The organism is Roseovarius sp. (assembly GCF_048262375.1).
In the GTDB taxonomy this organism is placed as follows: domain Bacteria; phylum Pseudomonadota; class Alphaproteobacteria; order Rhodobacterales; family Rhodobacteraceae; genus Roseovarius.
Genome location: NZ_JBLXFE010000010.1, coordinates 53,748 through 111,418 on the forward strand (window position 1 = coordinate 53,748; position 57,671 = coordinate 111,418).

General features: G+C 59.4%; 51 protein-coding genes (2 of these 51 cut by a window edge). 28 read left to right on the forward strand and 23 right to left on the reverse strand.

Annotation, left to right across the window (positions count from 1 at the left end; translation table 11 throughout):
* The 4 genes from ACN0SW_RS12440 to ACN0SW_RS12455 all read right to left on the reverse strand — a co-directional run.
* On the reverse strand, positions 1-329 hold the 5' portion of the coding sequence (locus ACN0SW_RS12440) for a cytochrome D1 domain-containing protein (protein WP_417728249.1). Its footprint begins 829 nt before the window's first position; only the first 329 of its 1,158 coding nucleotides appear in the window; its start codon is at positions 327-329; its stop codon lies beyond the left edge, outside the window.
* Entirely contained in the window at positions 326-670 is a 345-nt protein-coding gene (locus tag ACN0SW_RS12445; protein WP_417728250.1) for a c-type cytochrome, read from the reverse strand. The genes ACN0SW_RS12440 and ACN0SW_RS12445 overlap by 4 nt, the downstream gene beginning before the upstream one ends.
* Entirely contained in the window at positions 663-1,433 is a 771-nt protein-coding gene (gene cobA / locus ACN0SW_RS12450; RefSeq protein ID WP_417728251.1) for a uroporphyrinogen-III C-methyltransferase, read from the reverse strand. The genes ACN0SW_RS12445 and cobA overlap by 8 nt, the downstream gene beginning before the upstream one ends.
* Positions 1,434-1,502: 69 nt before the next feature.
* Positions 1,503-3,269 (reverse strand): cytochrome D1 domain-containing protein, encoded by a 1,767-nt coding sequence (locus tag ACN0SW_RS12455; RefSeq protein ID WP_417728252.1) that lies wholly within the window; start codon positions 3,267-3,269, stop codon positions 1,503-1,505.
* Positions 3,270-3,412: 143 nt separating this feature from the next.
* Here ACN0SW_RS12455 and ACN0SW_RS12460 point away from each other — a divergent pair, with 143 nt between their 5' ends.
* The 9 genes from ACN0SW_RS12460 (at position 3,413) to ACN0SW_RS12500 (ending at position 12,068) form a co-directional block, all read left to right on the forward strand.
* Positions 3,413-5,443 (forward strand): 4Fe-4S binding protein, encoded by a 2,031-nt coding sequence (locus tag ACN0SW_RS12460; RefSeq protein ID WP_417728253.1) that lies wholly within the window; start codon positions 3,413-3,415, stop codon positions 5,441-5,443.
* Positions 5,440-5,628, forward strand: coding sequence for a hypothetical protein (locus ACN0SW_RS12465; RefSeq protein WP_417728254.1), 189 nt, complete (start codon positions 5,440-5,442; stop codon positions 5,626-5,628). The genes ACN0SW_RS12460 and ACN0SW_RS12465 overlap by 4 nt, the downstream gene beginning before the upstream one ends.
* The gene (locus ACN0SW_RS12470) at positions 5,625-6,512 is read left to right on the forward strand and encodes an FAD:protein FMN transferase (RefSeq protein WP_417728255.1); all 888 of its coding nucleotides are present in this window, start codon (positions 5,625-5,627) and stop codon (positions 6,510-6,512) included. The genes ACN0SW_RS12465 and ACN0SW_RS12470 overlap by 4 nt, the downstream gene beginning before the upstream one ends.
* A 102-nt stretch (positions 6,513-6,614) precedes the next feature.
* Complete coding sequence (locus ACN0SW_RS12475; RefSeq protein ID WP_417728256.1) at positions 6,615-7,070, forward strand: c-type cytochrome; 456 nt, start codon at positions 6,615-6,617, stop codon at positions 7,068-7,070.
* A 13-nt stretch (positions 7,071-7,083) separates the two neighbouring features.
* Positions 7,084-8,469 (forward strand): cbb3-type cytochrome c oxidase subunit I, encoded by a 1,386-nt coding sequence (locus ACN0SW_RS12480; RefSeq protein WP_417728257.1) that lies wholly within the window; start codon positions 7,084-7,086, stop codon positions 8,467-8,469.
* Positions 8,470-8,474: 5 nt separating this feature from the next.
* Positions 8,475-9,281 (forward strand): CbbQ/NirQ/NorQ/GpvN family protein, encoded by an 807-nt coding sequence (locus tag ACN0SW_RS12485; protein WP_417728258.1) that lies wholly within the window; start codon positions 8,475-8,477, stop codon positions 9,279-9,281.
* Positions 9,282-9,290: 9 nt separating this feature from the next.
* Positions 9,291-11,255 carry a nitric oxide reductase activation protein NorD gene (locus ACN0SW_RS12490; RefSeq protein WP_417728259.1) on the forward strand — a complete coding sequence of 655 codons (1,965 nt, stop codon included), beginning with the start codon at positions 9,291-9,293 and terminating at the stop codon, positions 11,253-11,255.
* Positions 11,252-11,812: a cytochrome c oxidase subunit 3 gene (locus ACN0SW_RS12495; protein WP_417728260.1), complete on the forward strand. Its 561-nt coding sequence runs from the start codon at positions 11,252-11,254 to the stop codon at positions 11,810-11,812. Before ACN0SW_RS12490 ends, ACN0SW_RS12495 begins: the two co-directional genes overlap by 4 nt.
* A gap of 4 nt (positions 11,813-11,816) precedes the next feature.
* Positions 11,817-12,068 (forward strand): cytochrome C oxidase subunit IV family protein, encoded by a 252-nt coding sequence (locus tag ACN0SW_RS12500; RefSeq protein ID WP_417728261.1) that lies wholly within the window; start codon positions 11,817-11,819, stop codon positions 12,066-12,068.
* Positions 12,069-12,193: 125 nt separating this feature from the next.
* Here ACN0SW_RS12500 and ACN0SW_RS12505 read toward each other — a convergent pair whose 3' ends face one another.
* A complete protein-coding gene (locus ACN0SW_RS12505; protein ID WP_417728262.1) occupies positions 12,194-12,766 on the reverse strand; it encodes a DUF4202 domain-containing protein in 573 nt (190 codons plus the stop codon).
* Entirely contained in the window at positions 12,763-13,464 is a 702-nt protein-coding gene (locus ACN0SW_RS12510; protein ID WP_417728325.1) for a Crp/Fnr family transcriptional regulator, read from the reverse strand. The genes ACN0SW_RS12505 and ACN0SW_RS12510 overlap by 4 nt, the downstream gene beginning before the upstream one ends.
* A gap of 292 nt (positions 13,465-13,756) precedes the next feature.
* Between ACN0SW_RS12510 and ACN0SW_RS12515 the strand changes: the two genes are divergently transcribed.
* Positions 13,757-15,115, forward strand: coding sequence for a cytochrome P450 (locus ACN0SW_RS12515; protein ID WP_417728263.1), 1,359 nt, complete (start codon positions 13,757-13,759; stop codon positions 15,113-15,115).
* A gap of 66 nt (positions 15,116-15,181) precedes the next feature.
* On the opposite strand, the gene ACN0SW_RS12520 is transcribed toward ACN0SW_RS12515, so the two are convergent.
* Both ACN0SW_RS12520 and ACN0SW_RS12525 read right to left on the reverse strand, forming a co-directional pair.
* Complete coding sequence (locus ACN0SW_RS12520) at positions 15,182-16,309, reverse strand: response regulator (protein WP_417728264.1); 1,128 nt, start codon at positions 16,307-16,309, stop codon at positions 15,182-15,184.
* 269 nt (positions 16,310-16,578) lie between these two features.
* Positions 16,579-17,370: an acyl-homoserine-lactone synthase gene (locus ACN0SW_RS12525; protein WP_417728265.1), complete on the reverse strand. Its 792-nt coding sequence runs from the start codon at positions 17,368-17,370 to the stop codon at positions 16,579-16,581.
* A gap of 354 nt (positions 17,371-17,724) precedes the next feature.
* Here ACN0SW_RS12525 and ACN0SW_RS12530 point away from each other — a divergent pair, with 354 nt between their 5' ends.
* A complete protein-coding gene (locus ACN0SW_RS12530) occupies positions 17,725-19,116 on the forward strand; it encodes a sensor histidine kinase (RefSeq protein WP_417728266.1) in 1,392 nt (463 codons plus the stop codon).
* 173 nt (positions 19,117-19,289) lie between these two features.
* Positions 19,290-20,378, forward strand: coding sequence for a response regulator (locus tag ACN0SW_RS12535; RefSeq protein WP_417728267.1), 1,089 nt, complete (start codon positions 19,290-19,292; stop codon positions 20,376-20,378).
* A 140-nt stretch (positions 20,379-20,518) separates the two neighbouring features.
* Here the strand turns inward: ACN0SW_RS12535 and ACN0SW_RS12540 are convergent, their stop codons facing one another.
* Positions 20,519-21,484: a LysR family transcriptional regulator gene (locus tag ACN0SW_RS12540; protein ID WP_417728268.1), complete on the reverse strand. Its 966-nt coding sequence runs from the start codon at positions 21,482-21,484 to the stop codon at positions 20,519-20,521.
* Positions 21,485-21,610: 126 nt separating this feature from the next.
* On the opposite strand from ACN0SW_RS12540, the gene ACN0SW_RS12545 reads away from it, so the two are divergent.
* The 3 genes from ACN0SW_RS12545 to ACN0SW_RS12555 all read left to right on the forward strand — a co-directional run bounded on the left by ACN0SW_RS12545 (position 21,611) and on the right by ACN0SW_RS12555 (position 26,174).
* Positions 21,611-22,621, forward strand: coding sequence for a TAXI family TRAP transporter solute-binding subunit (locus ACN0SW_RS12545; RefSeq protein WP_417728269.1), 1,011 nt, complete (start codon positions 21,611-21,613; stop codon positions 22,619-22,621).
* 85 nt (positions 22,622-22,706) lie between these two features.
* Entirely contained in the window at positions 22,707-24,932 is a 2,226-nt protein-coding gene (locus ACN0SW_RS12550) for a TRAP transporter permease (RefSeq protein WP_417728270.1), read from the forward strand.
* Between the two features lie 3 nt (positions 24,933-24,935).
* The gene (locus ACN0SW_RS12555; RefSeq protein WP_417728271.1) at positions 24,936-26,174 is read left to right on the forward strand and encodes an NAD(P)/FAD-dependent oxidoreductase; all 1,239 of its coding nucleotides are present in this window, start codon (positions 24,936-24,938) and stop codon (positions 26,172-26,174) included.
* A 130-nt stretch (positions 26,175-26,304) separates the two neighbouring features.
* Here ACN0SW_RS12555 and ACN0SW_RS12560 read toward each other — a convergent pair whose 3' ends face one another.
* Positions 26,305-27,429 carry a zinc-dependent alcohol dehydrogenase family protein gene (locus tag ACN0SW_RS12560; protein WP_417728272.1) on the reverse strand — a complete coding sequence of 375 codons (1,125 nt, stop codon included), beginning with the start codon at positions 27,427-27,429 and terminating at the stop codon, positions 26,305-26,307.
* Positions 27,430-28,009: 580 nt separating this feature from the next.
* Between ACN0SW_RS12560 and ACN0SW_RS12565 the strand changes: the two genes are divergently transcribed.
* The 7 genes from ACN0SW_RS12565 (at position 28,010) to ACN0SW_RS12595 (ending at position 35,003) form a co-directional block, all read left to right on the forward strand.
* Complete coding sequence (locus tag ACN0SW_RS12565) at positions 28,010-29,311, forward strand: ABC transporter substrate-binding protein (RefSeq protein WP_417728273.1); 1,302 nt, start codon at positions 28,010-28,012, stop codon at positions 29,309-29,311.
* 74 nt (positions 29,312-29,385) lie between these two features.
* Complete coding sequence (locus ACN0SW_RS12570; RefSeq protein WP_417728274.1) at positions 29,386-30,291, forward strand: branched-chain amino acid ABC transporter permease; 906 nt, start codon at positions 29,386-29,388, stop codon at positions 30,289-30,291.
* A gap of 59 nt (positions 30,292-30,350) precedes the next feature.
* Positions 30,351-31,322, forward strand: a complete 972-nt coding sequence (locus ACN0SW_RS12575; protein ID WP_417728275.1) for a branched-chain amino acid ABC transporter permease — start codon at positions 30,351-30,353, stop codon at positions 31,320-31,322.
* Complete coding sequence (locus ACN0SW_RS12580; protein ID WP_417728276.1) at positions 31,319-32,068, forward strand: ABC transporter ATP-binding protein; 750 nt, start codon at positions 31,319-31,321, stop codon at positions 32,066-32,068. Before ACN0SW_RS12575 ends, ACN0SW_RS12580 begins: the two co-directional genes overlap by 4 nt.
* The gene (locus ACN0SW_RS12585; protein WP_417728277.1) at positions 32,068-32,748 is read left to right on the forward strand and encodes an ABC transporter ATP-binding protein; all 681 of its coding nucleotides are present in this window, start codon (positions 32,068-32,070) and stop codon (positions 32,746-32,748) included. Before ACN0SW_RS12580 ends, ACN0SW_RS12585 begins: the two co-directional genes overlap by 1 nt.
* On the forward strand, positions 32,745-34,211 hold the full coding sequence (locus ACN0SW_RS12590) for an aldehyde dehydrogenase family protein (protein WP_417728278.1): 1,467 nt from the start codon (positions 32,745-32,747) through the stop codon (positions 34,209-34,211). The genes ACN0SW_RS12585 and ACN0SW_RS12590 overlap by 4 nt, the downstream gene beginning before the upstream one ends.
* Positions 34,212-34,253: 42 nt before the next feature.
* On the forward strand, positions 34,254-35,003 hold the full coding sequence (locus tag ACN0SW_RS12595; RefSeq protein WP_417728279.1) for an SDR family oxidoreductase: 750 nt from the start codon (positions 34,254-34,256) through the stop codon (positions 35,001-35,003).
* Positions 35,004-35,047: 44 nt separating this feature from the next.
* On the opposite strand, the gene ACN0SW_RS12600 is transcribed toward ACN0SW_RS12595, so the two are convergent.
* The 9 genes from ACN0SW_RS12600 to ACN0SW_RS12640 form a co-directional block, all read right to left on the reverse strand.
* Positions 35,048-36,553 carry a fumarate hydratase gene (locus tag ACN0SW_RS12600; protein WP_417728280.1) on the reverse strand — a complete coding sequence of 502 codons (1,506 nt, stop codon included), beginning with the start codon at positions 36,551-36,553 and terminating at the stop codon, positions 35,048-35,050.
* Positions 36,550-37,359: an HpcH/HpaI aldolase/citrate lyase family protein gene (locus ACN0SW_RS12605; protein ID WP_417728281.1), complete on the reverse strand. Its 810-nt coding sequence runs from the start codon at positions 37,357-37,359 to the stop codon at positions 36,550-36,552. The genes ACN0SW_RS12600 and ACN0SW_RS12605 overlap by 4 nt, the downstream gene beginning before the upstream one ends.
* A 36-nt stretch (positions 37,360-37,395) precedes the next feature.
* Entirely contained in the window at positions 37,396-37,848 is a 453-nt protein-coding gene (locus tag ACN0SW_RS12610; RefSeq protein WP_417728282.1) for an acyl-CoA thioesterase, read from the reverse strand.
* 157 nt (positions 37,849-38,005) lie between these two features.
* On the reverse strand, positions 38,006-39,667 hold the full coding sequence (locus tag ACN0SW_RS12615) for an acyl-CoA synthetase (protein ID WP_417728283.1): 1,662 nt from the start codon (positions 39,665-39,667) through the stop codon (positions 38,006-38,008).
* Between the two features lie 4 nt (positions 39,668-39,671).
* Positions 39,672-40,472 (reverse strand): enoyl-CoA hydratase, encoded by an 801-nt coding sequence (locus ACN0SW_RS12620; protein WP_417728284.1) that lies wholly within the window; start codon positions 40,470-40,472, stop codon positions 39,672-39,674.
* A 21-nt stretch (positions 40,473-40,493) separates the two neighbouring features.
* Entirely contained in the window at positions 40,494-40,943 is a 450-nt protein-coding gene (locus ACN0SW_RS12625; RefSeq protein ID WP_417728285.1) for an OsmC family protein, read from the reverse strand.
* Positions 40,944-40,972: 29 nt separating this feature from the next.
* A complete protein-coding gene (locus ACN0SW_RS12630; RefSeq protein ID WP_417728286.1) occupies positions 40,973-42,133 on the reverse strand; it encodes a glycine cleavage T C-terminal barrel domain-containing protein in 1,161 nt (386 codons plus the stop codon).
* Positions 42,134-42,294: 161 nt separating this feature from the next.
* A complete protein-coding gene (locus ACN0SW_RS12635; protein ID WP_417728326.1) occupies positions 42,295-42,786 on the reverse strand; it encodes an Lrp/AsnC family transcriptional regulator in 492 nt (163 codons plus the stop codon).
* A gap of 356 nt (positions 42,787-43,142) precedes the next feature.
* Complete coding sequence (locus tag ACN0SW_RS12640; RefSeq protein ID WP_417728287.1) at positions 43,143-45,431, reverse strand: adenosylcobalamin-dependent ribonucleoside-diphosphate reductase; 2,289 nt, start codon at positions 45,429-45,431, stop codon at positions 43,143-43,145.
* Between the two features lie 91 nt (positions 45,432-45,522).
* Here ACN0SW_RS12640 and ACN0SW_RS12645 point away from each other — a divergent pair, with 91 nt between their 5' ends.
* The 3 genes from ACN0SW_RS12645 to ACN0SW_RS12655 all read left to right on the forward strand — a co-directional run bounded on the left by ACN0SW_RS12645 (position 45,523) and on the right by ACN0SW_RS12655 (position 47,805).
* Complete coding sequence (locus ACN0SW_RS12645) at positions 45,523-45,948, forward strand: DUF1489 family protein (protein WP_417728288.1); 426 nt, start codon at positions 45,523-45,525, stop codon at positions 45,946-45,948.
* A gap of 284 nt (positions 45,949-46,232) precedes the next feature.
* Entirely contained in the window at positions 46,233-46,901 is a 669-nt protein-coding gene (locus ACN0SW_RS12650) for an outer membrane protein (protein WP_417728289.1), read from the forward strand.
* A 310-nt stretch (positions 46,902-47,211) separates the two neighbouring features.
* Complete coding sequence (locus tag ACN0SW_RS12655) at positions 47,212-47,805, forward strand: outer membrane protein (protein ID WP_417728290.1); 594 nt, start codon at positions 47,212-47,214, stop codon at positions 47,803-47,805.
* A 116-nt stretch (positions 47,806-47,921) separates the two neighbouring features.
* Here the strand turns inward: ACN0SW_RS12655 and hisG are convergent, their stop codons facing one another.
* Genes hisG through hisS form a run of 3 tightly spaced genes read right to left on the reverse strand, consistent with a single transcriptional unit; the run spans position 47,922 to position 51,171 of the window.
* Positions 47,922-48,617: an ATP phosphoribosyltransferase gene (gene hisG, locus ACN0SW_RS12660; RefSeq protein ID WP_417728291.1), complete on the reverse strand. Its 696-nt coding sequence runs from the start codon at positions 48,615-48,617 to the stop codon at positions 47,922-47,924.
* Positions 48,614-49,699 carry an ATP phosphoribosyltransferase regulatory subunit gene (locus ACN0SW_RS12665; RefSeq protein ID WP_417728292.1) on the reverse strand — a complete coding sequence of 362 codons (1,086 nt, stop codon included), beginning with the start codon at positions 49,697-49,699 and terminating at the stop codon, positions 48,614-48,616. The genes hisG and ACN0SW_RS12665 overlap by 4 nt, the downstream gene beginning before the upstream one ends.
* Entirely contained in the window at positions 49,699-51,171 is a 1,473-nt protein-coding gene (hisS, locus tag ACN0SW_RS12670) for a histidine--tRNA ligase (protein ID WP_417728293.1), read from the reverse strand. The genes ACN0SW_RS12665 and hisS overlap by 1 nt, the downstream gene beginning before the upstream one ends.
* Before the next feature lie 109 nt (positions 51,172-51,280).
* On the opposite strand from hisS, the gene ACN0SW_RS12675 reads away from it, so the two are divergent.
* On the forward strand, positions 51,281-51,475 hold the full coding sequence (locus tag ACN0SW_RS12675; protein ID WP_417728294.1) for a SlyX family protein: 195 nt from the start codon (positions 51,281-51,283) through the stop codon (positions 51,473-51,475).
* On the opposite strand, the gene dnaE is transcribed toward ACN0SW_RS12675, so the two are convergent.
* Positions 51,472-54,972 (reverse strand): DNA polymerase III subunit alpha, encoded by a 3,501-nt coding sequence (gene dnaE, locus ACN0SW_RS12680; protein WP_417728295.1) that lies wholly within the window; start codon positions 54,970-54,972, stop codon positions 51,472-51,474. The genes ACN0SW_RS12675 and dnaE overlap by 4 nt on opposite strands.
* Before the next feature lie 160 nt (positions 54,973-55,132).
* Here dnaE and xdhA point away from each other — a divergent pair, with 160 nt between their 5' ends.
* Both xdhA and xdhB read left to right on the forward strand, forming a co-directional pair.
* Complete coding sequence (xdhA, locus tag ACN0SW_RS12685) at positions 55,133-56,539, forward strand: xanthine dehydrogenase small subunit (RefSeq protein WP_417728296.1); 1,407 nt, start codon at positions 55,133-55,135, stop codon at positions 56,537-56,539.
* On the forward strand, positions 56,536-57,671 hold the start of the coding sequence (gene xdhB, locus ACN0SW_RS12690; protein ID WP_417728297.1) for a xanthine dehydrogenase molybdopterin binding subunit. 1,216 nt of this gene lie beyond the right edge of the window; the window shows 1,136 of its 2,352 coding nt (coding positions 1-1,136); its start codon is at positions 56,536-56,538; its stop codon lies beyond the right edge, outside the window. Before xdhA ends, xdhB begins: the two co-directional genes overlap by 4 nt.

Consider the following 57,671-nt stretch of genomic DNA (forward strand, 5'->3'; position numbering starts at 1 on the left):
ATCGCACCACCGATAGAATTGCCCGCCTGAATGGTGCGCGCGATGATTTTTTGCGTCAGCATATCCACCTTGCTGAGACCGCCGTCGCGACCGAATACATAGGCGAAGCGTTCGTCGGGCGAATAGGTCAGCGACGCGTGGCTGAGATCACCCAACCCTTCGACACGGCCAATCGCGGCATAGTCCGAGCGGTCTACCACCAATGCAGATCCCGTGGCGCGCTCAATAACCAGACCCATGTCGCCGGTAGCACGGAAATGATTGGTATCACCCCCAAGCGCGTCAATTGGCAGAAGGGCGAGGGCGGTCACGGCCAGAAGGCGTCTCATTTCTCGGTCTCTCCTTTCAAAAGGTATTCCGCGATCCAGAACGCCTCGTTTTCGGTAAGAAGCGGGCGCCATGGCGGCATTGCGGTGCCCGGCACTCCATCAAGGATGATTGAGGCCAGCGCCCCCGGGTCGGCCCCTTCAACGGCCTCTTTCGTGAGGGGCGAGCCAAGGCCACCCTTCATCGTTAACCCATGGCATGAACCGCAATCCTGGATCACCATATGTTCCAACTCGGCCGCACGCGGGCCGGGAATGCCATTGGTAATCTCGGCCCCGCCGGGGGTGGCGGCGCAGAGCGCAAAGATCAGCAGGAGGGCATGAATCCGGCCGCGATCAGGCATAGGCGACGACCTCGGCGGGCAGGGCGGCGGTCTCACAGAGCGAGACGACATGGCCCACAAAAAACAGCACGGGCGCGGCCAGGGGTGTTTTGGCAAAGTCTTCCTCAACGCGTTCCAACGTAGAGATCAGCCGCTTTTCGCGTGGTGTTGTAACCGAGGCAACGGCCATCACGGGCAGCGTCGTCGGCATGCCGTTGCGCATCAGTTCGGTTGCGATATCGCCGATGTTCATGGCACCCATGTAGATCACCAGCGTGGTATCCTCGGACGCCAGACTGGCCCAGTCGAGATCTAGGCTGGCGTCCTTGGCCCGGTGCCCGGTCACATAACGCACGCCGGTGGCCAGCCCGCGATGGGTGAGCGGCACGCCGGTCGAAGCAGCAGCGCCTTGGGCTGATGTAATGCCGGGCACATATTCGTAGGCGACACCAGCACGGCGCAGCTCTTCAGCCTCTTCGCTACCGCGCCCAAAGATCAGAGGGTCACCCCCCTTGAGACGTACGACGCGCTGGCCCTGAAACGCCAGTTTAACAAGGATGTCGTTGATCCGGTCCTGCGGAACCTTGTGGCGCTTGGGCATCTTGCCGACGTCGATCCGCTTGGTGTGCACGGGCACCAGCGCCATGATCTCAGGTGAGACAAGGCGGTCATAGACCACCACATCGGCGGCTTGCAGAGCCCTGAGCGCCTTGACCGTCAAAAGGTCGGGGTCGCCGGGACCGGCGCCGATGAGGAAGACTTTGCCGCGTGTCAGGTCTTTCATGGCTCTATCTTTCGATTTGGCTTCGAGGGAAGGTGCGGAAGGGGGAAACCCCCTTCCGCGAGAAGACGATCAGTAGACGTCTTTCTGGGTGTTCAGAACATTGAACTTGCCGGTCGGTGTGATCAGGCGCTCGTCCTTGATCACCTCTTTCAGCTCCAGCGTCTTGTCATCCACTACGACGATGGCCGATTCCTTGTCCTTCGCGTTCCAGACGCTGAACCAGACCTCGGTGCCTTGCTTGTTGAACTCCGGCTGCACCACGCGAGGTTGACCGTCGGTGATCCCGGCCCACTCGCCGATCGGCAAGGTGACGAATTCCGGTTCCACCCCGTCCTTCATATCGCTGATCTTGAACACCGCGACCGAAGATGACACCTCGGCATCCGGGTTCAGAGGTGCGTCGACATAGAGATTGTCCGAATTCGGATGCGTCTTTATGAAGAGCGACCCACCGCCAAGCGCGTAAAAGCTGGCAGCAATCTTCCAGGCTTGGTCGGGATGACCTTCCGGATCGGTACCGATCAGAGCGACCGATTCATCGCCAAGGTGCGACGTTGCCCAGACAGGACCGTAGTCGGGGTGCGTGAAGTTCGCGCCGCGACCCGGATGCGGCGTTGCACCGCCGGTCTCGGTGATGGCAACCAGCTTGCCTTCCTTGGTGTCGATCACCACCAGCTTGCCACGCGCATTGGCTGCGGTGATGAAATAGCGATGGGTGCTGTCGAGACCGCCATCGTGAAGGAAGCGTTCCGCCTCGATCTCGGTGGTTTTGAGGTTCTTCAGGTCGGTATAGTCGACCAAAAGGATCTTGCCGGTTTCCTTGATGTTGATGATGAATTCGGGCCGATAGTGGCTGGACAGGATGGCAGCCACGCGCGGTTCGGGATGGTAGGTCTGCTCGTCATAGATGTTGCCACGGGTCGAGACGATCTTCTTCGGCTCGAGCGTGTCGCCATCCATGATCACATATTGCGGAGGCCAATAGGCCCCGGCGATGGCATATTTGTCTTCCCAGCCTTCCATCTTCGATGTTTCGACCGAACGGGCCTCCATGCCGATCTTGATTTCGGCAACCGAGGCAGGATGTTCCATCCACAAGTCAATCATGTTGACCTTGGCATCGCGGCCGATCACGAACAGATAGCGACCCGAGGCCGAGATGCGGCTGATATGCACAGCATAGCCGGTCTTGATCACTTCGCGGATCTCATAGCTGTCGCCGTCGATCAACGCGATCTCGCCTGCGTCGCGCAACGTGACGGACATCAGGTTGGAGATGTCGATATCGTTCATCTTCTGGGTCGGGCGGTCTTCGGGCGCGATCAGAACCTTCCAGGACTCGCGCATTTCCGGCATGCCGAATTCGGGCGGTGCGGGCGGCTCAAGCAGGACATAGCGCGCCATCAGGTCGACATCCGCCTCGCTCAGCTCGCCCGAGGTCCCCCAGTTGGGCATCCCGGCCGGAGAGCCATATGTGATGAAGCTGTGCAGGTGGTCATATCCCAGTTCACGCGTAATATCAGGCGTCAGCGGCTTACCCGTAGCCCCCTTGCGCAGCACGCCGTGGCAACCGGCGCAGCGCTCGAAATAAATCTTGGTGCCGCGCTGAAATTCATCCTGCGTCATCACGGGATCGCCGTCCTTGCGACCGGGGATTTCGACCTGGATTTCCGCCAAAGTTGTCATTGACGGCTCATAGCTGTCAGCGGGGCTGTCACCGTGGGCGACATTCGGATCTACGGCGCTTGGCTTCTTCTCTTCTGCCCATGCCGTGCCACCGGCGAGCATCAGGGCCATGGCGGCGCTGCCGAGCAACGCGCGTCTGGCTGTGGTCATTGTGATTCTCATGGCTAACTCTCCGTTCCATGGGTGAGGCAACCGGAGTGTGCCCCGGAGACGCCGCGCGGGCCTTGACTTATGTTAAGGACATCTCGTGCCGGATCGGAAATTCTGGGATCATAGAAATTGCGATAGCGACCATGCTCAGACTCAGGCTCTCCCTCTTATTCATGCTTGCGTTTCTGGGCGTAGCTGCGACCGCACAGGTCGGCCCAAGCGCGTCTGATCCGGTGACGACGCCGGACCACGCGATGGCGCAAGAACTGTTCGACATTACCCAGCCGATCATAGTGGATCGTGTCGATGATGGCGTTCCGGGCTGGACTGTGCAGGATGCCAACGGCCTTGCCGGATATATCGGCTCGACTTGGGAAATTGCGGCTTCGGTCGGCTATTCTGGCCGCCCGCTAGAGGTGCTGGTTGCGATCAGCGCCAAAGCGGTGATCACTGGCGCAAAACTGGTGCGGCACAACGAGCCGGTGCTGACCTTGGGGATTTCGGACGAAGATATCGCGCATTACGTTTCCGGCTTTGCGGGGCATGACCTGCGCAAACCCTTCGAGCAGGTCGAAGCGGGCCTGCCAGACGTGATCAGCCGCGCCACCGTATCCACCGGCGTGATCCGTGACGGTATCCTGCGCACGGCCCGTGCGCTGGCTGTCGGACGTGGTTTGATCGACGTCGGCGGTGGGGTTGATCGGCTAACCTGGCACCCAGCGGTCTGGGGTGACCTGATCGAACAGGGCGGGTTGGCCGAGGCCGCCCTCTCCATGACCGAGGCCGCCGGTATCTTTGCCTCTGCCAAGGTGCCTGTGACGGCAGGAAAAGGCGATTTCCTGCGCCTTTGGGTCGGGTTGGCCGGGCCGCCGACAGTGGGACAGAACCTGTTGGGACAACAGGAATACACAACCGCAGTGGGTGGGATGAATCCGGGTGAATCCGCGCTGTTGGTGCTGTCATCGGGGCTTTATTCGCACCGCGGCACGTCGTGGCAGCGCGCTGGTGTTTTCGACCGGCTGAGCGTGGTACAGGGCCAGACCCGCTGGCAGCCGCTGGCCGCAGATTACCATATGGTCAAGCAGTTGCGGATCGACGGTGCCCCCGAGATGAAGGAAATAAGCCTTTTCAGGATGCCCGACACGATCGACCCATTGCTGCCCTTCACGGTCGAGGTGCGCGCCACCCGCCCGGGAAAGGACGGTCAAGAGATCGCCACTGTGATCGCCGCCGGTTACACCCTGCCCGTGGCTTTTCGCACCGCACCGGTCGCCGAACCAGAGCCGCTCTGGCGGCGAGCGTGGGCCGAGGATCGTGTTTCCATCGGCATAACCGCCGCAATGCTGGCCGCGCTGGCCTTGCTGTTTCTCGCGCAAGAATGGGTAACTCATCGCCCAAGGCTCTGGCGCGGGCTGCGGTTAGGCTTTCTTTCGGTCACGCTTTTCGTGCTGGGCTGGGGGCTGGGCGGGCAGCTTTCCATCGTTCAAGTGGTGGCCTTCCTGCATTCGCTGCTGAACGGGTTTTATTGGGAGACATTCCTGATCGAGCCGGTGATTTTCATGCTCTGGGCATTTGTCGCGCTGGGGCTCCTGTTCTGGGGCAGAGGCGTCTATTGCGGCTGGCTGTGCCCGTTCGGCGCGTTGCAGGAATTGCTGAACGCCGCCGCCACCCGCCTTGGCGTCCGCCAGATCGAGGTGCCGCAGGCTTTACACGAACGTCTCTGGATCCTGAAATACACTGCCTTCGTCGCGATCGTTGCGTTGTCGTTCTATTCAATGCACGACGCGCTGGTAGTGGCCGAAGTCGAGCCGTTCAAGACCGCGATCTCGATGCGGATGCTCCGAGCTTGGCCGTTTGTCTTGTTTGTGGTGGCCCTGCTGGCGGCGGGGTTGTTCATCGAGCGGTTCTATTGCCGCTACCTTTGCCCGCTGGGGGCGGGACTGGCGATTCCATCCAAGCTCAAGATCTTTGATTGGCTGCACCGTCGCCCGCAGTGCGGTCGTGAATGCCGGTTGTGCGAAACCAAATGCACCGTCGGGGCAATCGACAGGCTGGGGCGGATCAATTCCAACGAATGCGTGCTTTGCCTGCGCTGTCAGGTGATCATGAACGACGGCGCGCAATGTCCCGTCCTGAAACGGCGCGCACGGTCCCCCGCGGGAGAGACAAAATGACCTTTGCATTCTTCGTCGGGCTGATGTTGGCAGGCTATCGCGGGGTCTTTCTGCAGGCGGGACCGAGCGCCAGCGTCGGATCGGGTTTCCCCGCGGCCCACTATCCTGGCGGGCTTTTCACCGGGGTGCTCTGGGATGCGTTCCGGAGCGAGGGCGCGCAATCGCAAGAGGAAGCCGTCGCATGACCCTTTCACGCCGCCGATTCCTGATGATTTCCGCTTCGGCGCTGGCTCTGCCGAATCCGGGTAGGGCCAGCGCGGAGGCGGCAACATGGCAAGGCCGTGCACTGGGTGCCGATGTGCGTCTGCAGGTCGTGGGCCTGACCCGCGCGGCCAGCGCGCGCCTGTGGCATCGCGTAGAACAGACCCTTGCCGGGGTCGAGGCGCGGTTCTCGCTGTATCGCCTGTCCGAGTTGACGCGGTTGAACGCCACAGGTGTCTTGGTGAATCCGAGCGCGGATATGCTAGACCTGATCACGCTGTCCGGCACGCTGAACCAGACGACGAACGGGGCGTTCGATCCGACGGTGCAAGCGATCTGGCAGGCTTTGGCCCAAGGCCGCGATCCCGAACCGGCGCGCCGCGCAGCAGGCTGGCACCGGGTCGGGATCGCACCCGACCGTATCCGCCTGACCTCGGGAATGGCGCTGACCTTCAATGGCATTGCACAAGGTCATGCCGCTGATCGGATCGCAGGGCTGATGCGGCGCGAGGGGCTGCGCAATGTGTTGATTGATGCGGGTGAAATCGTGGCGCTGGGCCAGACCGACCGGCAGACGCCTTGGCGGGTGGGCATCGCCGCCGCCGATGGCGCGCCGCTGGCCACGCGCGCCCTGACCGACCGCGCGCTGGCAACGTCTTCGCCGCAGGCGACCCGCATCGGGCCCGCGCATTCTGCCCATATCCTGCATCCTGATGGGCGGTCGCCGTTGTGGCGAACCGTGTCCGTTTCGGCCCCCGATGCGGCGCTGGCGGATGGCCTTTCCACCGCCTTCTGCCTGATGAGCCGAGAGGAAATCGACGCGGCGCTGGCGCGCCACCCGGAGGCACGGCTGGAATACCTCGGTTAAGGCAGAGATTTCCCGACCAGTTGACTTTGGTTAAGGAGGCGAATCGCGCTTTCGGGTGACCCTTGATGCACAGACAACAATCTCGAGGGAAGGAAGAGCGCTATGCGCGAAGTCATGACCAAGAGCATGGCCCGCAATATCTTCTATGGCGGGTCCGTGTTTTTTATCCTCATATTCGTGGGCCTGTCGGTTCAATCCCACCGATATATCGTAACTACATCAACCGACAAGGCGACGCTGACCGACAGCGTGGCCCGTGGAAAGCACATCTGGGAAAAGCACTCTTGCGTCAACTGTCACACGATTCTGGGCGAGGGTGCCTATTTTGCCCCCGAACTGGGCAATGTGATGAAACGCTGGGGCGTGGAGCCGGGCGACAACGAAGCCGCCTTTGAATCTCTCAAGGCCTGGATGGATGCCATGCCCACCGGCATCGAAGGCCGCCGCCAGATGCCCAATTTCAACCTGACAGATGATGAATACCGCGCGATTGCGGATTTCCTGCTGTGGACCAACACGATCCGCACTCAGGACTGGCCGCCGAACGACGCGGGTTGAGGGGACGCAAACCATGAAATATCCGACACAGAAGATCGCGCTCGTCTACTTCGCGGTCGCCTTGGCTCTTTTCGCGGTACAGGTGACAATGGGCCTTGTCATTGGCTGGATCTATGTCAGCCCGAACTTCCTATCCGAGATCCTTCCGTTCAACATTGGCCGGATGCTGCATACCAATTCGCTGATCGTCTGGCTGTTGCTGGGCTTTTTCGGTTCAGCCTATTACCTCGTGCCCGAGGAGGCCGAGCGCGACATTCACTCACCCTTCCTCGCCTACCTGCAACTGGGTATTCTGGTGCTGGGAACGGCGGGCGTGGTAGTGACCTACCTCTTTAACATGTTCGACGGGAATTACTTCTTCGGCAACGAGGGGCGTGAGTTCATCGAACAGCCGGTGTGGGTCAAGGCGGGGATCGTCGTTGCGGCGCTGATCTTCCTCTACAATATCTCGCTGACAGTGCTCAAAGGGCGTAAGACTGCGATTTCCAACATCTTACTGCTGGGCCTGTGGCTTTTGGCGCTGCTGTTCCTGTTCGCCTTCTACAACCCGGCCAACCTGGCCCTCGACAAGCAATACTGGTGGTTCATCGTGCATCTCTGGGTCGAGGCGACCTGGGAACTGGTAATGGCCTCGATTCTTGCCTTCCTGATGCTCAAACTGACGGGCGTGGACCGTGAAGTGGTCGAAAAGTGGCTCTATGTCATTGCCGCGCTGGCGCTGTTCTCGGGGATTCTCGGGACCGGGCACCACTATTACTGGATCGGTATGCCGGGGTACTGGCAGTGGATCGGTTCGATTTTCTCGACGCTAGAGGTTGCCCCGTTCTTCGCGATGATGGCCTTCGCCTTTGTGATGGTCTGGAAGGGCCGCCGCGACCACCCGAACCGGGCTGCTCTGCTGTGGAGCCTCGGGTGCTCGGTGATGGCTTTCTTCGGCGCTGGTGTCTGGGGTTTCCTGCACACGTTGCATGGGGTGAATTACTATACCCACGGCACGCAGATCACGGCTGCGCACGGGCATCTGGCCTTCTACGGTGCCTATGTCGCGCTGAACTTGGCGATGTTCTCCTATGCGATGCCGATGTTGCGCGGGCGCGATCCGTATAACCAAGTGCTCAACATGGGCGCGTTCTGGCTGATGTCGGCGGGGATGGCCTTTATGACCTTCACGCTCACCTTCGCCGGAACGGTGCAGACCCATATGCAGCGGGTCGAAGGCATCGACTTCATGACCGTTCAGGATCAACTCTGGGTGTTCTATGTGATGCGCTTCGGCTCGGGATTCGCGGTCGTGCTGGGGGCCTTGCTGCTGATCTACGCGCTCGCCTTCCCGCGCCGAGAAGTCGTCACGCCAGGTCCGATCCAGTCCGGCAAACCTGCTGAAACCCCTGCGGAGTGAGCGAAATGAACGCGACCATCAAGATGGAGGGGGCGGCCTGCGCCCCCTTCTACCTCCCCCAAGGGGACGAGTGCGAGATTTTTGCGACCGCGGCCCATAATGACCTTCCGTTGCTGCTCAAGGGGCCGACGGGCTGTGGCAAGACGCGGTTCGTGACCCATATGGCGGCCACGCTGGGCCGATCGCTTTATACAGTCGCCTGCCACGATGACCTTTCGGCGGCCGATCTGATCGGGCGCTACCTGCTGAAGGGCGGCGAGACAGTCTGGGTCGATGGCCCGCTGACCCGTGCGGTGCGCGAAGGCGCGATCTGCTACCTCGACGAGGTGGTTGAGGCCCGCAAGGACGTGACCGTGGTGCTGCACCCGCTGACCGACGACCGGCGCATCCTGCCGATCGACCGAACCGGAGAAGAGCTTGAGGCGGCGGAGGGCTTTATGCTCGTGGCGTCCTACAATCCCGGCTACCAGAATATCCTCAAGACGCTGAAACCTTCGACCCGGCAACGATTCCTGTCGGTCGAGTTCGATTTTCCGGCACAGGCGCATGAGGTTTCCGTTGTCGCACGCGAAAGCGGGCTGGACGAGGAGCGGGTGAAACCGCTCGTGCGCCTCGCCGGAAAGCTGCGCGATCTCAAGGGGCAGGACCTCGAAGAGGGGGTCTCGACCCGCCTCGTGATCTATGCCGCGACTCTCATTCGTCAGGGGATGCCAGTCAACCGTGCAATCCTGGCCGCGATGATCGAGCCGCTGACGGACGACGCGGATGTGAAACGCGGGCTCCTCGACCTTGTCACCGCCATCTTCGGGTGAGGCACAGCGATGACAACGGTCGAAATCGAGCCATGGGAACCTGAAGAAACCGTCGGGAAACTGTGGCACGCTTATGCCAGTCGCCTGGACGCGCCAAGCGTCTACGACGGAGCCCGTGTCGGCCTTTCAGAGGTCGGCGGGCGGCTGGCAGTTCTTTTTCGCGGACTGGGTGGTGCCCATGCCGTCGAAATCAAGTCGGTGGCCGGGGAGGTCTCCCACCACCGGCTGTCTTGGTGGCGCAGGCTGGGCACTTGGGCCGAGGTCGCGCCAAGGGCTAGCTTTGACGGTGCTGCGCTGCGTCTGCCTGAATCGCTTGCGGTTTTCCCCGCGCGCGAAGCCAACGCCGCGCTCTACCTCTGGCTAGCCGCTTGCGCCGCACAGGCCGCACCGGGTGACGAGCCGCCTGAGGATCCGTTACAGGCCGATTTGCTGGCGCTGCATCATGCGCAGGTCACGGTGCGTGCCGCGCTCGCGGCTGCGCCCGGGTTCACCCGACTTTATGCCGATCTCTGCGCCGCAGTTCTTGCTTTGCGTCGGGTTCCGCACCTGCCCCCGGTCGAGGCGGCAGTAGAACAGGCCGCGCGCGCGATGCTGGGCGAGACCGACACGACACCAACCGATTTTTCCGCCCGGATCAGTACCGCAATCGACTGCGGTGATGTCTCGGGTTTCGCCGCACCGCGCCGCTATCGCCCGTTGCGTCCAGTGCCGCTTTGGCCCGATCTGCGAGCCTTGAGCGCCTCAAGCACCACCGCAGTGGAAAGCCCCGTTACCGAGGGTCCGCCAGAGGTTGCCGAGGACGGTCCCGCCCGCCGCGCTCGCCGCCGTAGGGCCGATCAGGCAGAGCGCCAGGACAGCCTCATCCTCCATAAGTTTGAATCGATCCTCAGCTTCGCCCAGTTCATGAACATCAACCGTCGTATCGACGAGGATGACGAGGACGACGCTGGCAAGGCCGCCGACGATCAGGATGAGATCGGGTTGGGTCAGATATCAAAGGCCCCCGCGACGCGGCTGAAACTGCACCTCGACCTTGCACCCGAGGACGTGGACCGCGAAGCGCTGTCCGATGTGCTGACCTATCCCGAATGGGATGTCCGCACCGGGGTCTACCTTCCGGCCCATGCCCGCGTTCTGGCTACTCGGGTCGAGACAAAGGCCGGGCTTAGCGGCTTTGCCGACGATCCGCGCGCCCGCGCCCGAATTCGGGCAGTAAAGCGGCAGTTCGAGGCGCTGCGTCCGGGCCGCATCTCGACCCCGGGCCACCCCGAAGGCGACGAGTTGGACACTGACCGCGCTGTGCGCGCGCAGGTCGATTTCGCAGCCACCGGCGAGGGCACGGATCGCGTCTGGCGCCAAACTCGCGCCGAAAAACGCGACTTGGCGGTATCAATCCTTCTCGATGTGTCGCGCTCGACCGAGGCGGCGATTCCCGGCCATGGCCACGAAGGCCGGGCGGTGATCGACGTGGAGCGCGAGGCGCTCGCCGCCTTCGCTTGGGGGTTGGATGCCTGCGGCGACGATTTCGCCGTTCATGCGTTCTCGTCGCTGCGCCGCCAACGGGTCTATGTCCAAACCGCCAAGGATTTCGGCACGCCGATGAGTCGCGCGGTCGAGGCTCGCATCGCCAGCCTGAAACCGGGGTTTTATACCCGCCTTGGCGCCGCCATGCGCCATGTCTCGGCCGAACTTTCCCGCCAACCGCGCAAGCGCCGCCTGCTGCTGGTGATCACCGACGGCAAACCCAATGACCTAGACCATTACGAAGGCCGCCACGGTATCGAGGACAGCCGCATGGCCGTGCGCGAGGCACGCCGCGCCGGACACGCGGTTTTCGGCATCACCGTAGATCGTGACGCCAAGGCGTGGTTCCCGCGCATCTTCGGACAGGGGGGGTTCGCGGTGATTCCCGATCCGGACAAGCTGACCGCGACGCTGCCACGCATCTATCGTGAATTGGTAGGGGGGGGATGACCGACGACACTCAGGCCGGCACCGGATTTTACGCTTTGCCGGGCGATCTGATGATGTGGATTCTGATCATCTCGGAACTCGCGGTGTTCGGGGCCGGACTGATGGCCTTTCTGAGCATGCGGTTAACCGATCCGGTAGGTTTTACTGCGGCGCAGGGGCATCTGGATGCGACAGCGGCGGGGATCAATACCGTCGTGCTGGTCACTTCGGGCTGGTTGGCCGCGCTTGCCCTCAGAGCGGGCGAAGCGGGCCAGATTGCCCGCGTGCGCCTGTTGCTGGTAGGGGCGGCGCTGCTGGGGGGGATTTTCCTCTGGATCAAGGCAGTGGAGTACAGTTCCAAGGCGGCTGTGGGTATCAATTTTGAGACCCACCCGTTTTTTACCTTCTATTACCTGCTGACTGGGTTTCACGCCCTGCATGTGGTGGCGGGGATCGTTATTCTTGCGCTCGTGGGCTGGAGGGCGACCCCGCGCAATCTGGAGGTTGGCACCGCCTTTTGGCATATGGTCGATTTGGTCTGGGTGCTTCTGTTCCCCGTCATCTACCTGCTGAGGTAAGACGATGACGGCAACGCAAGGATGGCTGGCGCTGGTGGCGCTCTCAGGGGGCAGCACGTTGATCGCGTGGTGGGACGGCACTGGCGCGCTCGTCGCCGTGGCAATCCTCGCATTGGCTTGGGCCAAGGCACAAATCGTTCTGAACGTCTATCTTGGTCTCGCGCAGGTGCCGGGCTGGAGCCGGGGATTCGCCATTGTCCTCGGCCTCTTCATGCTGGCTGCGATGGGTCTTGCCGTGGCGGCGGGAACGATCTGATGGGCTGGATCAAATGTGAACCGTTGCATGCGCCCTTATGGACCGGCCTCACCATCTCCTTGGCGCCCCGCGCCCCGCTCTGGCACCCGCATGACACGGTGATCGCGAACCCTCGGGCGTCCTGATCAGATGGCCGCGTCGCGAAATGCCTCGGCCAACGCTTCAGGCAGGTCAAATTCGTCCAAGACCCGCGCGCGCCCTGCAGCGGACATCTTGCGGGCCGTGCGCACAACGATCTTCTGCAACGCCTCGGGCGATTTTGTGTCCGAGAAGGGCGCGAAATACCATTTCAGGAACACGAAGCAGATCACGTCTTCCAGCGCCTGAACTTCCGCGTCGCGTTTGATCCCCTCCTTACGCAACAGAACCCCGACTCGCGCGCAATCCTCGGACGGATAGCCCGCATCGGCCATGATCCCGGCCAGACGCGCCCCATGCCGCCGACCCTGCTCGCGCCGCCAGTCTAGATAACCGGCGCGGCCTTCGGGGAATGCGGCGCGTGGCAGCAACCAGCGCTCGATATGCTGGCCCCGCACGGCAATGCGCAGCACGTCAGAGCCTTCGGGAAAGAGCCGCTCAAGCTCACCCGTCATCCGCTCGCTATAGAGTAGGGCACCGGGGCGGCCTTCTCTGGTGTCGGGATCGGCGGCATTGGCCGCGTCGATGGCGTCAAGCGCGGCTTGCAGGCGTGTTGTCATGGTTTGGTCCAAGCATTGGCCGGGTCGTCCTCGGCATAGTCGCGTAGCATGTCGAGATCGGCAATATCTGCCGTGTTCTGGGTTATGGTGACACCCACATGTTTCAACTTGGCGAAAGCGCGGCTCAGGCTTTCGGGCTTCATTCCCAAGCGACCGGCGATCAGCACTTTGTCATAGGGCAGGCGCACCGAGCATTTCCCACTGTCACAAGAGGCCAGATCAAGCAGGAATTGCGCCACCCGCTGTGCGCCTGTCCGGGCTTTCAACCCCTCGACTTGTGCGACAAGTGACTGGAGATGCGTGAAGGTGGCCGACAGGATCGACAGCGCCATCTCGGGATTGTCGCGGATGGCGTTCAGGAACTGCGCCGCCTCGATCCGGATCAACCGGCAGAAGGTGACTGCTTCTGCCGAAACCGGGTAAACATCGTTCCGAAAGGCCACCGCCTCGCCAAAGCTGCGGCCCTTTGTAAACACACCCACCACGGCCTCGGCCCCATTCGGCGCGATCCGGTGGAGTTTTACCCAGCCGTCAGCCACGATATAGATCGCCCGCGCCTGCTCGCCTTGCAGAAAGATCGTAGAACTACGATCAAATTCCAGAACGCGGGCGCTGTCCAGCAAGGAATTCTTCAACGATTCCGGCTGCTTTTGCAAAAGAAGACTTTCGCTTGCGATCTGTCTGTCCTGATCCCGCATGGTCGGCATGATCTGTCGCGCGCCCCAACGTTAAATTTTTCATTATACATGCACCGACACGTCGCCCGCGTCTAGGTCAATCCGGTCAAACTAAGCGTGGGTGCGTTGCCGTTGCTAGGTCTGGTCTCAGTGAAAACGATATCCTGCTCTAAAAATGCGCTTGTTTGTATACGAACCAGAGTACTTGTGCGTTCTGCCAGTATCCTTTTGGCAAGAAGTGTCATATTCATAGCAAGGAGACGCATTCCAAAACAAATCGAGCGGTGCGAAATCGAAAATGGGTCCAGACGGAATGAATTGCGTTAGCAATCTGCACGATCAGAATGATCGCGTAGAACCAATTGCAGGTAAGCTGGCGGAAAAGCCTGTTGGCTTGCTCGACTTCGCTCGTCTTGCAGGGCGAAACATGCTGGAGGTCATACCAATAGAAACAACCCAGCAGCTCTATCTCAGGGGTCCTCTAAACATTCACTACATCTGTGACCCCGAGATTATAACGGAGCTATTGGTCGGCAAGGGACGTGAATTTCCAAAGGCAAAGTTTACGAAAGACATCATCGGCTCTGCCGTAGGCAATGGACTCATTTTGGCCGAAGGCCAGAAATGGAAGGCGCAACGCCGCCGTTACTCTCCACTTTTTGCTGCACGCAACCTTCCGATGTTATCCCAGTATTTTGCTGAAACGGGCATTGAGGTCGCTGAATCTCTGGCTGAGGGCAACGGACTCGTCGATGCCGCTCAGATGGCCCCGGCGGCAACGCTTACGAACATTTCCCGCGTGATGTTCTCTGGCAACCAAGAGGTCAGCGCGGCCCAGATCCGTGCAGGACTTAGGAAATACTTCGAATATATCTCTGAAATATCCCTCTTCGATGTCATGGGCTTGCCATCCTGGCTTCCCCGAAGAAAATGGTTCAAAAGCAACAAGCCGGTCACAAGCATGCGGTATTTGGCAAGGCATGTCATCGAAGAGCGACGTAGCCAGAACAGGCCAGAACCCCTTGATTTTCTTGATCTGATGATTGCCGCAGTCGAGGAAGACTTTGAAGACATGGAAACGACAGTGGACAATCTGCTGACGTTTGTCGTGGCGGGTCATGAAACCTCTGCCAATGCATTGGCGTGGGGGGTGTACCTGCTGGCGCTCACTCCAGACATCCAGACCGAAATCAGACAGGAAATCAAATCCATCTCGCCCCAAGGCCCTGTCTCCTTCGAAGACATCCAGCAAATGCGCCTCTTGCGTGCCCACATCCGTGAGACGCTGCGCCTTTATCCCTCGGCAGCTTTCTTCGCCCGAGATGCCGGTGCTGAGTTGACGGTCAAGGGCATCCGGTTCGAGAAAGGCGATGCTCTCTTCTTTCCGGTCTATTCTGTGCATCGAAACGAATGCCTTTGGGACGCGCCCAATGCATATAAACCTGAGAGGTTTCTGGACACTAAGATTCCAAAAGGTCAGTTTATTCCCTTTGGCGACGGGCCAAGGGTGTGCATTGGTGCGCAATATGCGGAAACTGAATTAATGGTTTTGATGGCGTCAATCGTGCGCGACATAGAGTTTTCACTCACATCAACGCCCATTCCCCGTCCGGTACTGACATTCACGATGCGCCCCGAGGGGCCAATTATGCTCAACGCCCAAGCGATATAAACTTATCGGGACTGAACGCCATGATGTGATTGCCGTCCGAGTATTTGGACCCCAATCAGAAAAAATCTATTTGAGGTTCAGATAGTTGTTTTCGCCATACAGTTCCAAGAGCACCCGCTCGTAAACTCTGCGGCGCTTTTTCTCACCATTCTCAGGATCGGCACTGGCGATGCCTCTGATCGGTTTGACGTCGCCTTGGCGAAGCAGCGTCTCTCGATGCTTTGCGTTGCCGATCGCGCGGTTTAGTGTTGATATGGCTCCCGAGAGCGACAGCGAACGCATCGAAATTGGCTCACCAAAAACAATGTTCACCCACGAATCCGCATTATTTTTCTTAGCAAGCATTGTTTGGATGGCTCCATTAAGGTTCTCCTCAGACGGGAAAGCACGCAATGTCTCGGTATCATGGAGGATCACCAAGAATACGCCGCTGCCCCTGTAGGAAAACATGCAGTCGAGAGAAGATGTTAAAGACTTCAGACACAACGCGGTTTCGGTGACGATTTCTCGAAAATAGTCGCAACCGGTTGCGTCAAATAATGTGCGCGCATCCTGTAGCACTATCGCCAAGGCCCGTGATTGGAAGATTTTGCGCCGTGAAAGTTGTTCAACGTAGTTGTTGAACTGCGAGAACCCCAAATGCCGGTCCCCGCCTTCTATCACCAGAGGGTTGTCAAAATTGAAGTGAGAAACCTTCTTCAATTCTTCCTCAAGAAGCGTGACTTGTCGCTGGCTTGCATCGGACTTCTTTTTTTCGATCAACAACCGCCGGGCGGCATTCATCCGCCCGCGCAGGTCGATGAGATCGAAAGGTTTCGTGATGTAATCGGTTGCGCCTGCAACGAAGGCATCGTCGATATAGCTCCGATCGCTCATCGCTGTGAGCATGATGACTGGCGTATCCGCATAATCCCGGAGTTTGCGAATTTTCCGCAACAGAACGATGCCATCGGTTTCCGGCATCTGGATATCCAGCAAAAGACAGTCAAAAGGGACTTCAGATGCTTCAATCTGATCCAGGGCCTGTTTTGATGAAACCGCTGTCGACACCGTATAATTGTCGATCGCTGCAAGCGCCGTTTGCAGGAGCTGCACGATACCTTGATCGTCATCGACGACAAGAACTCGCATCGGCGGTACGTCACGCGCCCGCTGACTCAGCCTTCGCTGAAATGAGTTGGGGTCATCTTTCATGGCTGCTTTCGACATTGTGAGTATAGAGAGCGGTGCAGGAAAGATGCTTAATGAGTTTGTGGATTCTAAGGCGAAACGTGGGTCAGATTCGGCTGCGGCTGACGTGTTTCTGACACAATTTTATGTTTCGCGGTCAACGGGGAAACGAAGGCTTGAACGCGCCGGGATTGGATCGATTTTCACAACAATCGCAATAAGGGGGTACCGTTCCATACACCCGGAAATCCCGCCATTCATGACTTGAAATCGGACAGGCTATCCCCGCGATTCTAGGACCGGCTTCCGCTCAAGGACGATGTAACGGCCTTCTCTGACCGGTTCAAAGAGCCAACCTGAAACAATACCGATTGGCTACGGCTTCCATCAATGGTGAACGGTGCGCCGATTGGCGTGGCCGTAACGTTCAGCCGTCTTGCCCAACGGGCCCAAATTGCGGGCACGATCCCCAAGATGTATCTCGCGCCGTTTTCTTCCGCAATGCGGCTCATTTCTGTAAACAGCAAACTTTGGATCATCAAACGCCGCGCTCCGGGTATGCTGTCCTTGATAAAAAAACGAGACGCCTCCCATGCCTGGCTTTCGACCGGAGGATGAATAAAGAGTACATCGGTCGGGAAGTCGTCAAGAAGCCCGAGATGTGCGTCGCGAAGCATATAACTGTAGATGCCGCACGTCGCCGTTGTGGGTAAAAGCCGAACACCCCCAACAATTTCGCCAAATTCCACCAACACCACCCATTTACAGAATGGAGTATCGTATTGATCGAACTCCATCCCATCGGCCTCGCAAATGTGCCAATTGAGACGGTCTATGAAGACAGACTTTCTTGCTTTCAGATAATTCAAAAGAAGATCGCCGAACATATGCATGTTTTGAAAGGAAAGAGCAGCCGTTCGGATGTTGCCGATCGCATCGTTTCGTTGCTCAGGGATTTGCCTGCTTTGACGACTGTGGTGATATGCAATCGCGCCTTCAGGCGTCTCGCCAATAGGTTGAGGATCGCGCAGACGAAATGGCGACCTCTCCAGTGCCGCTCCAAAGTTTGTCCACGCATGTTTCATGATCTGCTCTCTTTTTTACCACATATATGCCGTTCTTTTATTTTTGCTGTCCATAGGCTTATCCCTGCGGATCGGAAAATAGGTCCGAATTGGGCGCTAAAGTCACACAACTTTTGGGGTTACTCATGTTGATGCATACGCTCATAGGGAGGTTTGCGTCAACAAGGCGGGGTTGGGTAAGAATCGCATGCATCAACCTCAACATGAAAAACACCCGGGTGATGTCTTGGGCCGCTCATGGTCTGATTAAATCCAGAAAATTTAGTCATGCCAAAATTTGAACTGATTTTGGGCGAAATCTTTGCACGAGTATGTGAGATTAATTAGCAACTAATAATTGTAGGCTTTGTAAATATGAAACTTTTAAACATTCCCCAATTCGAAAGCGAAACCGAAGACCACGGCGAGCACTTGCTCCAGAGCCTTAAAGATTACACTGCAATGGCGATTGCCTTGCTCTGGCAAAGACAAGCAATTTTCCTGTCAGCGACCATATTGACCGCCTTCTATTTCGAGCCGCTCAATGCAGCTGTCTTCTATGTCGTCATCCTGTTCTGCGAATTTCAGGACTATCTGCTTGCAAAACGGGTTGCGAACCTTCGCCCCAATCAGACCAAAGCCATTTGGCTGACTCTAACCGGAATACTTGTCAACGCTGTCCTAAGCGCGAGCGCAATCTGTATATATGCGGTCTCGGTTGCGATCAGTCAGGACGCGGGGGGGCATTTCACGCCACTTTTCTTCCTGTTCGCCGCCGCGCTTTTCGCCGCCATGAACAATCACCAATTGGCTCCGGCCCTTGCGATCCGGCTCACACTCTATGGCATTTCCTTTGTGGTCATCACCCTGAGGGACGTCTGGGTCGAAAATCCGCCCATATCGTCAGAGCTGTGGCTTCATTTCTTCACTGTGATTTTCGTTATGTATTTTCTCACCGATTGCTCTGTGGTCTTTCTCAAATTGTATCGCAAAAATAATGCCACGATGGAGACCCTCCGAAAAGAGCACGCGCGGACCAAAGCAGCCTATCTCGCAAAATCGCAGTTTGTCGCAACGGTTAGCCACGAACTGCGTACACCGCTGACGTCGATCAAGCTGGCGCTCGATCTTCTAAATGCAGGTTGTCTGGGACCAGTTCCCGAGAAAATGAAAAGCGTGCTCGAAACTGCCGGACGCAATGGCGAACGGTTATCAAAGCTGATTGACGATCTACTTGATCTGCAAAAGATCGAGGCAGGTGAGATGACGTACCGCATGGAAACTCTGGAGTTACAGTCGTTCCTGAGCGACGCCATAGATGCCAATCAACATTTTGCCGAAGGTCAACAAGTAACGTTGATCCCGGAATATCACGATAAACCTCAGACCTTTGTTGAAGCCGACGAAATGCGTCTGATGCAAGTTATGTCCAACATGATCTCGAATGCGGTGAAATTCTCTCACAAAGGCGGGGATGTTCTCGTTGGCTATCAGCACAATAACGGCACAACGACAATTTACGTCAAAGACAATGGAATCGGAATTCCTGAGGGCGCCTACGAAAAGGTATTTGGAAAGTTCAGCCAACTCGATTCATCTGACCGACGCCAGATTGGGGGCACGGGCCTTGGCATGAGTATTTCAAAAGAGATAGTCGAACATTTCAACGGCACAATCGACTACACCAGCGAATTGGGCCAGGGCACAACCTTCTTTGTTGAACTCCCCACGATGGCACACTCGAAAAGTCAGCCCGAGGCCGCGTGAGGGTATGTCGTTTGGAAACTCATCAGAATGACGTCCTGTCCCGACTTTGAACACTATTTTATAGAAAGCGCTCCAAAGGTTTCAAAATTTCACCTCATTTCCGATTTAGCGTTTAACGGACCAATGGCACCTGCGCGCGACGAAAACGCTCCATTAAAAAGGGCATCTAGAGCATGAAAATTCTTGCAATCGACGATAATGAAAGCATTCTTTCTCTTCTAGAGCATGCACTTGCTGCCTCAGATGCCCATGACGTGACACTCGCTTATTCTGCGCGGGAAGCGTTGGAAGCAATAGACCGCGCGAATGTTGCCTTCGATTGCCTCCTGATCGACATACAGATGCCCGATGTGGACGGCATTGATCTGACAAAGCTAATTCGTAAAACACCGGGTTACCAACACCAGCCTATACTGATGCTGACGGCCATGCACGAAAAGGCATATCTGGACAAGGCATTCAAGGCCGGAGCCACGGACTATGTGAGCAAACCATTCGACTTCAAAGATCTCCAATCCAGAATTTTTGACGCCCAGAGCCTCACATCGCAAAGAAGCGCGAGATTGGCTGGCCGTATTAGCATGGAACAGACTATAAAATGGTCCCGGGGTATCGCCAAAGATGAAGGATCCAATCCGGTCATAGATTACGCGGATGCCGATGGCTTTATTGAGTATGGCGAATTTGACAATTACGTGCTCGAACTGGCGCGTGGTCGTGGTCGCAAAGCGACCTTGATTGCTTTGAAAGTAGCCGACCCGACATTGAAGCACCCGGAACTCTCCTTGGCCGAGTTTTCTGCCATGCTGCGCGATGTCGCCACATGCATGAGGGCATGTTGCCCCGATCTTGTGAGCGCCATGTCCTATCGTGGCAACGGGACGTTGGTTTGTGTGATGGAAAAGCAAATGAACCTGCGACCGGAAATGATTGAGACCGAAATCAACGGTCGTTTCCTGGCGGTGTCCAGCACGGCCCGGACCTCCGATGTAAAAGTATTCCTAGGAGAGCCGGTTCCGCTACGAGCTAAAACAGACACTGGCGTTCTGGATATCCTGTGGTCAGCGATTGACAGCGTTGAACAAAGGTTCGTGGCCAAAAAAGAAACCGCCGGCATGGCAAAGCGGCTTTTAAAGCGCACCCTGCTTTCTGAAGAACAGCACCGTATTGAACGCAAAGCTTACAAGTTGGTCATGCGGGACATGCTTTCGGAAATGAATGACGGTCCTTGGAGCAAAAAGCTGTGCAACAGACTGGAGTGAGGTGATCCGGCTAATCCTGACGACGTGTCAGGGCGTTACGACCAGTAATTTCAGGATGCGCAAGGAAGCAAGTTGCGCAGTCTGTCGAAAAGGTTCAGAGCCACCGTAACGCCCGCAACTCGGTATCGTGTCTTTTCACCCTAGGCCGCGTCTTCATCTAGGCTTTGATGTGTCAGAGGATCAGAGTCCAGGTCGTGCATGAGGCGCAGAACCTCGGCTTTCCAACCGTCTTTCACCCGCCGGGCGAGTTGCGACATCGGACGTAGTCTTGGGGTAAAGATCGCGCAATCATAACGCAGGTCCTCGACCAATGGTCGAAACACCAAGGCCTTTCCATTCAGTCGCGATTGCTGCTCACTGGCGACAGACATCGGATCCACGATGGCACAGCATTGTTTTTGGGCGACGAACTGTAAAAGGGGGATGAAAAACTGGCTTTCGATGATTTGATTATAGTGCGCATTCCGTGCCTGAAACGCCATGTGAATACGCTTCTGAAGCCGATGCGCGCTGTGTAGGCCACCCATCGGCTGATTATGTAAATCTTCCCAAGATATAGCGGATTTTCGCGCCAGCCGATGGCCCGTCGGCAGGGCGCAAAAACAGCGAGAGGAAAATGTCTCGGCCGTCAGAAGATCCTTGCGCTTCTCAAGCTGGATATCCAGATCGGCAAAGCCGAAATCAATGCTCTGGGTTGCCACCAGTTCTAGGATCTGCTGCGAGCTTCGCATCGACAATGTCAGCTTGATATCCCTGAAATCACCTAAAACCTGACTGATGTAGCGGGGGAAAAGATAGCTGGACGGCCCCGGCATGGCGGCAACTTTCAAACTACCGCTGGTGGCATCGCCCAGACTTTTCATGGTTCGAGACACGGCAGAAAGACGATCAAGCACTTCATTCGCTTCGGCCAGCAGGTAATGCGCCTCGGGCATGGGGATCAGGCGGCGCCCCTCTCGCTCAAACAAGGTGATGCCAAGCGAGGCCTCAAGCTCCTTCAGCGACAGGCTGATCGCAGGTTGGGTGCGCCCCAAGCGTCTTGCCGCCTGCGAGACGGACCCGGTGGCCATAACTTCACGAAAGACAGAGAGCTGCTGGAGTTTCATATATAAGTTTCTCTTTGATTTTTAGAGTTATAACAAATTTGTATTTATGAAAGCTACCTCTAAGCTCTCCGACACGACATCCAAAAGCATCGCAAAGGCGAAGCCTATAACTATGGGGAGTTTAGAATGACATTGATGAAGAAAATGGCTGTGGCGGCTTTGGCAACGGCCTTGATGACGGGCACGGCAATGGCTCAGAACCCGACCTTTTTCCGCATCGGGACCGGGGGTGCGGGTGGCACTTACTTCCCGATTGGCGGCACGATTGCGAACGGTATCTCGTCCCCTCCCGGAGCGCGGCCCTGCGACGAAGGCGGGCAATGCGGCGTCCCCGGATTGATTGCGATTGCGCAATCCACCACCGCCTCGGTGTTTAACAACGCCGCCGTGCAGAATGGCGAGTTGGAGGCCGGCCTCGCCGCCGCTGACGTAACGCGCGAAATGTATCTCGGCATTGGCACCTTTGAGGGCAAGAAGCATGAGAAACTGCGACTTGTGGCAAACCTGTTCCCCGAAGACCTGCATCTGGTAATGCCGAAAGACGCCACACTGAACGGGTTGGGCGATTTGGCGGGCAAGCGGGTTGGTATCGCACAGGCCGGGTCCGGCACGCAGGTTGCTGTGCTCAAGATGCTGGAGCAATGGGGCGTGACTCGCGACAACATGGAAGAGGCCGAGCTTAACAATTCCCAATCCGCCGAGCGTTTGGCGGACGGGCAGTTGGATGCCTTCTTCTACGCTGCAGGCTGGCCCGTTGCCGCAATGGTGCAGCTTGCCTCGACCAAGGGCATGACGCTCTATTCCTTCAGCGATCAAGATATGAAGACGATCAACGAAGCGGTTCCTGCCTACATCCCGTCCAAGATTCCCGGCGGCGTGTATGAGGGCATTGATAATGACACCATGACGCCCGCTGTTTCGGCCTTTCTGGTTGTATCGTCTGACCTGTCAGACGATCTGGTTTACGGGATCACCAAGGCGCTGTGGAATAGTAACACCCGAAAATTGCTCGATAATGGCCATGCCAAGGGCAAGCTGATTACCCAAGAGACGGCGCTGAATGGGGTGGATAGCCTTGGGGTGCCCCTGCATCCCGGAGCAGAGCGGTTCTATCGCGAAGCCGGGATGTTGAAATAAGCACCCCGCCATTCGGGCGAATGACCCAAGCGATGCCCGGCACCGGGCATCGCCTCCTTTTTCTTATGACTGATAAGGCAGGCCCGTGACTCAAAGCAGCGATCACCTTACCGCCGAAGACATAGCCAAGCTCACACCGGAACAACTGGCCGAGATTGAACGCAAATATGACGAAGGCGTTGCCACGCGGTCGGTTGGGCCTGGCGTGGGCATGGTGTTACGGGCGGTCGCCCTGATCTTTGCGCTCTATCATTTTGTGACGGCGGGCTTTGGCCTTCCGGCTGATCATTGGCATATGGGCTGGCATCTTTCGGGGTTGTTCATTCTGACCTATGCGCTTTTCCCGGTTTTCAAGACTGACAGCGGGTTTGCGATGAAGGTCAGTCGGCTTCGGTTGGGCAATATCCCCCTTTATGATCTGGTGTTCATGGCGCTGGGCGTGGCGTCGTCTTTGTATGTGGGCCTTGCATGGCGGGGCATTCCCGCGCTGGGGATTGAGGAACAGACCTTTCGGATGGGTAATCCCAACGGCTATGACGTATTCTTTGGCGTGGCGATTATACTGCTGGTTTTGGATATCGCGCGGCGCACGCTCGGTTGGGTTTTGCCGCTGATCATCTGCGTATTCATTTCCTACGCGTTGTTCGGGCCGCAGTTTCCCGGTCTGTTGCAGCATCCGGGCGTGAATTTCAAAACTTTCGTATCGTCAATGTATTTCCCACAAGAGGGCATCTTCGGCGTTACCCTTTGGGTGGTTTCGACCATTGTATTCCACTTCGTTTTGTTTGGCGTCATCGCGCAGCGCACGGGTCTGGGGCAATTGTTCATCGACAATGCAACCATTCTTGCCGGACAGTATGTTGGCGGCCCTGCCAAGGTGTCTGTCGTGTCCTCGGCGTTTTTTGGCACGATTTCGGGATCTTCCGTCGCCAACACCGTTTCAACCGGATCACTGACGATCCCCAATATGAAACGGCTGGGCTACCCCGGCCATTTCGCGGGCGGAGTAGAAGCTGCCGCGTCGGCGGGGGGGCAGATTACGCCGCCGATCATGGGGGCCGCAGCCTTTATCATGGCAGAGTTTCTGCAACTGCCCTACACCACAATCGTTATTGCCGCGATTGTCCCCGCAACGCTGCACTACATTGGTGTGTTTGCCGTGGTGCATCTGATGGCCCTGAAACTTGGCCTCAAGGGCATGGCCAAGGAAAGTCTGCCAAAATTCGCCGCCGTCTGGCGGGAAGGCTGGGCGAATATCATTCCCCTGATCGGCCTTCTGGTGGTGCTTTTCTCTGGCTACACGCCTTATATGTCGGCATTCTGTGGCATCTCACTGGCTGTGATCGCGGGCATGGCACGGCTGCGCACCCCCTCCAGTTTGGTCTATCCGGCGGCCTTTATTGCTTTTGTTCTGTGGAAGTGGACGGGCGGCGGCTTTGACGCTCCGATGGCCTTGATCTTGGTTGTCGGGGCCATGGTCGCCACCTTGAATCCACAAGAGCGGATTCGCGTGCCTCAAATGGCCGAAGCATTGGAAACGGGCGTGAAATATGCGCTGGCCGTTGGGGCCGCCTCGGCTGCCGTAGGCATTGTCGTGGGTGTGATTAACACCACCGGCATTGGATTTCGGATGGGCTACATGGTGACACAGGGCGCGGGTTCCATGGCAATGAGCCTGAATGAGATGGTTACCTTTGGCGGATGGGAGATGATCTCAACCCCCGATCTGCAACTTTTCCTGTCGCTGGTGTTCATTGCGATTTCTTGCATCTTGATGGGCGCAGGCGTTCCGACCACGGCACTCTACATCATGCTTGCCTCGGTTGCGCAGCCCGCATTGGCACAGCTTGGCGTGCCCCCGATCGCCAGCCATATGTTCGTGCTCTATTACGGCGTGGTGTCGGAAATCACGCCGCCCGTTTGCACCTCGGCCTATGCGGCGGCGGCCATTGCCAATTCCAACCCGTTCCGAACCGGGGTTTCGGCCTTTACGCTGGGCTTGGGCAAGGTGGTTGCGCCAATGGCCTTTGTCTATGCGCCCGTGCTGCTGATCGTGTCCTCCACCGGCTTTGACTTATGGGAGTTCACCTATACCGCCACCAGTTGCGTTTTGGGGGTTCTGGCGCTCTCTACCTCGGTCGTTGGATATTGGAAGGCCCCGATGGGGGCGTTTATGCGCGTTTTGATGGCGGTATCGGGGATTGTGTTTATCGCGCCCTCGCTTCAGGCCGATTTGATGGCCGCCCTGATCGCCGCTCCCGCCATCTTGAGCCAGCTTTTCGCGCGGCGTTCCCCATCTACGGCGGCCTGACTGATGAAGAACCAAGTGACCATCATTGGTGCCGGCATCGTCGGGATTTGCACCGCGATTTCCTTGCAGGAGCGGGGATTTGATGTGCGCCTGATTGACCGGGGCGATCCGGGGCAAGAGACGTCATTCGGCAATGCGGGCGTGATCTCGCCTTGGTCGATCATTCCGCAGGCCATGCCGGGGATCTGGAAAACTTTGCCCGGTTTGTTGATGGATCGTGACAGCCCGTTGTCGGTACGCACCCGGTTTTGGCCCCGCATGATCCCTTGGGGGCTGCGGTTTTTGCGGTACGCAACAGAGGCAAAAGCGCGCGCCACGTCAGACAGTATGGAGTATCTATGCGGGCCATCGGTCAATCTGTATCGCCGCTTACTTGCCGGGACGGGGCACGAGGGGCTGCTGACCGAAAGCTACTATGTCCACGCCTTTCGCAAGGTGGACAAAGCCAGCTTGCAAAGCCTTGATTACCGTATTCGGGCGGAAAAGGGCGGAGATCTGGCGCTGATTGGTCCAGAGGAATTGCAGGCGCTGGAACCGGGGCTTTCGCCCGATTTCAAGGCAGCAGTGGTAATCAAAGGTCAGGCGCGTGCCCGCGCCCCCGGCGAGTTAGGCCGGGTTCTGGCAGCAAAGGCCCGCGGCCTTGGTGTCGATGTGGTGAGGGCCGAGGTGACCGGCCTGTCGCGCCAAGACGGCATTTGGACGATTGCGGCCAAAGGCCAAAGCTTTCGCGCGCCGCGCGTTGTGCTGGCTGCAGGGGTTTGGTCGGCTGATTTGCTGCGGCCTTTGGGGATCAACCTGCCCCTTGTGGCCGAACGCGGGTATCACGTTGAGTTTGCGGACCCCGGCGTAACTTTGAAAAATTCGGTTATGGATGTGGATGGCAAAGCCGTGGCCAGTTCGATGCTTGGTGGCGTGCGTCTGGCCGGAACGGCAGAGTTCGCGGCGATTGACGCCCCTCCTGATCCGAGAAAACAGGCCCTGCTGACGCGCCAAGCCAAGGCAATGCTGCCCGATCTGAGCACAGCGCAAGTGTCGTTCTGGATGGGGCGCAGACCGTCCTTTCCCGACAGCCTGCCAGCCCTCGGTGCATTGGACGGGCAAGAGGGGCTTTTTGCGGCCTTCGGCCACAGCCATTACGGTCTGATGATGGCCCCTAAAACCGGCGAGGTTCTGGCCGATATCCTGTCGGGTCGCACCGCAAATGCCGATCTGACCCCTCTCAACGCCAACCGCTTTCGCTAGACCGGTTGGTTCACGCAAGGTGTGGCCGTGCGGGGCCGCACCCCGCGCAATCCACCAGAGGATCGCGCCGGGCTCAGCACATGCAGACATCCGCCATGACAGGGCAATTATGTGTTGCGCCTTGTGCGCGTCAATCGAACTCGATCACCTGACGGATGGCTGTGCCATTGTCCAACTGATCCATCGCAAGATTGATCTGATCAAGCCGCAGACGGTGGGTCAGCATCTTTTCCACCGGCAGTTTGCCCTGCTGATGCAGCGAGAACATGCGCGGCAGGTCGCGTTGCGGCACGCAAGAGCCGATGTAGCTGCCCTTGAGGCTGCGTTCCTCAGCCACCAGTTTGAGAGCGTTCAGCGGCATGCGCGCATCAGGGTGCGGCAGACCCGCAGTTACGGTCATGCCGCCCCGGCAGGTGCAGTCATAGGCGGTTTCCAACGCCCGGACAGAGCCCGCCAACTCGATCGCATAATCGACCCCGCCGCCGGTGATATCGCGCACGGCCTGCACGGTATGCTCGTCTGATGTCACGGCATGGGTGGCCCCCATGCTCAGCGCGGCATCCAGCTTGGATTGAAACGGATCAATCACCACAACCTGCGCCGCCCCGGCCGCCAGCGCGCCCAACACCGCCGACAGACCAACACCGCCCAATCCCAGCACGGCGACCTTGCTGCCCGGCATCACCTGCGCGGTGTTGAACACGGCACCCGCACCAGTGAGCATGGCACAGGAAAAGAGCGCCGAGATATGGGTGGGAATATCTGCCTCGACCTTGACCAAGGATCGGCGGGCCATCACCGCATGGGTGGCAAAAGCAGACACTCCGACATGGTGATGGACCGGCTTGCCATCCATCGACAGGCGGCGGTGGCCGGTCATCAACTCACCGACCCCGTGATGCTTGGCCGCGCGGGTGCACAGCGCCGGGCGCCCTTCAGAGCAGGGCAGACAGGTGCCGCAACCGGGGGCAAAGATGCAGACAACATGATCACCGGGTGCCAGATCATCGACCCCCGCGCCAACCTCCTCGACGATGCCTGAGGCCTCGTGGCCCAGAACCATCGGCACTGGCCGTGGGCGGGTGCCATTTATCACCGAGAGGTCGGAATGACAGACGCCAGCGGCAGCAATGCGGATCAGGACCTCGTCACGACCGGGGGCTTCAAGATCGACGTCGCGGACGGTCAGCGCCTTGTTGGCTTCGAAATCGCTCTTGATATTATCGCGCTCAAGCACGGCGGCCTGTATTTTCATGGTCGTTCCTCCCCTAAGTCCCACGTGTTCGCAAATGCTGCACCGCAGCCAAGAGCTGGCGCAGCACACCGTCGCAGGGCACCGCAGCCACTCTATCGGCGTCATAAGGTGCTGTCGTCCTGATTTGTGCCGTAATAGTAAGAACCTATGGCCGGAATAGCGTCAAGGTATTGGCACAGGCTTTGGCTCTTGGTCTACCATCCCGCTCAGGCTTGATGGGAGGGGCCTCCGGATGCTGCGCCACTTAACGACATCCTTTGTCATCAAGGGCGGCGGCCGCCTGATGCGGGACGTTGGTGCCACGGACCAAGGTCTTGCCATTCTGCCGTGCACCCTGCCGGTGACCACGCTGCATCCTGATCAAAACGGCAAAAGCGCTCTGGCTGAGCACCGCTTGGCCTGTAACGACGATCTGTCTACGGGCTGGTCCGGCTGCAACGCGCAGGTCCTTGGGGGAGGCCATTCAAGAGGTGCGAAAACCGGAATGTGCCGGAACAGACCCCTGTCGCGGGCATCCTGAGATTATCATTAACCCAATCGCAATCTGCTGATTGGCCATACTAAAAAGGGAGAAATGCAAATGAAAAATCTATTCGTGACACGTGTTGCCGCCGCCATGGTGGCCGCGGCGCTGCCTCTGGCAGCCGGCGCTGCAGACAAGCCGGACAGCCTCAAGATCGGGATGACGGCCTTTCTGACCGGCCCCGCTTCGGTGTTTGGTGTGCCCGCCCGCAACGCGGCTGAAATCCTTATCGACAACATCAATGCCGCTGGCGGCATCAACGGTGTGCCCGTCGACATCTCGTTCATCGACGAGGGCGCCGGGGCCGAGGCGCTGACCTCGGAATATCGCCGCATGGTGGAATCGGGTGGCGCAGAGGTGATGTTGGCCTCGATTTCGTCGGGCAATTGCCAGACGCTTGCGCCGCTGGCCGAAGATCTGCAGGTGCCCAACCTGATGTGGGATTGCGGCACGCAGCGCATCTTTGAAGAGAACAATTATAAATACGTCTTCCGCACTCAGGCCAACGCGACGCCGGAAATGCTGGCGACGGTGCTCTACCTGCTCAAGACCAAGCCCGATTTCAAGACCATCGCCGTGGTCAATCAGGACTATGCCTGGGGCCGCGACAGCTGGGATATTTTCAGCACCGCGCTCAAGGCGATGAAACCCGATGTCGAGGTTGTGGCCGAGTTCTTCCCCAAATTCGGCTCGCCCGACTTTTCCACCGAAATCTCGCGGCTTCAGGCTATGCGGCCCGACGTTATCCTGTCGACCTCTTGGGGCGGCGATCTGGATACGTTCGTACAGCAGGCGTCACAGCGCGGGCTGATGAACACCTCGACCTTTGTCCTGCCGCTGGCGGAATCGTCGCTGGAGCGGCTGGGATCGGCGCTGCCGGACGGGCATATCATCGGTGCGCGCGGGGATCACTATTTCCTCCATCCCGAGCGTCGCAACGATGAAGACTTCAAGGCCTTCATGACGCAATACGAGGAAAAAACCGGCGACGTGTCCGTCTATCCCGTGTTCCACGCCAGTCAGGCCATCGCCGCGCTCAAGGCGGCCTATGAAAAGGCCATCGCCGACAACAGCGTCGATTGGCCGAGCGAGGATCAGTTGCTCGCGGCGCTTGAAGGTCTGACCTTTCAGGGGCTGGGACGTCCCGTTACCCTGCGCGAGGACCATCAGGGTGTCGAAGATCAGTTGATGGGAACCAGCGTACAAACTGGCGAGTATCCCTTTGCCACGATGCAGAACATCATGATCTTTGACGGCAACGAGTTGACGACCCCGGTCGGTCAGAACTCGATTGAATGGGTCGGCAAACTTGATGCGAGCTTTGCGGATAGCGTCACGGTCGATACGTTCGAGAACTGAACCACGCTTGTAAACTTGGCGGAGAGGGCAATAAATTGCCCTCTCCATGTTCTTGAAATGCCCGGGATCAGCACATGAATTTCGCGATTTTCCTTCTCGCCCTGTTCGACGGTGTGGCTTATGCCGCGCTTGTCTTCATTGTGGCGCTCGGTCTCACTCTGATCTTTGGCGTCATGCGTATCCTCAACGTCGCACATGGCTCGCTCTATGCGATTGGCGCCTATGCAACGGTCTCGTTGGTGGGATATTTTCTGGCCCTCGGCTTTGCTCCGGCCTTTGCCTTTCCGCTTATGATCGTATCGGCGATTCTTGTGGGGGTCGTGATCGGCGCGCCGCTGGAATATTTCCTGCTGCGCCGTATCTATGACAAATCCGAAGTGCTCCAACTGCTCGTGACCTTTGCGGTGTTCATGATCCTTGAGGATGTGCAGCGTCTGGTCTGGGGCACGCAACCCTATTTCAATTCCTCCGCCTTGCAGGTGCTGGGCAATGTCAGCGTGTTCGGCGTGACCTATACCGCCTATCAGTTGATCCTGCTGCCAGTGATCGCGGTGGTGCTGTTGCTGGGCATGCGGTTCTTTTTGCGTCACACGATTATAGGCAAGCTGATCACCGCCACCACAGAGGATCGCGAGGCGGCGCAATCTATCGGCATTGATGCCGACCGGGTGTTTCTCTTTACCTTCGTCATCGGCGCTGTTCTGGCCGGGCTGGGCGGCGCGCTGGCCTCTCCGACCACGTCCATCCTGCCCGGCATGGGGGCGGATATGATCGTGCTGTCCTTTGCAGTGGTGGCCACTGCAGGGCTGGGACAGATCGAGGGCGCGGCGCTCACGGCGTTGATGATCGGTCTGGGGCGGTCCTTTGCCGTCTATCTCTATCCTGAAATCTCGGTACTTGTGCCCTATCTCATCATGGTTCTGGTGCTGCTGGTGCGTCCCGAAGGGCTGTTTGGCAGTCCCGCCGCGCGCAAGATCTGAGGCCGGACATGTCCACCCAAACACAGTCAAGCAAGCCGTCAAATAAGGTGAATGCCCGCATGACATCCCCTCTTTCATGGCTCTGGATCGTTGGATTGGCAGCGATGATCGCCGTGCCCTTCCTAGCGCCCTCAACGCAGCTTCTGGTCAATTTCGCCATGGCAAAGGGATTGGCCGTTCTGGGCGTGACCGTCCTCTTGCGGGCCGGGCAGGTGTCCTTTGGCCACGCGCTCTACTTCGGGATTGCGGCCTATGCCGGGGCGTTCCTGATGACGTCGATGCCTGCAACCGATTTCTTTGTCATTCTGATTGTCGGGGTGCTGGGGGCCATTGTAGCGGGGCTCTTTGTCGGGCTCTTCGTGGTGCGTTATCGCGGCATCTTCTTTGGCATGCTCAATCTGGCGTTCTCGATGATTTTCTGGTCCATTCTCGAGAAATTCTATCACCTGACTGGCGGGGCGGATGGCCTGCGCTTCACCCGCCCGACGGTATTGGGGCACGTCCTCGATCATGCCCAGTTCAACATGGTGCTCTATTACTCGGTGCTGGTGCTTGTGGTGGCGCTAGGCTGGTTCACGCAGCGCTGGTTTGCCTCGCCAGTGGGGCAGCTCTTTCAGACCATCAAGACCAATGAAACACGGCTTGAGTATCTCGGCATTTCGCCCAAGCGTGCGCTCCTGTCCGGCTACCTCTTGTCGGCGGCGCTCTGCGGGGTTGGCGGGGTGATGATGGGCATGGCCCAAGGGGTCGTGACACCTGAATATGTCTGGTGGGTGCGCTCGGCGGAAATGGTGTTCATCGCCGTGTTGGGCGGGGCCGGATCGGTGCAGGGGGCCTTCCTTGGCGCACTGATCTACGAGGCGGTGCGGACCTATGCCTCGGTCTATGCCGGTGACATCTGGCAAATGATCCTCGGGGGCTTTTTGCTTATCATCATCCTCTTTGCCCCCGGCGGTCTGATTGGCATCCTCGAGTCCGCCTTCAAGCGCGACACGGATCGGACTTCCGCCAAGAAAGGAGACCGCAAATGACCGAGGTTCTTCTGGAAACCCGCAACCTGACGATCAAATTCGGCGGGATCACGGCGGCGGATAATGTTTCTTTGACGATCAGTGCCGGTAAAAATCTGGCGATCATCGGGCCGAACGGCGCGGGCAAGACGACGTTTCTCAACATCTGCACCGGCTGGCTCAAGCCCAGCAACGGGCAGGTGCTCTTTGAGGGGCGGGACATCACGCCGCTGCCCCCGCGCAAGATCGTGGATCGCGGTGTCGCGCGCGCCTTTCAGATCCCTCAACTCTTCACCGAGCACACGGCGCTGGAAAACCTGCTGATTGCCGTTTCGGCGCGGCAGAAGCGGCGAAATCCGCTGGTCGATATGCATGCCATCCCGGAACGCACCGAAATGCTGCATCTGCTCGATATGGTGGGCTGCGCCGATGTGGCCGATGTTCTGGTCGTCGAACTGCCCGAGGGGCAGCGCAAACTGATCGACATCGCCGTGGCACTGGCGCTCAAACCGCGCCTGCTCTTGATGGACGAACCCACCTCTGGCGTGGCTTCATCGGAAAAACACGCGATCATGGAAATCCTGATCGGTGCGTTGAAAGAGGCCAAGGTCACCTCAGTCTTTGTCGAACATGACATGGGCATCGTCGAGAAATACGCCGATGAGGTGGCGGTCTGGAACAGCGGTAATGTGCAGTTGCGCGGCACGCCTGCGGAAATTCTGGAACATCCCGACGTGATCCGGGACGTGATCGGGGAGGTGGTCTGATGCTGGAACTGCGCAATGTAAATGCCTCGATCGGGATCATTCCGATCCTGCGCGATCTGACCTTCCGGATTGGTGCCGCTGAAACCGTGGCCTTGATCGGGCGCAATGGCGCAGGCAAGACGACGCTCTTGCGCACCATCATGGGGTTCACCACCGCCAGTGGCGAAATCCTGTTTGAAGGCAAGCCCATCACCGGCATGCACCCGCCCAAGCGCCCCGGTCTCGGAATTGGCTATGCGCCCGAGGATCGGCGGCTCTTTTCGGCCTTTACCATTGAGGAAAACATCCTCTTGCCCGCGCAGGCGGCGCGACTGGACAAGGCCGAGACCAAGCGCCGTCTGGACCGCGCCTATACCGTCCTGCCCGAGTTGAGCGCCCTTGCCAACCGCCCCGGTGGCACCGTCTCTGGCGGGCAGGGCAAGATGGTGGCGCTCGCGCGCGCCCTGATGCTGGGCACCAAGCTCATTATGCTCGACGAGCCGTTTCAGGGGCTCGCCCCGGCTTTGGCGTTGCGCTATGCCGAAGCCCTGCGAACCTTGCGTGATACGGATCGTTCAATCACGCTGATCATTACCGAATCCAATCCCTCATTGCTGCGCGGCTTTGCGGATCGTACCCTCGTCATCGAGCGGGGCGAAGTCGCTGAGGGCTCTCTCGAACCGGAAGGAACCAAGGCATGAAAGACACTGACACCAACGCAAAGCTGGTTATCCCCAAGCCGTTGAACCTGATTGGCAACGATTGGGTTCCGGCACTCTCCGGCAAGGTGATGGAGGTTCTCTCACCGATTGACGGGTTGCCCTTTGCGCAAATCGCTGACAGCGATGCCGCAGATATCGACGCCGCTGTCGCGGCGGCGCGCGCGGCCTTTGACGGCGGCGAGTGGTCCAAACTGACCGCCGCAGAGCGTGGCCGCCTGATGATCCGCCTGTCAGAGCGCATCCAGGAGAATGTCGAGCCGCTGGCGCAGCTAGAGCGGCGCGACAACGGCAAGCCGATCGCACAGGCCCGCGCCGACATGAAGGTCACAGCACGCTATTTCGAATTCTACGGCGGTGCAGCGGACAAGGTGCACGGCGAGATCGTGCCCTTTCTCAACGGCTATAATGTCGAGGTGCACCGCGAACCGCATGGCGTGACCGGCCATATCATCCCGTGGAACTATCCGGCGCAAATGTTTGGCCGCTCGGTCGCCCCGGCGCTGGCCATGGGCAATGCCACGGTCCTGAAACCCGCCGAAGACGCTTGCCTCACCGCGCTTCGCATTGCGGAACTGGCGCTTGACGTGGGCTTTCCTCCCGGTGCCATCAATATCGTGACCGGACGCGGTGCGGTGGCGGGTCAGGCACTGGCCGATCACAAGGGGATCGACTTTATCTCCTTCACCGGCTCCCCCGAGGTGGGCGTGATCATCCAGACGGCTGCGGCCCGCAATTTCATCGGCTGCACGCTCGAACTCGGTGGCAAGTCACCGCAGATCGTCTTTGACGACGCCGATCTCGACGCCGCGATGCCGTTTCTGGTCAATGCCGTGATTCAGAATGGTGGCCAGACCTGTTCGGCGGGCACCCGCGTTCTGCTGCAACGCGGCATCTATGACCGGGCCGTTGCCGAATTGACCGCGCGCTTCAGCGCCGTGGCGGCTTCGGATTCGGGCGAGGATGCGGTGCTTGGGCCGCTGATCTCCGCCCGCCAGAAAAAGCGGGTCGAGACCTATATCGCTGAGGCGGACGCGCCGCTTATGGCGCGCGGCAGCATCCGCATGGATGCGCCGGAGGGCGGTTATTATGTGGCCCCCGCCGTGTTTGGTCCCTGCGATCCCAAGGCGCGGATTGCGCAAGAAGAGGTGTTTGGCCCGGTGCTCTGCATCATCCCGTTCGAGGACGAGGCCGAAGCGATCTCGATTGCGAACAACACCGAATACGGCCTTGTCGCCTCGGTCTGGACCCGCGATGGCGGACGCCAGCAACGGGTCGCCAAGGCGATGCGCTGCGGTCAGGTGTTCATCAACGGTTACGGCGCGGGCGGTGGGGTCGAATTGCCCTTTGGTGGCATCCGCAAGTCGGGCCATGGCCGCGAAAAGGGCTTTGCCGCCCTGCTCGAGTTTTCGCATATCAAGACGATCATCAACAATCACGGCTGACCCGTGCCGCGCATAGCGTAACGAGACCTGAAGGAACGAGACATGAGACTACAAGGAAAACGGACACTTGTGACCGGGGCTGCCTCCGGCTTTGGCAAGGGCATCGCCGAGACCTATATCCGCGAGGGCGCCAAGGTTGCCGTGGTCGATATGAACGAGGCCGGCGCGCGCGCCGTGGCCAAGGAACTGGGCGAGAATGCCATTGCCGTGACCTGCGATGTATCCAAGGGCGATCAGGTTCAGGCAGCGGTTGACGCGACCGTCGCGGCCTTTGGCGGCCTCGACATCGTGGTCAATAATGCCGGTTGGACCAACCCCAACAGCCCGCTGATGGAAACGGATGAAGCGACCTTTCGCAAGATCTATGACATCAACGTCCTGTCGATCTTTCACATGACCAAAACCTGCGTGCCGCTGTGGCGGACCTCCGGGGGCGGGGTGATGATCAACATCGGTTCGACCGCAGGCATCCGTCCGCGTCCCGGGCTGACATGGTATAACTCGTCCAAGGGTGCCGTGAACCTGATGACGCGCTCGTTGGCCGTGGAACTGGCCTCCGACAACATCCGCGTCTGCTGTATTGCCCCGGTGATGGGTGCGACGGGCCTGCTGGAGCAGTTCATGGGCATGCCCGACACGCCCGAAAACCGCGCACGGTTCATTTCCACCATCCCGATGGGCCGCCTGTCAGAGGCGCGCGACATCGCCAACGCAGCCCTCTACCTCGCGTCGGACGAGGCCGATTTCATCACCGGCGTCGTGCTTGAGGTTGACGGCGGGCGCACGATCTAAAGTGTTTGACGACAGATGGGGGGGCCGGACAATCCGGCCCTCTTTCATTTGACGAGTTGCGGCACCCGCGCCCATTGCTTTGGTCCGCTGCTGTGGATCGACGCCCCCTTGGTGTCGACCGCCACCGTCACGGGCATGTCCTTGACCTCGATCTCGTAAATCGCCTCCATTCCAAGATCCTGATAGGCGACGGGCCGGGCACGCTTGATCGCCTTTGAGACCAGATAGGCTGCCCCCCCCACCGCAATCAGATAGACCGCGCCATGCTGGCGGATGGCGTCGATCGCCGCAGGCCCGCGCTCGGCCTTGCCGATCATCACCTTGAGACCCGAGGCCTCCAGCAGCGGGCCTGTGAACTTGTCCATGCGGGTGGATGTTGTCGGGCCTGCCGGGCCGATCACCTCATCGCCCACGGCATCGACCGGGCCGACATAATAGATCGCGCGCCCCTTCAGATCGACAGGCAGCGGCTTGCCCTGATCCAGTTCCTCCAGCATGCGGCGATGGGCAGCATCGCGCCCGGTATAAAGACGGCCAGACAAAAGCAGCGTATCGCCGGGACTGAGCGAGGCCAGAACACCATCGTCCAGAGCATCAAGATCAATCCGGCGTCCTGTGACGCCTCCCCCTTCCAGATCCGGCCAGAGCGACAGGTCAGGTGGGGTAAACTCCGCCGCGCCGCTGCCATCCAGCGTGAAATGCACATGACGGGTCGCGGCGCAATTGGGGATCAACGCCACCGGCAAGGACGCGGCATGGGTTGGAAAGCTGCGCAGCTTGACATCCAGCACCGTGATCAGACCGCCCAGCCCCTGCGCCCCAATGCCAAGTGCGTTGATCCGCTCATATAGTTCCAGCCGCAGCGCCTCTTCGGCGTTTTGCGCGCCGCGCGCCTGCAACTCGGTCATGTCGATGGGATCGTTCAGCGCTTGCTTGGCCATCGCCATTGCCTTGTCGACGCTGCCGCCCACGCCCAGCCCGATCAGCCCCGGAGGGCACCATCCCGCCCCCAGCTTGGCCACCGTGTCCACCACCCAATCCGCCACCGAATCCGATGGGTTGAGTACGGTGAATTTCGTCTTGTTCTCAGACCCGCCGCCCTTGGCCGAGACCGTGACAGACACTTTGTCACCGGCCACCAATTCAGTCTGGATCATCGCCGGGGTATTGTCGCGCGTGTTGCGCCGTGCGCCCAGAGGGTCTGCGACAATCGAGGCGCGCAACGGATTGGCGGCAAAGGCATAGGCGCGCCGCGTCGCCTCATCAATCATGTCCTGCGGTGCGCGGTGCCAGTCGATTGGCGCCTCAACGCCCACTTCGAGCATGACATTGACGCTGCCAGTGTCCTGACAGAGCGGCCGCTTGTCAAAGGCCGACATACGCGAATTGACCAGAATTTGCCGGATTGCATTGCGCGCGGATTGGCTCTGTTCCGCCTCATAGGCGCGGGCCATGGCCGCGATGAAGTCCGGTGTGTGGTAGTATGAGATATATTGCAACGCGTCCGCGACACTGTCGATCAGATCTGCCTCAGTGATTTTACCGCTCATGCCGCACCTCCCGCGCGCGCTAGAATCTGTTGCGCACGTTTGACCACGGGCGCGTCGATCATCTGGCCATCCAGTTTGATGGCCGCTCCGGTTTCAGAGGACGCGGCCACAACACGTCGCGCCCAGTTCAATTCAGTCTCAGTCGGGGCAAACCCGCGCCGCGCCGGGTCGATCTGCGCGGGGTGAATGATCAGCTTGCCGCCAAAACCCATCTCAACACTATGCTGGCAATCGCTCAGGATCGCGGCCTCGTCATTGATACCTTGGGTAACGCCGTCCCAGGGGGCGGGGCGATGGGCCAGACGCGACGCCAGCACAAGCTCGGCACGGGCCTGCAACAGCGCCTCGCGGGTATGCGCCATCCCCAGATCAGCGGCATAGTCAATCGAGCCAAAGGCGAGCCGGACACAGGCGCGCGCCACACTCTCGGCGCGGCGCAGCCCAAGCGCGGTCTCGATCAGGCCAATCACCGGCAGGCCTGTTTGCGCGGCGAGGGCGGCGCAGGTCTCGGCATCCTCGGCCTTGGGCAGGATCAGGCCATCTATCGGCAACCCGCCAAGAGCCGCCACATCCTCGGCGTAAAACGCGCTGTCGGCGGCATTGAGGCGCACCAGCACCGGCACCGCGCCGGGTTGCCGCGCGGGCAGATCACGCAGCGCAGCACGGGCGATTGCCTTGTCCTCTTCGGCGACGGCATCCTCCAAATCGAGCAGGATCGCATCGGCACCGGCGGTCTGCGCCTTGGCAAATCGGTCCAGCCGCGTGGCGGGCAAAAACAGGGGTAGGGCAATCTGAGTGAGAGACATGTCTGGTCCTGAAGCAGTGAAAGAAATGGGAATGGCTCAGCCGTTGGCCTCTGGCATCACCAGCGGGGTGAGCAGGGCGCGCATGGCCTCGGGGATCACCACCGGGCGGCTGGTTTCGCGGTCAACATAGACATGCACGAACCGGCCCTGCGCCGCCGCAAGATCCGCGCCGGTCTGAAAAATCGCCAGTTCATAGGTGACGCTGCTATTGCCAAGCCGCGCCACCCGCAGCCCCACTTCGATCGCCTCGGGAAAGGCAATCGGGCTAAAGTAGTGGCATTCGCTATGGGCAACCAGACCGGTCACAGTGCTGCGCCGGATATCCAGAACACCGCCCCGGATCAGGTATTCATTCACGGCCGTATCAAAAAACGAATAATAGGCCACGTTATTGACATGCAGATAGGCGTCATTGTCCATCCAGCGGGTGCTGATCTGGCAAAAATGCGCAAAGGCGGCGCGGGGAAGCGGGATGGGGCGGTTGCTCATGCTCGTGTCCGATGTGAGATGGTCGCGCCACGCTTGCGCATGGGCTTGATCAACAAACCAGCATGGAACGCCCCCTCTGTCCAGTCGCGAACTGGCTTTCACAAGGATTTGGCCGAATTCTTGGCCCCATCCGATGCATGCACCGGATGGAACAGGATTATTTCACCAGCAGGTCCAGAGCAGGGCCCCGCGCCATCTCCCGTGCCTGCTCGCGCAGAACGAATTTCTGGATCTTACCGGTCGAGGTGCGCGGGATGGTCATGAAAACAAAGCGGCCCGGAACCTTGTAAGGCGCCAGATGCTCGCGACACCACGCCCTGAGCGTATCGGCATCGGCCTCTTGACCCTCTGCAAGCTCGACAAAGGCGCATGGCGTTTCGCCCCATTTGTCATGTGGCATGGCAACGACAGCGGTGACACCGACCGCGGGATGACGGTAGAGCGCTTCTTCGACCTCAATCGAGGAAATATTTTCCCCGCCCGAGATGATGACATCCTTGGACCGATCCTTGAGTTGGATATAGCCATCGGGATGCCGGACACCCAGATCACCCGAATGGAACCAGCCCCCGGCAAAGGCCTCTTGCGTGGACATGGGGTTGCGGAAATAGCCCTTCATCACGACATTGCCGCGAAACATGACTTCGCCCATGGTCTGACCGTCGCGCGGCACCGGGATCATGGTTTCGGGGTCCAGCACGTCCAGCCCTTCCAGCGCCAGATACCGCACACCCTGCCGCGCCTTGAGCGTGGCTTGCTGCACGGGCGGTAGCTCGGACCAATCCTGATGCCAGTCATTCACCACCGCCGGGCCATAGGTTTCGGTCAGCCCGTAAAGATGGGTCACGTCAAAGCCCGCGCTTTTCATATCCGCCAACAGCTTTTCAGGCGGTGGTGCGGCGGCGGTGAAAAACTGCACGTTGTGGGTCAACGCACGCTTGACCGTGTCAGGGGCCGAAATCATCAGCGACATGACGATCGGTGCACCGCACAGATGCGTCACCCGCTCTTGCGACAGCGCCTCCCAGATCGGCTCCGCCCGAACTTGGCGCAAACAGACATGGGTGCCGATGATCGCCGACATCGTCCAGGGAAAGCACCAGCCATTGCAGTGAAACATCGGCAGGGTCCACAAATAGACCGCATGCTTGCTCATCGAGGTGGTCAGCGCATTGCCCTGCGCCAAAAGATACGCGCCCCGGTGATGCGAGACCACGCCCTTGGGGTCGCCGGTGGTGCCAGAGGTGTAGTTGATCGAGATTGCGTCCCATTCATCCTCGGGCATGAGCCAATTGAATTGCGCATCTCCTCCCCCAAGGAAGGTCTCGAAATCATGCGCCTCAACGGGGACTTCGGGGCCGCTGAATTCCACATCGTCATATTGGATCAGCATCGGGTTCACCGAGGTGAGTGCCAGCGCTTCTTGCATCAACGGCATGAATTCACGGTCCACGATCACGATCCGCGAGCGGGCATGATCAAGCTGAAACGCGATAATGCTCGCGTCGAGGCGCGTATTGATCGAATGCAAGACCCCGCCGGACATCGGCACGCCGTAATGACATTCCAGCATCGCGGGCGTGTTCGCCAGCATCACCGACACCGTATCACCCCGGCCAATACCGACCTGCGCCAGCGCCGACGCCAATTGCCGAGAGCGTGCATAGAACTCCGCATAGTTGCGCCGCAATGCTCCATGCACGATGGCGGTATGACTTGGGAATACGCTGGCTGCACGCTCCAGGAATGTCAGCGGCGTCAGCGGTTGGTAATTCGCAGGGTTGCGATCAAGGCCGGTGTTATAGGGGTTCGTTTCCATGGGATCAGATATCCTGCCACTGAGGGCTGCGTTTTTCGATAAAGGCACCAATACCCTCTTCGGCATCCCGTGCGAGCATATTATCCACCATCACGGCAGAGGCATAGGCATAGGCGTCTGACAGGCCCATCTCCCGCTGCGCATAAAACGCACGTTTTCCGGTGGCCAGGGTCATGCTGGATTTTGATGCAATCTTGCGCGCCATGTCCAGAACCGCCGCGCTCAACGCCTCTGGTGCAGCCACATGATTGACCAGCCCGATTTCAGCCGCGCGCGTGGCTGATGTCATGTCGCCGGTCAGCAGCATCTCCATCGCATGTTTGCCCGCCACATTACGCGACAGCGCCACCATCGGGGTTGAGCAGAACAGCCCGATATGCACCCCCGGCGTGCTGAACTGCGCAGTCTCCGCCGCAATCGCCAGATCGCAACTTGCGACAAGCTGACAGCCAGCGGCGGTTGCAATGCCCGTAACCTCGGCAATGACGGGTTTGGGGCAATTCACAATGGATTGCATGACCCCGGAACAGAGCGCCATGACCTTGGTGAAATAGGCCCGACCACGGTCCGCATTCGCCCGCCCGGCGGTCATCTCCTTGAGATCGTGACCCGCGCAAAACGCAGGCCCGTTCGCCGCCAGAACCACCACCCGGACCGCCGGATTGGCCCCGGCCGCGGCCAAGGCCGCGCCCAGCTCCGCCAGCATCGCCTCGGATAGCGCATTGCGCCGCCCGACATCATTCAACGTCAGGCGCAAGATGCCGTCAGCATCCAGATCACGCAGCAGAATATCGCTTGTTTGCACGGGTCAGATCCCTTCTGACATTCAGAGAATGTTGATTTCCACGCTCTCGGCAAGCGTGTTGGCGATAAAGCAATAGCGATGCGCCCGGTCCTGCATTTCGGCCAGTTTCGCCTCATCCACCGAGAACCCGGTGTCAAAACGCACCACCGGATGCAGATCAATGCGCGTCACCGACATCTGGCCCTTGGTGTTCTTGCCAAGATGAGCGACGGCATAGTCGTGATAGCTTGCCACCGGCCATTTGGCTTTGGCGGCCAGTGCCAGAAATGTCATCATGTGACAGCTCGACAAGGCCGACGCGAGGGCCTGTTCGGGGTTGGTGTTGGCGGGATCACCGCCCCAATCCGGGGCGGCGTCCACTTGGACATCATAGTTGTTGTTGTATTGAACGGTATGCGCGTTCGAATATTTGGCAGCTTCCAAAACTGGTTCAGCGCGCAGCCAGTGCAGCTCGATTGAAAGGTCGGACATGTGTCAGGTCTCTTCTTGGACTGAGGCGCTCAGGCAGCCGCGATTTGCTTCTGGGGATCGTAGAACGGACGGTCAACGATAGTGGCATTTTCCGTACCGACTTCGTTGACAACACCGGATCGGTTCACAACTTTGACCCGTGCGCCCAGATTGGCGTGCTCTGTCGCGACCATCGCCAGCGCGATATTTTGTCCAAGACGTGGCGAATAGACAGCGGACGTGACTTTGCCGATGATCACCCCGTCTTTTTCAATGCGCCAGTAAGAGGTGTTCGGACCTTTCAGCGGCTCACCTTCGATCACCAGACCAATCTGTTTGCGGCTCACGCCCTCTTCCTTGATGCGGCGCAGCGCCGCCTTGCCGATGAAATCAGCCTCCATGTCAAGGTTGACCAGGCGGTCAAGGCCCAGCTCGTAGGGGTTGGTGCTGCTGTCTGCATCCGCATGATAGGACAGCATCCCACCCTCAATCCGGCGGATCGACGAGGTATGGCCGGGCTTCAGGCCGAACGGTGCGCCCGCCGCCATGATCTTTTCCCACAGCTCATCGCCGCGTGACCCATCCTGCAGGTAAAGCTCATAGCCAAGCTCGCTGGACCAGCCGGTGCGCGACACGATCAACGGAATGCCGTCCAATTCAAGCTCGCGCAGCCAGTAGTATTTCAGATCCATGATGCTATCGCCAAACAGCGCCCGCATGATCTCGCCAGATTTGGGCCCTTGCAATTGCAGCGGCGACACATCGGGCTCGCCAATGGTGACATCCAGACCGGCATGCACGGCCACGCCCTGCGCCCAGAGCAGGATGTCGCTATCGGCCAGTGAAATCCAGAAGTGGTTTTCGGCCAGACGCAGCAGGATCGGATCGTTCAGGATACCACCTTCGGCATTGGTGATCAGGATGTATTTGCACTGTCCCACCGCCATCTTGGACAGATCGCGCGAGGTCAACGTCTGGACGAACTTCGCGGCATCCGGTCCAGTGATCTCGACCTGACGCTCAACCGCCACATCGCACAGGATCGCCTCGTTCACGAGGTTCCAGAAGTTTTGCTCCGGGTTGCCAAAGTCACGCGGGATATACATGTGATTGTAAACCGAAAATCCCTTGGCGCCCCAGCGTACCGTGGCTTCGAAATAGGGGGATTTGCGGATCTGTGTGCCAAAGCCAAAGTCGTCTGCTTGTGTCATGGTGTGTGCCCTTGTTTGCCCGTCGCGCCATCCGCGGTGGACTGTCTGAAACTGGCGCTCTTCTAGCGGCGAACCATGGGCCGAGGTGGTCTGAAAAAATGCGCTGCGCAGACTGAACGGACTGTTTTTCGGGGGAAAACGGACCGCAATAGCAGATTGGCTTACTTCCCGTTTTTGGCCGCCAGATTCGCAAGGTTGGGCTGACCCGACTTGACCCTCCGGGTGGCGATATAGGTCATGTAACGGTCGATCCCCAGTTCCGCAGCCTGCATCGCCTCCATCGCGTTCTGGAACTGCGCAAGGCTGGGGCAAATGACCCGCATGACATAATCCATGCCCCCGCCGGTCGCGATGCATTCCGTGATTTCGTCCCGCCCCTTCACATAGTTTTCGAACCGGTCAAAATCCGCTTTTCGATGGTGGGTGAGCGAGACAGTCACGACCACTTCAGTAAAATCGCAGATTTTCTCCAACACGATGTCGGCGTGATAACCACGAATAAACCCCGCAGCCTTCAATCGGTCCAACCGGGCCCAGCATGGTGTTGGTGAAATATTGGCGATCTCGGCCAATCTGGTCTTGCTCAAGGGGCCATTCTGCTGAACCGCATTGAGAATGCGGATATCCGTCGCATCAAGCCCGAGCCTTTTCATCTGTCCGAAACTTTCATAGCGGCACATCCTGGTGCCACAGGACCACAGGCCATGGCCTTAGGCCACAGACTCCCTGCACCGTTTTTACTGTGCCTGTCCTGTGATAATGATCAGTTTGCGACCACTTCTGCAACAACCGCGGCGAATCCATTGCCCCATTTCGGGATAGAAGGGGCGCGGCGATTCCGTTCAGGTCAGACCCTTCAAAGGTTTCGCACACACCGCGCCCCGCTGTCAGGATCGAAAAGATAGAGGTTCTGCTTCGGCTCCGCTCTGTGGCCTTCGTAATCGCCCGCAATGCCAAAGGGCGGATCGGCAAGCCAGATGGTGCCACAAACAGCTGTCAGAGCGGTTGCTCACGCACATTTGCTATGCCCGCAACTTGCACAGGTCATGCAGCCTTCGATCATGCGCATGTCGTATTGACCGCAGGCGGGGCAGGCCGGGCCTTTGCGGCCTCCACCCTGTGCGCTGACCTGCGCGTGCGGGTCTTCCTTAAGGCCCATGCCCTCGCCTTCCAGAAACCCGATCTGCACCAGATGCTGTTCCAGAACGCCACCGATGGCGGCCAGAATGCTGGGCACATATTTGCCCTGCATCCATGCCCCGCCGCGCGGGTCGAACACGGCTTTCAGCTCTTCCACCACAAAGGATACATCGCCGCCTCGCCGGAATACCGCCGAGATCATCCGCGTCAGCGCCACAGTCCAAGCGTAATGCTCCATGTTCTTGGAGTTGATGAATACCTCAAACGGTCGCCGGTGCCCGCCCAGCACGATATCATTGACGGTGACATAGATCGCATGGTTGCTATCGGGCCATTTCAGCTTGTAGGTCGCCCCTTCCAGCTCTTTGGGCCGATCCAGCGGTTCGGACATATAGACGACTTCGCCGCCGGTCGCGGGCACGTCGCCGCGCGCTTGATCCGACGCCTCGCCCGGCACCTTGTCCGAGGTCTCCGAGACGCTCAGCACCGATCCCGTCACATCATTGGGGCGGTAGGTGGTGCAGCCCTTGCAGCCCAGATCCCAAGCCTGCAAATACACATTCTTGAACGCCTCAAAGGAAATATCCTCTGGGCAGTTGATCGTCTTGGAGATGCTGCTGTCGACCCATTTCTGCGCCGCCGCCTGCATCCGGACGTGATCCTCGGGCGGCAGGGTCTGGGCGTTGACGAAATAGGCGGGCAGGGGGGCATCGCCCATCCGGTCGCGCCACATCTGCACGGCGTAATCCACCACCTCTTCTTCACTGCGGCTGCCATCCTTTTGCAGCACCTTGCGGGTATAGCTATAGGCAAACACCGGCTCGATCCCGGATGAGACATTGCCCGCATAGAGGCTGATCGTCCCCGTCGGCGCGATACTCGTCAGCAGCGCGTTGCGAATGCCATGCTCGGCCACGGCCGCGCGCACATCCGCATCCATCGCCTGCATCGTGCCGCTCGCCAGATAGGCATCGCGATCAAATAGTGGAAACGCGCCCTTCTCCCGCGCCAGATCGACGCTCGCGAGATAGGCCGCCCGCGCGATGGCATGCAACCACTCCTCGGTCTGCTGCACGGCCTCGTCCGACCCATAGCGCAGCCCCACCATCAAGAGCGCATCCGCCAGCCCGGTAACGCCCAAACCGATCCGCCGCTTGGCCTGCGCCTCGGCGGCCTGCGCGGGCAAGGGAAAGCCGCTCACATCCACCACATTATCCATCATCCGCACCGCCACGCGCACCAGATCGTCAAGCGCGGCGGCATCCACCTGCGCACCGTCCGCGAACGGCTCTGCCACCAAACGCGCCAGGTTGATCGACCCCAGCAGACAGGCCCCATAGGGCGGCAACGGTTGTTCGCCGCACGGATTTGTGGCCGCGATCGTTTCGCAATAGCTCAGGTTGTTGGCGGCATTGATTCGGTCAATGAAAATCACCCCCGGTTCGGCATAATCATAGGTCGCCTGCATGATCCGGTTCCACAGATCACGCGCCTGCACCGTGTGATAGACGCGCCCATCAAACACCAATTCCCACGGCCCATCCGCCTTGACCGCGTCCATAAAGGCATCGGTGACCAGAACCGACAGGTTGAACATCCGCAGTCGCGCGGGATCGGATTTCGCGGCGATGAACGCCTCGATATCGGGATGATCACAGCGCATGGTGGCCATCATCGCGCCCCGACGGCTGCCAGCCGACATGATCGTGCGGCACATCGCATCCCACACATCCATGAAACTCAGCGGCCCGCTTGCATCGGCCGACACGCCCTTGACCTCGGCCCCCTTGGGCCGGATCGTGCTGAAGTCATAGCCGATGCCACCACCCTGCTGCATGGTCAGCGCGGCTTCGCGCAGGTTATCGAAAATGCCGCCCATGTCGTCGGGCACCGTGCCCATGACGAAACAGTTGAACAGTGTTACCTTGCGCGCCGTACCAGCCCCTGCAGTAATCCGGCCCGCAGGCAGGAATTTGAAATCTTCAAGAGCGGCGTAAAACCGGGCTTCCCAGACCTCCGGCTCTTGTTCGGTCACCGCCAGCGCGCGGGCGATGCGCCGCCAAGTGTCTTCGACGCTGGCATCGCCACCGTCCCCGTTCGTGAACCGGTATTTCATGTTCCAGATCTGTTCGGAAATCGGGGCGGCAAATCGGCTCACGGGATCCTCCATTGGCGGGCAGACGACCACAATAGCTTGAAGCTGCCAGCATTTCCACTACCCTATCTGCTCGGAATGGAGATTCTTTGCCGTGACCCTGCACCTGATCAAACTGAGCGTCGGCACCACCTCGGTCGAGGATCTGGACGACTGGCACAAAGACCCCCGCGCCCAAGGGCCGGACGGGCTGCCGCGCCATGTCACCCGGATGTGGCCCAAGCGTGAGGCGGAATTGCTGGATGGCGGCTCGATCTACTGGGTGATTCAAGGGATTGTGCAATGCCGCCAGCCCATCCTGCGGCTGGATGAGGTGATTGGCAGCGACGGGATTCGCCGCTGCGCCATCGTGCTTGAACCGGGTCTCATCCGCACCGCCACGGTTCAGAAACGCCCCTTTCAGGGCTGGCGCTATCTGCCAGGGCCCGATGCGCCCCCCGATCTTGGCACTGCGCGCGCCAATGACGATACCCTGCCCCCCGCGCTCTCGGCGGCGCTGGCGGATATCGGCGTGCTGTGATTTGGTCTTAAGAGGACGTTGGCCCCAAGCGCCTGCGCGCGGAATCAAGGCCCCGTTGCACAGTGCCCGTCCACCCCACCGGGCGGGTGCGTTGGCTGCGGTTCAACTCATGCGCCCAACGCCCCTCCAGCCCAGTTCCCCGCCCTCCCTCGGACGGTGGACCATCCCGGCACACGCCGCATCACCCGCTCTTGATCCGCCGCGACGGCACCTTTCATTGAAAACGCGCCCCGGACACCCGACCTAAGTTCCATCAGATCGGCACACCTGAAAGGATCAGTTCCATGCGCGTTCCCCTCCCGATTTTTGCCACAACGGCCCTTGCCCTCGCCACTCCCGCTCTCGCTCAGAGCACGGTTGACGCAGCCCGCTTTCCAAACTTGCCCGCAGCCACCGGATACGATCCGTCCCCCGCCCACAGCTTTGACAATGCGCCCACTGTATCGCGCGGCGCGGGATCAGTTTTTTCCTCTCAGGGGACCGCTATCGGCAGAAATGTCAACTGGACCGGCTTTTATATCGGTGGCCAATTGGGCGTAGCCTTTGGCGATAGTGATACCTCTGGCAATGACGAAACGGCCATTGGCGGCATCACCGCAGGCTATGATTACGATTTCGGCCGTTGGGTGCTTGGTGGTGCGCTCGATTACGACTTTACCGATTTCGACATCGCGCCGGCCAGCTCGCTCGAAGAGATTTTTCGCGTCAAGGTGCGGGGCGGTCCCAAGATCGGTCGCGGGTTGCTCTACGGCGCCGGCGGCTACGCCTATGCGGACACTGATAATCTCGGTGACGATGACGGGTGGTTCCTCGGGGCGGGGTACGAATACTTGGTCAACGACCAGTTCTCTGTCGGCGGAGAAGTGCTCTACCACGAGTTCGACAACTTCAACTCGACCGGCAACGATGTCGAGGCCACCACGGTTCAGATCCGCGCTACGTTCCGTTTTTGAACGGGCGTGACGCGGCAAACAGGCGGGTGTGTCCTCCAGCGCGCCCGCCATTTGTCATTCAAGAGGGCGCTGCAAATATTCATCAAAAGGTTGCGTTTTCCACACGATGTCTCGCAAAAATCCGCCGAAAACTGTTTTATTTCAGCAATTCCCTGCCGCTCAAGGGCGGCTGACCTGCTTGCCATGGCGCAGCACTTGTTCCGCCACAATCACGATCCGATATAGGTCAGGACGGTGCGAACCGTATGTCTATGGGTCTTTTCTCCCCTCCCCGGCCCGACCGGCATAAACTGACTGAAAGGAATACAAGATGCTGAAAACAACAACAGCGCTGATGACCGCAACCGCATTGATGGCAGCCCCGGCTTTTGCTGGCAACATTCAGGAACCCGCCGCTGAGCCGGTGATCGCAGCACCGGTTGCACCCCCCGTCCCCACCAGCCCCAACTGGACCGGTTTCTATGGTGGTGCGCAGCTTGGCTATGGCAACGTGGATACAGACCTCGCGGGCATCAACGGTGATGGTCTGATCGGCGGTCTGATCGCCGGGTACGATTATGACATGGGCAACAATTGGGTGATCGGTGCCGGTGTGGATTACGATTTTGCCGACATTGATCTTGGGCCTGCCGCAACGCTGGAGAATATCTTCCGCGCCAAGGCGCGCGCCGGTTACAAAATCGGCAACGGCTTGCTCTATGGCACTGGCGGCTACGCTTGGGCTGATACTGATAATGTGGGTGACGATGACGGCTACTTCATCGGCGCAGGCTACGAACACATGCTGACCCAAAACCTCTCTCTGGGTGCCGAGGTGCTCTATCACCAGTTTGATGATTTCGGCACGACTGGCACCGATGTCGAGGCGACCACCGTGCAGGCGCGGGCCTCGTTGCGCTTCTGAATTAGCGGTCTGAGTGGAAAGTTTAAGGGCGGTCCCGCGAGGGCCGCCCTTATGTTTAGTGTGGACACCGTGCGACCGTACGGTTTAACCGCACAAACGTACAGCCCCCTCAAACTTCAATCCAGATTGAGCCGCTCTTTCAGAGCCTTCAGCGTGTGCCGATCGGCGTCTTCCATCGGCGCGACCCGTGACTTGAATAGTGTCGCCTGCGACTTCAGGATAAGCCCGTCTTCCAATAATTTCAAATGGTTAGCCCGCAGTGTATCACCGGTTGAGGTGATGTCGGCAACCGCCTCGGCCGTTTCGTTCTTGACCGTGCCCTCGGTGGCACCCTGACTGTCCACCAATTGATAATCCGCCACCCCATTCTCGCGCAGGAAATCCCGCACAAGACGATGGTATTTTGTGGCAATTCTTAAACGAAATCCGTGCTTTAGCCGGAATGCGGCGGCAGCGGCGTCAAGGTCATCCAGATGGCTTACATCGACCCAGCAGCGTGGCACCGCCAGCACCAGATCGGCCTGCCCGAACCCCAGTTCCGCCAATTCCGCCACCTGATTTTGCCACTGCCCCAGCTTTTCGCGCACAAGGTCCGTTCCCGTGACCCCCAAATGGATGCGTCCGGCCGCAAGCTCACGCGGGATTTCCCCAGCGGATAGCAGTATTAATTCAACATTATCAATACCTTGGACAAATCCGGCATATTCGCGCTCCGATCCCGCACGCCCCAGCTCAATGCCATGCTTGCCGAACCAGTCAAAAGTCTTTTCCATCAGCCGCCCCTTGGACGGCACTCCCAGCTTCAGGGTCATTTTGCACTCCCCAGGCTCAAAACCAGCCCGGGACGGATCACCCCCCCCACAGCCGGAATTTCGCGTCCCCGACCCAACTGCCGGGTCAGTGCATCATAGCGCCCGCCGGTGGCGACAGGTGGCAGGTCAGGGCGATTTTCCGCATAAAAACCAAAGACAAAGCCGTCATAGTATTCCATTTGCGTGCGCCCGTAACTGGCTTCGAAATCCAGTTTTGTGATGTCGATCCCGCGTTCCGTCATCGCCTCCAGCCGCCGCGCCAGACGGTCCACCGCCCCCTGAATCGCGGGCATATCCACCGCAATATCGCGCAACCGTTCCAGTGCATTGTCGCTGGTTTCGCGCACGGCGAGGATCGCATCCAGCAATTGCACCTCGGACGCAGAGATAGGTCCCGCTATAGCGTCTTCGCGTAACGCATTGATACGAATTGATATTTCATCAGGGCCGCGTAGCCCGATCAGTGGTTCTGCCCCGGCCATCGGATCTGCCAAGGCCAACAACGCCCTCCGCGCCTCGGGTACGATGGAGCGCCCCGAAAACCGATCCATCAGGGCACGAAACCGCCGTGGCCGCCAGATATGCCGCCGGAGCGCTGCCTTGCGCCGATCCGTTGTGCGCAGGCCCTCAACCGCCGCCATCAATATTCCGATATCCCCGGTCGCCGCACGTAGGTCAAGCGGACGCAGGATATTGAAAAACATGGAAAAAACTTCGCTATCTGCCGCCTCTGGCGCCTCGCGCTCAAAGATCTCATAGCCGACTTGGGTGTATTCATTGGCGCGCGCGGCGTCCTCTTCCTGCCGTCGAAACACCTCGCCGGAATAGGTATACCGCGCCGGTTCCGCCCCATGCTCCATATGCATCTGCACCACTGGCACGGTGAAATCCGGGCGCAGCATCTGTTCCCCCCGCAACGCATCCGAGGTCACATAGGCGCGCGCACGAATATCCTCGCCATAGAGGTCTAGCAGTACCTCGGCGGGTTGCAGGACAGAGGTTTCAACCGGCAGCGCACCCGCCGTCTCAAACAGGGTACGCAGGCGGGTGGCTTCGGCCCGGATGGCGGCACGCTCGGGCATCAGCCTTGCTCCGTCAGAATTTCACGCACCTTTTCAATAAGTTGCGTGCGCGATACCTCATATTGGCTGGGGCGTTCTTTCCATTCTTCCAGCGTCGCATTTTCGGCAATCTGCTTGCCAAGGATCAAATCCTTGATCTGCACCACGCCGCGTGCCTTTTCGTCACCACCCTCGATGATCGCCACGGGACTGTCGCGCCGGTCGGCATATTTCATCTGGTTGCCGAAATTCTTGGGGTTGCCGAGATACACTTCGGCGCGAATACCTGCCTGACGCAATTCGCCCACCATCGCCTGATAATCGGCCATCCGGTCGCGGTCCATCACGGTCACAACCACCGGGCCACGCTCTGCGCCACTGACCTTGCCCTTGGCATGCAGCGCTGCGAGCAGGCGATCCACCCCGATGGAAACCCCCACCGCCGGCACTTGCTGCCCGGTAAAGCGCGCCACAAGGTCGTCATATCGCCCGCCCCCGGCGACGCTGCCAAACTGGCGCGGGCGGCCTTTTTCGTCCAATATTTCAAAGGTCAACTCCGCCTCGAACACCGGGCCGGTGTAGTAGCCAAGCCCGCGCACGACGGAGGGGTCGATCACGATGCGGTCGCGGCCGTAGCCTTGGGCGTCGAGAAGGGTCGCGATTTCTTCGAGCTCGTTGACGCCCTGCGCTCCCATGACCGAGGCGCCGACCGCTGCGCGCAGATTGGCAATAGTTGCCAGAGTATCGACCCCTTTGTAGGTCAGAAATGCCAGCACCGGCGCGGCTTGATCGTCGTTCAGCCCAACACCGTCGATATATGCCCCCGACGCATCGAGCCGCCCCTTGCCCAGCAATTCCCGCACGCCAGACTCACCCACCTTGTCAAACTTGTCGATGGTGCGCAGGACGGCGGCCTGTTGGTCAGGGTCAGTGACGCCCGTCGCCTCCAGCACCCCATTCAGAACTTTGCGGTTATTCACCCGCACCACGTAGTCGCCGCGCGGGATGCCGACCTCTTCCAGAGCATCCGCCAGCATCGCGCAAATCTCGGCATCGGCGGCCATCGACGCCGTGCCAACCGTATCCGCATCACATTGATAAAACTGACGAAACCGGCCCGGTCCCGGCTTTTCATTGCGCCAGACCGGACCCATGGCATAGCGCCGATAGGGCGTCGGCAGATCGTTGCGGTGCTGCGCATAAACCCGCGCGAGCGGCGCAGTCAGGTCATAGCGCAGCGCCAGCCATTTCTCGTCCTCGTCCTGCCAGGCAAAGACACCCTCGTTGGGCCGGTCCACATCTGGCAGAAACTTGCCAAGCGCCTCAACCGTCTCCACAGCACTCGATTCCAGCGCGTCAAAGCCATAGCGATGATAGACCCCGGCAATTGCGTTCAGCATCGTGGCGCGCGTCGTCACCTCTGCGCCGAAATAATCGCGGAAACCCTTGGGCGTTTCGGCCTTGGGGCGGGGCTCTTTCTTGGGCTTGGCCATGGCATGCGTCCTTGCGGCATCTGTCGTGGCGCGGTCTAGCCCAAGGGCCGCGCCGGGGCAAGGCGGCTGCGCGATTGACCACGCGAGCGTCCCGGCGTAGAGCGACACTATGAGCGATATTGAAGAAAAACTGGCCCACCTGATCCGCGCAGTCGATGACCTGTCGGACGTGGTCGCACGCCAAGACCGCGAAATCGTTAGCCTGCGCCTGCGGGTTGAGAGACTGACCGCGCGTGAGGCCGCGCGGCAAGGCGAGAGTGACGGCGGCGTAATTCTAGGCGATGAGCGCCCGCCGCATTACTAGATCTCTTCGACCATCACCACGCCAGTGAGGCTCTTGATCGCACCCTTGATCTGTGGCGTCACCGGGTATTCGGCGCCGCTGTCGATCTCGACCTCTCCGGGCAGGCCTGCGCCCATCAGGCAAAAATGGACCGGGCCGGGCTGCGCGCCGCGTGCGGATTTGCCGGCGTTTTGCAACACTATGGCAACTGATCCGATAGCCGCCGGCTGATCCACAAAAATCCGTAGGCCAACCGCCCCGGCACCTGCCACCATCCCGTCAATCGGTTGCACGGCACGGCAGAGCAGTTTCAACTGATCCGACTCCATTGTCGCCTCGGCGGTGATCACCACCTGCGCCCCGGTTTCCAGAAACTCCCGACATTTCTCAAGCGTTTCTGAGAAGATAGTTACTTCGTAGCCGCCGGTGGTATCGCTGAGTTGCGCAAAGGCAAAGCGGTTGCCACGCGCCGATTTTCGTTCCTGCCGCCCAGCCACCACACCCGCCATCTTGACCAGCGCCGGACCACGTTCGGCCTGAGCCATCACCTCGTCCAGCGTCTTGACGTCCTGCCGCCGCAGCACGGTCATGTAATCGTCAAGCGGATGCCCCGAGAGGTAAAATCCCACGGCCTTGAATTCCTCGGTCAATCGCTCGGCGGGCAGCCAGTCTTCAACCGGCGCCAGGCGCGGTTCCGGCAGGTCATCGCCCGCCTCGCCAAAGAGCGAGACCTGGTTGGAGTTTTTCTGTTCATGGATCGCCGCCGAATAGCTCATCAGCGCTTCGATGCTCTCGAACACGCGGCGGCGGTTGCGGTCGAGCGCGTCAAACGCCCCTGCACGCGCCAGCATTTCCAGCGGACGCTTGCCGACCCGCTTGAGATCAACCCGCTGCGCCACCTCAAATAGGGTCGTGAATGCTTTCTCTCCACGCCCCAGCGTGATCAGCTTCATCGCCTCGACGCCCACATTCTTGAGCGCCCCCAATGCGTAATGCAGCACGCCATCGCGCACGTCGAACGTGGCCTCGGAGCGGTTGACGCAAGGGGCGGCCCAATCCAGACCCAGCCCCTTTTTCACCTCTTGAAAATACACCGCCAGCTTGTCCGTCAGGTGTATATCGCAATTCATCACACCGGCCATGAATTCCACCGGATGGTTAGCCTTGAGCCAAGCGGTCTGATAGCTGACCACCGCATAGGCCGCCGCGTGCGATTTGTTGAAGCCGTAGTTGGCGAACTTCTCAAGCAAGTCAAAGACCTCGCTGGCCTTTTTCTTGTCGACGCCATTCTCCATCGCGCCTTTCTCGAATTTTGGGCGCTCCTTGGCCATTTCCTCGGCGATCTTCTTGCCCATGGCGCGGCGCAAGAGGTCGGCACCGCCAAGGCTATACCCCGCCATAACCTGCGCGATCTGCATCACCTGTTCCTGATAGACGATGATGCCTTGGGTTTCCTCGAGGATATGGTCAATCGACGGATGGATTGACTCAAGCTCCTTGAGGCCGTTTTTAACTTCACAATAGGTCGGGATATTCTCCATCGGACCCGGACGGTAGAGCGCGACGAGCGCCACGATGTCTTCGATGCAGGTGGGTTTCATGCGCTTGAGCGCATCCATCATGCCGCTGGATTCCACTTGGAACACCGCCACCGTCTTGGCGCTGGCATAGAGCTGATAGGCTTTCTCGTCATCGAGCGGGATCGCCCCGATGTCATACTCAAAGCCCTCGGGCGGCTGATAAAGCACCGTCCCATCCGCCGCCACGTTCAGCGGGCGGCCCGCCTTGCGGATCATGTCCACCGCGTTCTGGATCACGGTCAGGGTCTTGAGGCCGAGAAAGTCGAACTTGACCAGCCCGGCCTGTTCCACCCATTTCATGTTGAACTGCGTGGCCGGCATGTCCGAACGCGGGTCCTGATAGACCGGCACCAGCTCATCCAGAGGCCGGTCGCCAATCACCACGCCAGCGGCATGGGTCGAGGCGTTGCGCAACAGTCCCTCGACTTGTTGCGCATAGGTCAGGAGGCGGTCCACGACTTCTTCATTCTTGGCTTCTTCGCGCAGGCGCGGCTCATCGGCTAGGGCCTTTTCGATGCTCACCGGCTTGACGCCTTCGACGGGGATCATCTTGGACAACCGATCCACCTGCCCATAGGGCATTTGCAGCACGCGCCCGATGTCGCGCACGGCGGCCTTGGACAAGAGCGCCCCAAAGGTGATGATCTGCCCCACACGGTCACGACCGTATTTCTCTTGTACATACTGGATCACCTCCTCGCGGCGATCCATACAAAAGTCGATGTCAAAGTCGGGCATGCTGACCCGCTCTGGATTGAGAAAGCGCTCGAACAGAAGGCTATAGCGCAGCGGATCAAGGTCGGTGATTGTCAGCGCATAGGCCACCAGACTGCCTGCGCCCGAGCCGCGTCCCGGTCCCACCGGGATGTCGTGATCCTTGGCCCATTTGATGAAGTCTGCCACGATCAGGAAATAGCCGGGAAAGCCCATGCCTTCGATGATTCCCAGCTCGAATTCCAGTCGCTTTTCATAATCTTCCACCGGAGTGGCATGGGGGATCACGGCCAGTCTTGCTGTAAGCCCCGCCCGCGCCTGACGGCGAAGCTCCTCGACTTCGTCATCGGCGAATTTGGGCAGGATCGGATCTCGTTTGTATGCGCCAAAGGCGCAGCGTTTGGCAATTTCAACAGAGTTCTCTAGGGCTTCCGGAAGATCGGCAAAGAGCGCTGCCATCTCGTCCTGACTCTTGAAATAGTGCTGCGGGGTCAGGCGGCGACGCGGCGCGCTCTGATCGACATAGGCACCCTCAGCCACGCAGAGCATGGCGTCATGCGCCTCGTACATGTCTGATTTCGGGAAATAGACATCGTTGGTCGCTACCAGCGGCAGGTCCATCGCATAAGCCATCTCAACCAAGCCGCGCTCGGTCAGGCGCTCGGCCTCGGGTGCGCCACCCTCGCCGGGGTGACGCTGCAATTCCACATAGAGCCTGTCGCCAAACGCCTGCGCCAGCCGCTGCATCAGGGTCTCTGCCGCCGGGCGTTGACCGCTCTGCAAAAGACGGCCGACTGGACCGTCTGGCCCACCAGTCAGGCAGATAACGCCTTCGGAATGCCGCTCCAACTCCTCAACCGTCGCATGTGGCAGGCTTCCGTCGCCACGCAGGTAGAGACAAGAGTTGACCTTCATGAGGTTTTCATAACCTCGCGCATTTTGCGCTAAAAGAACCAAGGGTGCGGGCGGTTTCGCTCGCTCTCCGGGGGCTGGCGTCAGATAATTCAGATCAACTTGACAACCCATGATTGGCTGCACGCCCGCCCCTTGCGCACTGACAGAAAACTCAAGGGCGGCAAACATGTTATTGGTGTCGGTCACGGCCACGGCGGGCATGCCCGCCGCTGCGCAGAGACTGGGCAGCTTCTTGAGCCGCATTGCTCCTTCGAGCAGAGAGTATTCGGTATGCACCCGAAGGTGAATGAATCGGGGGACAGTGCTCATGCCATCTACCCTAGCCGTGGTCGCGGGCGAACAAAAGACTTGCCAAACCATACGCCCCCCGCTTTCATCGAGGAATGACTTGGCAATCCCGCCGCCTTCTACGCCGCATCGAAGGTCAGGCAGCACGGGGCGGTATCGGTAACGCGGCAGGCATCGGCTCATGAACCTCACGTTTCTTCTGAATGGAGAGACCGTGGCGCTGCGGGATGTGGCTCCGACGATGACCTTGCTCGAATGGTTGCGCGAAGAACGGGGGCTCACCGGCACCAAAGAAGGCTGCAACGAGGGCGATTGCGGTGCCTGCACGGTGATCGTGAGCGACCAGAACGGGCCGCGCGCGCTCAATGCCTGCATTCTCTTTTTGCCACAGTTGGAAGGCCGCGTGGTGCGCACCGTAGAGGGGATCAGCGGACCCGGTGGCGCATTACACCCCGTTCAACAGGCAATGATTGACCATCATGGTTCGCAATGCGGATTTTGCACGCCGGGATTCGTCACCTCAATGGCCTGCGCCCATCTCAAGGGCGAGAGGGATCACGACCGCGTTCTGGCGGGCAATCTTTGTCGCTGCACGGGATATGCGCCGATCATCCGCGCCGCTCGCGCCGCCGAGGCTGCGCCAGTCCCCGACTGGATGCAAAACGACCATGGTGTCATCTGGCCAAAAGTACCTTCAGGGGGGACCATAGGACGAGGGTCGGACAGCCCCCCTGCGTCGCTGCACCCCCGAACGGCGGATGAGGTGGCGGAGCTTTACGCCGCCAACCCGCGCGCCACGCTGATTGCCGGGGCGACCGATGTGGGTCTATGGGTGACAAAACAGTTGCGGGGCTTGGACCTGCCGATTTTTCTCGGCGGCTGCGCCGATCTGCAAGAGATTGCTGTCACAGAATCAGAGATACGCCTCGGGGCTGGTGTGACGATTGCGACCTTGATGGGGGTGATTGCTCCTTATCATCCCTCTTATGCCGCGATGTTGCGGCGCTACGGATCGGAGCAGGTGCGCAGCGCCGCCACCTTGGGTGGCAATATCGCCAATGGCTCGCCCATTGGGGACAACGCGCCCGCGCTCATCGCCCTCGGTGCAAGGCTGCATTTGCGGCACGGAAATACGCGCCGCACGATTCCGCTTGAGGATTTCTTCCTCGAGTATGGCAAACAGGACCGTGCGCGCGGCGAGTTTGTCGAGGCGGTCAGCCTACCGCGTCAAGAGGATCATTTGCGTTGCTACAAGGTTTCCAAGCGTTTTGATCAGGATATCTCGGCGGTTTTGGGGTGTTTCAACATCACTGTTGAGGCCGGTCGAGTCATCGCTGCGCGGATCGCCTTTGGTGGCATGGCTGGCATTCCAAAGCGTGCGTCTCATGTCGAGGCTGCATTGATCGGGGCTGCATGGGACAAGATCACAATCGAGGCAACCTATGACCAATGGTCGATGGATTTTGCGCCGCTCTCAGACATGCGCGCCTCTGCTGCCTATCGACTTGCAACAGCACGTCATTTGCTGATGCGCTGCTTTCTCGAGGATCAGGGGGCTATCATCTCTGTGCTAGAGGTGCGACCATGAGCGTGGCCAAGCCGCTGCCGCACGACTCCGCCCGTCTGCATGTGACGGGAGAGGCCCGCTATGTCGATGATATTCCCTGTCCGCGCAATACATTGCATCTGGCATTTGGTCTAAGCCAAATCGCTTGTGGACAGATCACCACGATGGACCTGTCTGAGGTGCGCTCTGCCCCCGGTGTCATCGCTGTGCTGACGGCCGCCGATCTTCCATACAGGGCGGATACGTCGCCTTCGGCCCGCGACGAGCCGCTCCTGAGCGAGGGAGAAATCTGCTATCATGGCCAGCCGATGTTTTTGGTTGTCGCCACAAGCCACATAGCGGCGCGTCGGGCCGCGAAACTTGGCAATGTGACCTGTTCGGAAAGGCCCCCGATACTGACCATCGACGAGGCTCTGGCCGCCAATAGCAGGTTTGAGGAGGGGCCTCGTATCTGGCAAAAAGGCGACGTTGCCGCTGCCATTGCCGCGGCCCCCCATGTGGTCGAGGGTATGATTGAGATGGGTGGGCAAGAGCATTTCTATCTAGAAGGCCAAGCCGCGATCGCCTTACCACAGGAGGGGGGCGATATGGTGATCCACGCCTCGACCCAACACCCGACCGAGGTGCAGCACAAGGTGGCTGATGCCATCGGTCGCGCCATGCATTCGGTGAGGGTCGAGACCCGGCGCATGGGAGGGGGGTTTGGTGGCAAGGAAAGTCAGGCCAACGCCCCAGCCGTCGCCTGTGCCGTGGCGTCAATGATCACGGGGCAGCCCTGCAAGATGCGCTATGACCGCGATGACGACATGGCGATCACCGGCAAGCGGCATGATTTCCGCATCTCTTATCGCGCGGGGGCCGATTCAGAGGGGCGGCTCGTAGGTGTGGATTTTATCCATTTCGTCCGATGTGGCTGGTCGCAGGATCTGTCTCTGCCGGTGGCCGATCGCGCTATGCTGCACGCAGACAATGCCTATCATCTTCCCACCGCGCGGATCGAAAGCCACCGTCTGCGCACGAATACCGCCTCTGCCACGGCGTTTCGCGGCTTTGGCGGGCCACAGGGGATGCTGGGGATCGAGCGGGTGATGGACCATGTGGCGCATCATCTGGGGCTTGATCCGCTTTTGGTGCGGCAACGCAATTACTATGC

Coding starts and splice junctions, on each gene's coding strand:
- ACN0SW_RS12445 (WP_417728250.1), bottom strand. CDS start 670: ATGCCTGATCGCGGCCGGATTCATGCCCTCCTGCTGATCTTTGCGCTC.
- cobA (WP_417728251.1), bottom strand. CDS start 1,433: ATGAAAGACCTGACACGCGGCAAAGTCTTCCTCATCGGCGCCGGTCCC.
- ACN0SW_RS12455 (WP_417728252.1), bottom strand. CDS start 3,269: ATGACCACAGCCAGACGCGCGTTGCTCGGCAGCGCCGCCATGGCCCTG.
- ACN0SW_RS12460 (WP_417728253.1), top strand. CDS start 3,413: ATGCTCAGACTCAGGCTCTCCCTCTTATTCATGCTTGCGTTTCTGGGC.
- ACN0SW_RS12465 (WP_417728254.1), top strand. CDS start 5,440: ATGACCTTTGCATTCTTCGTCGGGCTGATGTTGGCAGGCTATCGCGGG.
- ACN0SW_RS12470 (WP_417728255.1), top strand. CDS start 5,625: ATGACCCTTTCACGCCGCCGATTCCTGATGATTTCCGCTTCGGCGCTG.
- ACN0SW_RS12475 (WP_417728256.1), top strand. CDS start 6,615: ATGCGCGAAGTCATGACCAAGAGCATGGCCCGCAATATCTTCTATGGC.
- ACN0SW_RS12480 (WP_417728257.1), top strand. CDS start 7,084: ATGAAATATCCGACACAGAAGATCGCGCTCGTCTACTTCGCGGTCGCC.
- ACN0SW_RS12485 (WP_417728258.1), top strand. CDS start 8,475: ATGAACGCGACCATCAAGATGGAGGGGGCGGCCTGCGCCCCCTTCTAC.
- ACN0SW_RS12490 (WP_417728259.1), top strand. CDS start 9,291: ATGACAACGGTCGAAATCGAGCCATGGGAACCTGAAGAAACCGTCGGG.
- ACN0SW_RS12495 (WP_417728260.1), top strand. CDS start 11,252: ATGACCGACGACACTCAGGCCGGCACCGGATTTTACGCTTTGCCGGGC.
- ACN0SW_RS12500 (WP_417728261.1), top strand. CDS start 11,817: ATGACGGCAACGCAAGGATGGCTGGCGCTGGTGGCGCTCTCAGGGGGC.
- ACN0SW_RS12505 (WP_417728262.1), bottom strand. CDS start 12,766: ATGACAACACGCCTGCAAGCCGCGCTTGACGCCATCGACGCGGCCAAT.
- ACN0SW_RS12510 (WP_417728325.1), bottom strand. CDS start 13,464: ATGCGGGATCAGGACAGACAGATCGCAAGCGAAAGTCTTCTTTTGCAA.
- ACN0SW_RS12515 (WP_417728263.1), top strand. CDS start 13,757: ATGAATTGCGTTAGCAATCTGCACGATCAGAATGATCGCGTAGAACCA.
- ACN0SW_RS12520 (WP_417728264.1), bottom strand. CDS start 16,309: ATGAAAGATGACCCCAACTCATTTCAGCGAAGGCTGAGTCAGCGGGCG.
- ACN0SW_RS12525 (WP_417728265.1), bottom strand. CDS start 17,370: ATGAAACATGCGTGGACAAACTTTGGAGCGGCACTGGAGAGGTCGCCA.
- ACN0SW_RS12530 (WP_417728266.1), top strand. CDS start 17,725: ATGAAACTTTTAAACATTCCCCAATTCGAAAGCGAAACCGAAGACCAC.
- ACN0SW_RS12535 (WP_417728267.1), top strand. CDS start 19,290: ATGAAAATTCTTGCAATCGACGATAATGAAAGCATTCTTTCTCTTCTA.
- ACN0SW_RS12540 (WP_417728268.1), bottom strand. CDS start 21,484: ATGAAACTCCAGCAGCTCTCTGTCTTTCGTGAAGTTATGGCCACCGGG.
- ACN0SW_RS12545 (WP_417728269.1), top strand. CDS start 21,611: ATGACATTGATGAAGAAAATGGCTGTGGCGGCTTTGGCAACGGCCTTG.
- ACN0SW_RS12555 (WP_417728271.1), top strand. CDS start 24,936: ATGAAGAACCAAGTGACCATCATTGGTGCCGGCATCGTCGGGATTTGC.
- ACN0SW_RS12560 (WP_417728272.1), bottom strand. CDS start 27,429: ATGAAAATACAGGCCGCCGTGCTTGAGCGCGATAATATCAAGAGCGAT.
- ACN0SW_RS12565 (WP_417728273.1), top strand. CDS start 28,010: ATGAAAAATCTATTCGTGACACGTGTTGCCGCCGCCATGGTGGCCGCG.
- ACN0SW_RS12570 (WP_417728274.1), top strand. CDS start 29,386: ATGAATTTCGCGATTTTCCTTCTCGCCCTGTTCGACGGTGTGGCTTAT.
- ACN0SW_RS12575 (WP_417728275.1), top strand. CDS start 30,351: ATGACATCCCCTCTTTCATGGCTCTGGATCGTTGGATTGGCAGCGATG.
- ACN0SW_RS12580 (WP_417728276.1), top strand. CDS start 31,319: ATGACCGAGGTTCTTCTGGAAACCCGCAACCTGACGATCAAATTCGGC.
- ACN0SW_RS12585 (WP_417728277.1), top strand. CDS start 32,068: ATGCTGGAACTGCGCAATGTAAATGCCTCGATCGGGATCATTCCGATC.
- ACN0SW_RS12590 (WP_417728278.1), top strand. CDS start 32,745: ATGAAAGACACTGACACCAACGCAAAGCTGGTTATCCCCAAGCCGTTG.
- ACN0SW_RS12595 (WP_417728279.1), top strand. CDS start 34,254: ATGAGACTACAAGGAAAACGGACACTTGTGACCGGGGCTGCCTCCGGC.
- ACN0SW_RS12600 (WP_417728280.1), bottom strand. CDS start 36,553: ATGAGCGGTAAAATCACTGAGGCAGATCTGATCGACAGTGTCGCGGAC.
- ACN0SW_RS12605 (WP_417728281.1), bottom strand. CDS start 37,359: ATGTCTCTCACTCAGATTGCCCTACCCCTGTTTTTGCCCGCCACGCGG.
- ACN0SW_RS12610 (WP_417728282.1), bottom strand. CDS start 37,848: ATGAGCAACCGCCCCATCCCGCTTCCCCGCGCCGCCTTTGCGCATTTT.
- ACN0SW_RS12615 (WP_417728283.1), bottom strand. CDS start 39,667: ATGGAAACGAACCCCTATAACACCGGCCTTGATCGCAACCCTGCGAAT.
- ACN0SW_RS12625 (WP_417728285.1), bottom strand. CDS start 40,943: ATGTCCGACCTTTCAATCGAGCTGCACTGGCTGCGCGCTGAACCAGTT.
- ACN0SW_RS12630 (WP_417728286.1), bottom strand. CDS start 42,133: ATGACACAAGCAGACGACTTTGGCTTTGGCACACAGATCCGCAAATCC.
- ACN0SW_RS12635 (WP_417728326.1), bottom strand. CDS start 42,786: ATGAAAAGGCTCGGGCTTGATGCGACGGATATCCGCATTCTCAATGCG.
- ACN0SW_RS12650 (WP_417728289.1), top strand. CDS start 46,233: ATGCGCGTTCCCCTCCCGATTTTTGCCACAACGGCCCTTGCCCTCGCC.
- ACN0SW_RS12655 (WP_417728290.1), top strand. CDS start 47,212: ATGCTGAAAACAACAACAGCGCTGATGACCGCAACCGCATTGATGGCA.
- hisG (WP_417728291.1), bottom strand. CDS start 48,617: ATGACCCTGAAGCTGGGAGTGCCGTCCAAGGGGCGGCTGATGGAAAAG.
- ACN0SW_RS12665 (WP_417728292.1), bottom strand. CDS start 49,699: ATGCCCGAGCGTGCCGCCATCCGGGCCGAAGCCACCCGCCTGCGTACC.
- hisS (WP_417728293.1), bottom strand. CDS start 51,171: ATGGCCAAGCCCAAGAAAGAGCCCCGCCCCAAGGCCGAAACGCCCAAG.
- ACN0SW_RS12675 (WP_417728294.1), top strand. CDS start 51,281: ATGAGCGATATTGAAGAAAAACTGGCCCACCTGATCCGCGCAGTCGAT.
- dnaE (WP_417728295.1), bottom strand. CDS start 54,972: ATGAGCACTGTCCCCCGATTCATTCACCTTCGGGTGCATACCGAATAC.
- xdhA (WP_417728296.1), top strand. CDS start 55,133: ATGAACCTCACGTTTCTTCTGAATGGAGAGACCGTGGCGCTGCGGGAT.